The sequence below is a fragment of the Amycolatopsis sp. CA-126428 genome (assembly GCF_002904335.1).
Lineage (GTDB): Bacteria > Actinomycetota > Actinomycetes > Mycobacteriales > Pseudonocardiaceae > Amycolatopsis.
Genome location: NZ_PPHF01000087.1, coordinates 1 through 54687, shown reverse-complemented (window position 1 = coordinate 54687; position 54687 = coordinate 1). Strand labels below are relative to the sequence as shown.

The following is a 54687-nucleotide window of genomic DNA, read 5'->3' as shown; positions in this document are numbered from 1 at the left end:
CGGCATCGACGCCGAGGCCGGGCCCACCGAGATCGCCATCCTCGCCGACGAGACGGCCGACCCGGTGCACGTCGCCGCCGACCTGATCAGCCAGGCCGAGCACGACCCCCTCGCCGCGAGTGTCCTGGTGACGACGTCGGCCGAGCTGGCCGACGCCGTCGACAAGGAACTGGTGAACCGCGTCGCCGCGACGAAGCACAGTTCGCGGGTCGCCGAAGCGCTGGCGGGCAAGCAGTCCGGCATCATCCTGGTGTCCACAGTGGACGACGGCCTGCGCGTCGTCGACGCCTACGCCGCCGAGCACCTGGAGATCCAGACGGCGGACGCGCGCGCGGTCGCCGCCCGGGTCCGCAACGCCGGCGCGATCTTCGTCGGCGCGTACGCCCCGGTGTCGCTGGGCGACTACTGCGCCGGGTCCAACCACGTCCTGCCCACCGGCGGGTTCGCCCGCCACTCCTCGGGCCTGTCCGTGCAGAGCTTCCTCAAGGGCATCCACGTCGTGGACTACACCGAGGACGCGCTGCGCGAGGTCGCCGGCCGCGTCGTCGCGCTGGCCGACGCCGAGGACCTGCCCGCGCACGGCGAGGCCGTCACCGCGCGCTTCGGAGGTTCGGTCCGATGACGATCGGCGAAGAGGTCACCCTGGACCAGCTGCCGCTGCGGGACGACCTGCGCGGCAAGTCGCCGTACGGCGCACCGCAGCTGGATGTCCCGATCCGGCTCAACACGAACGAGAACCCGTACCCGCCGCCGCCCGAGCTGGTCGCGGACGTGGCCGAGGCGGTCCGTCTCGAGGCGGCCGAGCTGCACCGCTACCCGGATCGCGACGCGGTGGCGCTGCGCCAGGACCTGGCCGACTACCTGAGCGTGTCGACGCGGGTGGTGCTGTCGGAGGCGAACGTCTGGGCCGCCAACGGGTCCAACGAGGTGCTGCAGCAGATCCTGCAGGCGTTCGGCGGTCCCGGGCGCAGCGCGCTCGGCTTCGAGCCGTCGTACTCGATGCACCCGATCATCGCGTCGGGCACCCGCACCGAGTGGGTGCCGGCGCCGCGCCGCGACGACTTCAGCCTCGACACGGCCGCGGCGGCCGCGGTCATCGCGGAACGGCGTCCGGACGTCGTGTTCGTCACCAGCCCGAACAACCCGACGGGCGGCTCGATCCCGCTTTCCGAGCTGCGGTCCCTGCTCGACGTGGCCACCGGCATCGTCGTGGTCGACGAGGCGTACGCGGAGTTCTCGTCGCAGCCGAGCGCGGTCGAGCTGCTGGCGGACTACCCGTCGCGGCTGATCGTCTCGCGCACGATGAGCAAGGCGTTCGCCTTCGCGGGCGGGCGGCTCGGCTACCTGGCGGCGGCCCCGGCGGTCGTCGACGCGCTGCAGCTGGTGCGCCTGCCCTACCACCTGTCCCGGCTGACGCAGGCGGCGGCGCGGGCGGCCCTGCGGCACGCGGACGCCACTTTGGACAGTGTGCACAAGCTGGCCGCGGAACGCGACCGCGTCGTGGAAGCGCTGGCGGGACTGGGTTACGACCCGGTGCCGAGCGACTCGAACTTCGTCCTCTTCGGACGGTTCGCTTCGCCTTCGGCGGCTTGGCAGTCCTATTTGGATCGGGGGGTGCTGATCCGCGACCCGGGCATCCCCGGTCACCTGCGCGTGAGCATCGGCACCCCGGAAGAGAACGACGCCTTCCTCGAGGCGAGTAAGGAAGTCTCGCGATGACCCGCATCGGCAAGGTCGAACGGACCACCAAGGAGTCCTCGATCTTCGTCCAGCTGGACCTCGACGGAACGGGCGAAGTCGACATCTCGACCGGCGTCCCGTTCTACGACCACATGCTGACGGCGTTCGGCGTCCACGGCTCGCTGGACCTGAAGGTCGAGGCCACCGGCGACATCCACATCGACGCCCACCACACGGTGGAGGACACGGCGATCGTGCTGGGCCAGGCGATCCGCCAGGCCCTGGGCGACAAGAGCGGCATCCGCCGCTTCGGCGACGCGTGGATCCCGATGGACGAAACCCTCGCCCACGCGGCGGTCGACGTCTCGGGCCGGCCGTACTGCGTGCACGTGGGCGAGCCGGAGCAGTTCACCACGTTCACCATCGGCGGCAACTACCCGTTCGTCCTGACCCGGCACGTGTTCGACTCGCTGGCGTTCCACGCCCAGATCGCGTTGCACGTGCGGGTGATCCACGGCCGCGACCCGCACCACATCGCGGAGGCGGAGTACAAGGCGGTGGCCCGCGCGTTGCGCGCGGCGACCGAGCCGGACCCGCGCGCGGGCGGCATCCCCTCGACGAAGGGCGTGCTCTAGTACCGGACGCCGGCCGCCGCGACCTCGATGCTTCCCGTGTGGACGGTCGCGGCGCGCTCGGCGGCCTGCTCCGGCGTCAGGAACGGGCCGAGGTGGGTCAGCAGGAGCCGCCCGGCCCCGTGCGCGGCGCGGGCCGCGTCCTCCGGCGTGAGGTGCACCGGGGACGGGTCCGGACCGTCGGCCTCGCAGAGGAAGAGGTCGGCGCCGTTGGCCAGTTCGGTGAGGGCGGCGCACGGGCCGGTGTCACCGGAGTAGGCGAGCACGCGGTCACCGTCGGTGACGCGGACGCCGAAGGCGGGGAAGCCGTGTTCGACCGCGGTCGTGGCCAGGGTCAGGCCGTGCACTTCGGCGAAGTGGCCGTCGTGCAGCTCGTGCACGTGAAAGGCCTGCTCGATCGGCGCCGGGCCGGTGTTGCTGAGGAAGTCACCGAGCCGGTCGCGGATCCCGGGCGGCCCGTAGAGCGGCAGCGGCTTCGCGGGCCGGAGATCGGCGAAGAGCAGCGCGTACACCGCCGGCAGCAAGTCGGCGACGTGGTCGGCGTGCAGGTGCGAGATCCAGATGGCGTCGACGTCGGTGAACGCGGTGTGGTCCTGCAGCGCGGCGAGGGTGCCGGGGCCGGCGTCCAGCCAGACGGTCGTGCCGTTCCCGCGGACGAGGTACCCCGAGCACGGCTCGCCGGGGCGGGGGTACGGGGTCGCGCTGCCCAGCACGATCAACTCCAAGGACATGTGGCACCCTAACCGACATGAACAGCGGAGTCGTCGGCGTCCTTCTGCTCGCCCTGGGCGGTTTCCTGGTGGGCGGCGTCTACTCGACGTGGAAGACGGCGAAGTTCATGGCCGTGGTCCTGGGTGTCGCGGCGCTGCTCGCCATCGGCGGCGCGATCTTCTGGTTCTCGAGCTAGCCGTCGGCCAGCCGCTGGATGGTGGCACCCAGCCAAGCCTCCAGTGCGGCGGGATCGCCCAATTCGGACCGCAGGACCCGGCGGCGCGTCGAGACGCCGAGCACGAACGCGTCGATCGCGGCGGCCCGGCTGCGGGCGTCCGCGTCGTCGAGGCCGCTGTCGCGCAGGTAGCGCTGTAGCGGCTCCAGTGAGTGCGTGTCGAGGAACGCGGCCAGCGCCTCCGCCGCCTCCGGGCGTTCGCCGGACGCGCGGTGCAGCACCAGCAGCGGATCTTCCCCGGGGGCGCCGAACCAGCGCCGGACGATGTTCGCCGCGAGCCGGGCGCCCAGCGTGGACCGGTCGCCGTCGAAGGAGTCCGCGACCGCGATCTCCACGCGCGTCGCGGCCAGGAAAAGGCCGTCCTTGCCGCCGAAGTAGCGGGTGATGAGGTTGGGCGACACGCCGGCGGCGTCGGCCACGCCCTTGACCGTGACGGCTGTGTAGCTGTGCCGGGCGAAGTGGCGTCGAGCGTGCTCCAGGATCCGCTGCCGGGTGGCGGCCGCGTCGCGCGAACTCATGTGTACGAGCATACACAATGATGTGTACGCTGATACACATGGACGACGAGATGCGCGACCGGCTCCGGCGGACCCGGCGGGTCACGACCCCGTGGAGTGAGGATCGCACGCGCGGCATCGGCGGCACCTGCCTCGACGCGCTCCTCGACCGCTGGGCGAACGGGTACGACTGGGCCGTGCACGAGCGCCGCATCGGCGACTTGCCTTGGGTGACGGTGCGGGCGGCCGGTGCTGAGCTGCGGGTCGTCCACCAGCGGTCCGCGGATCCGGGCGCGCCGGTCGTCGTGCTGCTGCACGGCTGGCCGGACTCGGTGCTGCGGTTCGAGCGCATCCTGCCGCTGCTCGCGGACACGCACGTGGTGGTGCCGGCGCTGCCGGGCTTCCCGTTCGCGGCGCCGCTCACCACGCCCGGGATGTCGGCCGGTCGGATGGCGGGGAGCATCGCGGCCGCCCTCGCCGAGCTCGGTTACCCGAGGTACACCCTGTCCGGCGGCGATGTGGGCGGCACCGTGGCGGAGATCCTCGCGGGCGAGCACCCGGACCGGGTGGCCGCCCTGCACCTGACGAACGTCGCCCCGCAGCGCGCCCTCACGGTGGACCCGGCCAAGCTCCCACCCGACGCGGCGGCTTACCTGGCCCGGGCGGGGCAGTGGTTCCGGGCCGAGGGCGGCTACATCGCCGAGCAGTCGACGCGCCCGAACACCCTTGCCGTCGCCCTCGGCGACTCACCCGCCGGCCTGGCGGCGTGGATCGTCGAGAAGCTCGAGTCGTGGTCTGACGAGGGTTCGTTCACGGTGGACGAGCTGCTCACTTGGGTCATGGCTTACTGGGTCACCGGCACGATCGGAACGTCGTTCGCCACGTACACCGAACCGGCGGCGCTGCCCGCCCGGGTCGAGACGCCGACCGTGCTTTCGGTGTTCCCGCGGGACAGCAAACCGGAGCCGCGGAGTTACGCGGAGGTGTTCTTGAACGTGCGCGAGTACGTGGAACATGGTGCCGGGGGCCACTTCGCGGCTTGGGAACAGCCGGAGGCGTACGCCGACGACCTGCGCCGAGCGATCAAGCTGGGCGGCTGAGCATGCCCCCACCCTCCCGGGGGGCGTCCCAAGTCCAGTCTACCGGTGGTGCCCGACAAAACCCGTGGCCGAAGCCTGGTTGTCCACAACCCCGCGGGGTTGTGGACAACCAAGGTCAGCGGCTCGCGCCGACCAGTTCCCGCTCCTCCGGCTCGTCGAGGTGCTTCGTGAGCTTCTCGCCCTCGACGTCGACATCCGGCAGGATCCGGTCCAGCCACTTCGGCAGCCACCACGCACCGCGGCCGAGGAGGGACATCACCGCCGGGACCAGCGTCATGCGGACCACGAACGCGTCCACCAGCACGCCGAACGCCAGGGCGAAGCCGATCGACTGGATCAGCGACGACTCGGCGAGCACGAACCCGGCGAACACGCTGATCATGATCAGCGCCGCCGCGACCACCACGCGCGCGCCGTGCCGGAAGCCGGTGACCATCGCTTCTTGGGGCTCCGCGCCGTGGACGTGTTCCTCGCGCATCCGCGTCACCAGGAACACCTGGTAGTCCATCGCGAGTCCGAAAAGGACACCGATGAGCAGGATCGGCAGCATGCTCATGATCGGGCCGGTCGAAGCGACGCCGAGCAGGTCGGTGAGCCAGCCCCACTGGAACACCGCGACCACCGCACCGAACGTCGCCGCGACCGAGCCGAGGAAGCCGATCGTCGCCTTCAGCGGCACCACCACCGAGCGGAACACCAGCATCAGCAGCACGAACGCCAGCCCGACGATCAGCGCCAGGTAGGGCAGCATCGCGTCCGACAGCTTCTCGGAGACGTCGATGTTCGCCGCGGTCTGGCCGGTGACGGACAGCTTCGCGCCCGTCCCGGTCTCCAGCGCGCCGGATTCGGTGCGGATCGCGGCCACCAGGTCTTCGGTCTGCGAGCTGCTCGGGCCGCTCTTCGGGATCACCGTGAGCAGCGCGGTGTCACCGGCCTGGTTGACCCGCGGCGGCGTGACGGCGGCGACGTCCGGAAGCTTCTGGATGTCGGCCGCGGCCCGGCCGAGCGCGGCCTGGCGGTTCGTGCTCGAAGAGACGTCGACGACGACCAGCAGCGGCCCGTTCGAGCCGGGGCCGAAGCTGCGGCTCGCGATCTCGTACGCCTTGTGCTGCGTCGACTCCGGTGCGGCCGTGCTGTCGTTGGGCAGGCCGAGCTGCATGCTCAGCGCGGGCAGCGCGACGACGGCCATCCCGGCCAGCGCGACCAGCAGCACCGGGATCCGGTGGCGGCCGACGAACCGCGCCCAGCGTTCCCCGTGCGTCGTTTCGACCGGCTTGCGGCGGAGCCGGATGCGGCTGCCGGCGACCCGGGCGCCGGCGAAGCCGAGGATCGCGGGCAGCAGCGTCAGGGCGATGAGCACGGCGACCGCGACGGTGACGGCCGCGGCGACGCCCATCTGGCCGAGGAACGGGATGCCGATCACGGTGAGCCCGGCCAGCGCGATGATGACGGTGAGCCCGGCGAACACGACGGCGGACCCGGCGGTGCCGGCGGCGCGGCCGGCCGCTTCTTCGGGGTCGCGGCCGATGCCCAGTTCGTGGCGGTAGCGCGACACGATGAACAGCGCGTAGTCGATGCCGACGGCCAGGCCGATCATCAGCGCCAGGATCGGGGTGTTCGAGTTCAGCTCCAGGAAGCCGGAGGCGAGGAAGATGCCCGCCATGCCGGTGCCGACGCCGATCAGCGCGGTGAGCAGCGGGATCCCGGCCGCGAGCAGCGAGCCGAACGTGATGACCAGCACGACGGCGGCGACCGCGACGCCCAGGCCTTCGGTGGCCCCGGTCGCGGGCACGCCCTGCACGGCGTCACCGCCGAACTCGACGGTGAACCCGGCGGCGCGTCCGGCGTTGGCGGTGTCCAGCAGCGCCTGACGGTCCTCGTCGGTCAGTTCGTACGCCTTCGCTCCGTAACTGACCTGAGCGAGCGCGACGCGCTGATCGGGTGAGATCGACTTCACCTGGAACGGGTCGACCACGGCGGCGACCTTCGGCGCCGTCTTCAGCTGCCCGACCAGGGCTTCGACGGCGGCCTTTCCCTTCGCGTCGGTCACCGTGGTCCCGGCCGGGGCCTCGATGACGACGCGCGCGGTGGCGCCACCGGCGTTGGCCTGCGGGAACTTCTCGGTGAGCTGGTCGATCGCCCGCTGCGACTCGGTGCCGGGGATCGTCACCGAGTTCGACAGCTGACCCGACAGCGTCAGCGCGCCCAGGCCCAGTGCCACCAGGACCGCCGCCCAGACGGCCGCGACCAGCGCTCTGCGCCGGAACGAAAACCGGCCGAGCCGGTACAGGAAGGTCGCCACGAGTCAGCTCCGTTTCGCCCGAACGGGCTCGGTTCACTCCATCAGGTCCCTTCCCAAGCTAGCCGATCGGCAAGGGAAGGTCCAAGCCGATCGGCAAGGATGTGACTTGCCGAACAGCAAGGTTTGTCCCTAGCCGTTCGGCTAGTAAGGCGGTTTGCCGATCGACAGGGCGTGACGTAGGCTCCGACGGCTCGATGAGGAGGAAGAATGACCGCCGGCCCGGCCGAGGACACCCGGACCCGACTGCTGCAGACCGCGCTGCGCCTGTTCACCGAACACGGGGTCGAGGGCACGTCGCTGCAGATGATCGCCGACGCGCTGGGCATCACCAAGGCGGCTGTGTACTACCACTTCAAGACGAAGGCGGAGATCACCGAGGCGGTCGCCGAGCCGGGCGTCCGCGACCTGGACGAGCTGGTCCGCCGGGCCGCGGCGCAGAAGCGCCGGGGCGCGCAGGTGGACCTGCTGCTCGAGGGGTTCGTCGACCTGGTGATCCGCCACCGGGCGCTGGTGGCGCTGTTTTCGAGCGACCCGGGCATCGCCCGCGCGATCGAGAAGTCGGCCCACGGCGGCATGGAGGGCTTCGGCCAGGCGTTGCTGGCCATCCTCTCGGGCCCGGATCCGGACACGACGGCCCGGGTGAACGCCCTGGTGACGTTGACGGGCATCGCGATGGCGGGCGGCTCCCCCGACCTGGCCGCCCTCGGCGGCGAAGAGCTGCGCGTGGAGCTGCTCGACGTGGGCCGCCGCCTCCTCGGCCGCCCCCGCCGCCGAGCCACCACCCCAGTCCCCGCGCTCTGACCCCCCACCCGACCCTCCAGGTACGCGAGTCGACCCTCCAATCACGCGAGTCGACCCTCCAATCACGCGAGTCGACCCTTGAATCACGTGTGTCGACCCGGCAATCACGCGAGTTCGCGTACTTGGACGGTCGGTCCGCGTACCAGGAGGGTCGGTTCGCGTACCGGGAGGGTCGGATTGCGTGGACGGCGGCGGAACTGGCGTGATCAGCGGGGCGACACGCGTGATTGGCGGGTCGACACGGCTCAGGTGAGGCGGGCGAGGTGGTGCGGGGGGACCGAGGGGGTCAGCCAGACTCCGTTCGCGCTCACCTGGAACGCGTGCCCTTCCGCGGCCAGCGCGGCGGCGTCGACCCGGAGGATCACCGGCTTGCCGCGGCGGGCGCCGACGATTCCGGCCGTTTCCGCGGTGGCCGACAGGTGGACCGCGTGGCGGTTCATCGGGCGCAGGCCTTCGCGGAAGATCGCGTCGAGGTACTTCGCCACCGTGCCGTGGTAGAGCACGTCCGGCGGGGTGGCGTCCGGGAGGCCGAGGTCGACCGTGACGCTGTGGCCCTGGCTCGCGCGGATGCGCGTTTCGGTTTCGTCGAAGGCGAAGCGGCGCTTGTTGTTCTTCTCGACCACTTCGTCGAGCTCCGCGCGGGTGATCCCGAGGGCGCGCACGAGCGCGTCGACCGGGACCCAGCCGTCGGGGGTGAGCGTGAGGCCGAGGGCGGCGGGGTCGTGGCGGAGGTGCCGCGACAGCCGCTTCGAGATGCGGATCAGTTCTCTTTCGTTCATGGCCTTTCCAGCATGCTCCCCGGGCGCAAGCGGTTTAGATGCCGCCCTCGACCGCGGGCCGCAGCTTGCTCGCGCCCGGACCGAAGCGGGCCAGCTCGTCGTCGTTGTTGTACAACGCACAGCTGCGCAGGGAAAGGCAGCCGCAGCCGACGCAGCCGGTGAGCCGGTCGCGCAGCCGCTGCAGGGCGTCGATGCGCGCGTCGAGCTCGTGCTGCCAGTCGCGGGACAGGCGGCCCCAGTCCGCCTTCGTCGGGGCGTGCTCCGCCGGCAGCGTGGCCAGCGCCGAACTGATGTCCTCGAGCGAGAGCCCGACCCGTTGCGCGGCGCGGATGAACGCGATCCGGCGCAGCACCGAACGCGGGTACCGGCGCTGGTTGCCCGCCGACCGCTCCGAGCTGATCAGCCCCTTCTCCTCGTAGAACCGCAGTGCCGTGTGCGGAACCCCGCTGCGTTCCGCCACCTGTCCGATGCTGAGATGTTCAGCGAGCCTGGTCACCAGCTCAGGCTATCCTTGACTTCGAGTTTAGTCGAGGTTGCATCGTCGGGTGATGACCACTGTGACCGCGCCGGGCTACGCCGACCTGCCCCGGCTGATATCGCTGATGACCGGCGACGAAAAGCACAGCGCCGCCGCGGAGTCCACTTTGGACGTACTGTGGGTGCTCTACGACCGCGTGCTCGACGTCACGCCCGAGAACTTCCGTGAGCCCGGCCGCGACCGGTTCCTGTTGTCCAAGGGGCACGGGCCGATGGCGTACTACGCCGTGCTCACCGCGAAAGGCTTCATCGCCGAGGCCGAGCTGGCGACGTGGTCCGGCCCGGCGTCGCGGCTCGGCTACCACCCCGACCGGCGCCGCATCCCCGGCGTCGAAATCTCCAGCGGCTCCCTCGGCCACGGCCTGCCGATCGCGTTCGGCACCGCGCTGGGCCTGCGCGCCCGCGGCCTGACGAGCGCGAAGGTCGTGACGCTCGTCGGCGACGCCGAGCTGGACGAGGGTTCGAACCACGAGGCGATCGTCGTCGCGGCGCGGGATCGCCTCGAAAACCTGACCACGGTGGTGATCGACAACCGGTCGTCGACGCGCGGCTGGCCCGGTGGCATCGCGCGCCGCTTCGCCGTCGAAGGCTGGGAGACGCGCACAGTCTCCGGCCGCGACCACGACGCGCTGTACGAGGCCTTCACCACCACCCACCCCGGCCGGCCGCTGGCCGTGGTCGCCGTCGTCGAGCCGAAGGGCTGAACCCGATGCCGATGCGGGAAACCTTCCTCGCCACCACCGAACGGATCATCGACGCCGACCCGGACGTCGCGGTCGTGCTGGCCGACATCTCGGCCGCGCAGCTCGCCGGCGTCGCGCGGCGGCACCCGGACCGGGTGATCAACGTCGGGATCCGCGAACAGCTGCTGGTCAGCACGGGCGCCGGGCTGGCGCTCGCGGGCCTGCGGCCGATCGTGCACACGTTCCCGTCGTTCCTGGTGGAGCGCGCTTTCGAGCAGATCAAGCTGGACTTCTCGCACCAGGAGGTGGGCGGCGTCCTGGTGTCGTGGGGTGCGTCGTACGACATGTCGACGGCGGGCCGCACCCACCAGTCCCCGGCCGACGTCGCACTCATCGATTCCCTGCCGGCCTGGACGGTCCACGTGCCGGGCCACCCGGAGGAGGCCCGCCGGCTGCTCCTGGAGTCGATCCCCGGCGACGGCCGCGTGTACCTGCGGCTTTCGGCGCAGGAAAACGCTTCCCCGCACCTGGGGGTGGGGTTCACCCGCTTGCGTGCCGGCGCTGACGGCGTGGTGGTGGCGGTGGGTCCCGTGCTGGACCGCGTCCTGCGCGCGACGGCGGGCCTGGATGTGACGGTGCTGTACGCCTCGACGATCCGGCCCTTTGACGCGGCTGGTTTGCGGTCGGCGGTGCTTTCGGCTTCGGCTTCTGTCGTGCTGGTGGAGCCGTACCTGGCGGGGACGTCTTCTTCGTGGGTGGCGGAGGCGCTTTCGGACGTGCCGCACCGGTTGAAGGCGCTCGGGGTTCGGCGGGATGTGGAGGTGCGGACGTACGGGGAGATCGGGGACCACGATCTGGCTCATGGGCTGGATGCCGGGTCGCTGGGGTTGGCGATCAGGGAGTTTTGGGGGAGTAGGCGGGGTGTCGCCGGCACTGGGGGTGCCGGCGGCAGGGTGCTTGTACCGCAGATGTTCGGATTCGCCGCCGAGGAATCGCATCAGTTTCTCGTTGCTCCGGCGTTCTTCCTCCGCGGTCGGCGGCAGCGGCAGGTGCAGGCTTTCGTACATCTTGAACCGGTTCAGGTCCAGCACGGTGCTCACGATGCCCATGTACTGCTCCGCCGCCGCCACGGATGCACGATAAGCGATGTACGCCAGGAAATACGGGCCCAACGCGATCAGGAGCCACCAGCCGCCGGTCACCAGGAACGCCGCCGTTTCGATGGTCACCACGAACGCGACCACGCACAGCCGCGCCGACGTGTCGAGCTGCTGCCTGGCGTCGTCGATGTAGTCGAGGTGGCTGTGCGGGGCGACGAGCCCGATGTGCGGTGCGGTCTTGACGACGTCGAGCCGGTATTGCCGCCCGGCCTTGTCTTCGCCGGAGCGCAGGGCGTTGCCGAGTCTGGTCGGCATCGTTCGTGACACATGCGGATAGCGTGCGAGGGCACGCGGGATCGTGGACCGCGCGGCGTGGATTCCGCTGAGGGGCTGCCCTGCCGGGCTTTCCAACATCGCTTCGCGGGCGTCCTTGAGCTGCCGCTTCGGCAAGTGGGCGGGGTCGGGGTCGTCTTCGCCGGCCGCCACGGCTTCCCGGTGGGCGGCCGCCATGAGCCGGTCGAGCTCCCGGTCGCGGATGTCCTCGAGGCGATCCCGGCGATCTTCCAGCCGCTCCCGGCGCTTCCGGTACCGGGTGATGCGCAGCCGGAGCAGGAGAACCGCCAGGCGCGAGCTTCCCCAGTAGCCCTCCAGCAGCCGGGTCATCCCCACTTGCAGCGGGTGCAGGAACAGCGCCACGAGAATCGTGACCAGGATCAGCCACGCGGCGCCGCTGAGGTTCAGGCCGCCGAGCCTCCGCACCATCAACCCCACGTCGGGCCGGCCCCGCCAGGCCTCGCTGGTCACCAGCGCCGCGGTCCACACGACGAGGAACAGGGCGGGCAGCACGCTGACCACGCTGAAATAGCGGCCGATGCGTGACCCCAGCCCGACCGCGGCGTCGGGCAGCGCGGGACCGGCCACCTCAGTCGTTCCCCGGGGACTTGTAGATCACCCTCGCGCACTTGCGGCAGTAGGACTTGCCCTCGCGGCGGCGGAGGCTGCCCCCGCACCGCGGGCACTTGCTGTTCCCCGTCGTGTCTTCGCTCTCTCCGGGCGGCGGGAGCGGGCCTTTGCCGTAGCCGAAGAGACCGGGCATCGCCAAGGCGACGAGGAGCCGAAGCCTGCGCATGCGCCTCACCCCGCCCTCCAGGATCCGACCATGTTAGGCCAGCATTCAGGCCCAGTCGACAAGCTGGGACGAGGTGGTCATGGGGGTTTCGCCCTGGGCGGTGCCGGCCGTGGGGATCGTTGCCGTTGCCTTGGCCGGGGTTTTCGGGGGTGGGTGGGCGTGGCTGGCCGTCGGGGTGCTCGGTGTCGCCGGGGCCGGGTGGGTGGCCGGGCTCGTGCTTCGGGAGGCGCGGACCGCTAGCGTGATGCCCATGGGGCTCACCATCCGGCCGCTCGCGCTCGGGATCATCTGGCGCGGCGACGCACTGCTCGTCTTCGAAGGGCGTGACGACTTCAAAGGCGAGACCTACTACCGGCCGCTCGGGGGCGGGGTCGAGTTCGGTGAGGGCAGCAAAGATGCCCTCGTGCGCGAGTTCCGCGAAGAGCTCGGTGCCGAGATCAAGGTCGGTGATCGGCTCGGGGTGCTCGAGAACGTCTTCACCTGGCGTGACCGGCCCGGGCACGAGATCGCCTTCGTCTTCACCGCCGAGTTCGTCGATGACAGCTTCTACCGGCGCGACGAGATGAAGATCCTCGACGACCCCGCCACCGCGCGGTGGGTCGACGTCCGCGAGTTCCGGGACGGCAGCAAGATCCTCTACCCCACTGGGCTCATCGGACTCCTTTCAGCGGATCAGTGACCGCGCAGTCGGGACGAGCTCGAACGAGGAATCCGTGGCCACCCGGCTGAACCACACCGAGAACGGGCCGTCCGTGCGGACCGGTAGCTGCGGGAACGTGTTCGGAGCCGGCTCCGTCTCGAACGCCGCGAACGCCGACTCCGGTGGGGGCGCGGGCGACGACACCGTCACGTGCAGGCCCGCTCCCTGCGGCGGGGATGCCAGGCCGCGGCGGACCGGGCGCAGCAACAGCACGTTGTCGGAGTCGATCATCGTCTCGTTCGCCGCTGATCGGTGCTCCTTCCAGACCGGGCCGAAGTAGAACTGCTCCAGCGCCGCCTTGCGTTCGGACATCGAACGGAAGCCGCGCAGCCACACGAACTCGTCCGGGGATGCCCGCGAGCGGAACAGCCCGAACAAGTGCGCGCCCGCGGCCTCCTGCGGCTCGACGAACTCGCGCTCGAACAGCTCGATCAGCTCGTCGCGCCGGCCGGGGTGCAAGGTGTAGCGCCGCAGCTCCACCACGGTTTCGAAGTCGGTGAAAGTCTCGGAAGTGGTCATGGTGCAGAAGCTAGCGGGCACCACCGACAAAAACCGGTCAGCGGAACGCCGCCAGCCCCGTGACCGCCTGGCCGAGGGACAGCGCGTGCATCTCCTCGGTGCCTTCGTACGTCAGCACCGTCTCGAGGTTCGCCATGTGCCGCATCACCGGGTACTCCAGCGAAATCCCGTTGGCGCCGAGCATCGAACGCGCGGTGCGGGCCACGTCCAGCGCCGACCGGACGTTCGCCATCTTCCCGAAGCTGACGTGGTTGTGGTGCAGGGCGCCGGCGTCCTTGAGCCGCCCGATCTGCAGCGCCACCAGGCCGGCGCGGTTGACCTCGACGAGCAGGTCGGCGAGCTTGCGCTGGGTCAGCTGGAACCCGGCGAGCGGCTTCCCGAACTGCGACCGCGAGAGCGTGTACTCCAACGCGGCTTCGTAGCACGCGCGCGCCGCGCCGACGACCCCGAACAGGATCCCGTAGCGGGCTTCGTTGAGGCAGGACAGCGGCCCGCGCAGCCCGCGGACCTCGGGAAACGCCGCCGATGCCGGCAGCCGGACGCCGTCGAGGACGAGTTCCGCCGTCAGGGACGCCCGCAGCGACAGCTTGTGCTTGACCTCGTTCGCGGTGAAGCCCGGCGTCGACGTCGGGACGACGAAGCCGCGGATGCCGTCGTCGGTCTGCGCCCAGACGACCGCGACGTCGGCGACGGTTCCGTTGGTGATCCACATCTTCGTGCCGGAGAGCACCCAGTCGGAGCCGTCGCGCACCGCGCGGGTCCGCATCGAACCGGGGTCGCTGCCCGCGTCCGGTTCGGTCAGGCCGAAGCAGCCCAGCGCCTCGCCGGTGGCCATCCGCGGCAGCCACTCCTGCCGCTGCTCTTCGCTGCCCCACTTGTGGATCCCGTACATCGCCAGCGATCCCTGCACCGAGACGAAGCTGCGCAGGCCCGAGTCGACGGCCTCCAGCTCACGGCACGCGATCCCGTACGCGATGGCGCTGGTGCCGGCGCAGCCGTAGCCCTCCAGGTGCATGCCGAGCAGGCCGAGCGAGCCGAAGCCCTTCGCCAGCTCCGCCGCGGGCAGCGCGCCCGTTTCGTACCAGTCGGCGACGTGGTCCAGCAGGTGGTCCTTCGCGTACGCGCGGACGGCGTCGCGGATGGCGCGTTCCTCTTCGGCGAGCCCGGCGTCGAGGTCGAGAAAGTCGTGCGGGTCAGGGGTGCGGCTCATGATGGGCTCCCGGGGACGCGTCGATGCGGCTCCCGCAGGAAACCACAGTCAGGCGTCTGTTCTCCGCGTGGCGTTCGTCACGCGGGCAGCAGACGCGCTCGGCGTGCACCGCGGGCGGGTCTGCTGGCGGGGGATCAGCAGCTCGCTGAACTGCGGAAACGGCACGCTTTCGATGTCGTCACGCCAGGCGTGCAGCATCTGGGACAGCAGATCGTCCTCGGCCATCTTCGCCTCCCTGGCGTCCGGTCGTGCCGGGCTGAGCGCACACGATCGGGTGAAGTGATACCCGGGGAGCGGGACGGTCAAACGGATTTCTTCAAGATCTTTCCGGCCGGCGCGCGCTCTGTGGCAGGATGACGTCGCCGCCGCCAAGGCCTCGACCTCCAGGAGCGCACATGCGCGCACTGCGGACGGCAAGTCTGCTCGCCCTCACCACCGCCACCCTGCTCGCCGCCACCGGCGTCGCCACCGCGCACGGCACCCGCTGGCAGCGGATCGGCCACACCACCGCCGAGAACCGGATCAGCGGCGAGGGCCTCGCGACACTCCGGCTGCCCGGCCACGCCCCCGAGATCGTCTACCGCAACGGCGCCACCATCCCGCAGCCGCTCAAGGACGAGGGCTGGGGCCACGTCGGCGACCCCGACTCGCTGCGCGGCTACGTCTTCGACGTCTACCAGGACACCCGGACCCCGACGCCGGCCACGAAGATGTACCTGGTCACCAAGCCGGACGGGACGACGACGGAGTTCGTCCACCCGCTGCAGCCCGACGAGCCGGCCGTCAACGCGAACGCGCAGGTCGCGGCCACGCCCGACGGGCAGTGGCTCGTCTCCGGCCCGCTCGGGGAGGTCGACCGCCTCTTCGTCTCCCCGACGCCCTTCCTCAACCCGCGCGGCCCGAAGGTGGCCGGCGACCTCCCGGTCGCCGCCCGCATCCACCTCGACCACCACATCCGCAGCGCCCAGGGCTGCGACTTCGTCGGCGCGACGCGCCTGATCTGCGCGACCAGCGACCCGTACAACGACCTGTACCCGACGAACCTGCAGCTCCTGCAGATCGACCTCGCGCGCCCCCTGAACGGCCGCGACGTGCCCGCCCGGGTCCACGAGATCGGCCAGGTTCCGCTGGTCAGCACCTGCACGGGCACCTTCACGCCGGAAGGCGTCGACTACGACGACGGCGTGCTGCGCGTCGAGGTCGTGCCGCCGTCACCCTGCAACACGGTGACCGACGTCTATTCCTTCGAGCGCCGCTGAGGGGGACGGCTACGCTGGGTGGCGTGTCTCGTGTGGTGATCCTCGACTACGGTTCCGGCAACCTCCGCTCCGCCGAACGCGCTGTGGCGCGCGCCGGGGCCGACGTCGAGGTCACCGCCGACCCGCATGCCGCCGTCGAAGCCGACGGCCTGGTCGTGCCCGGCGTCGGTGCCTACTCCGCCTGCATGGCGGGGCTGCTGGACGTGCAGGGGCACCGGATCATCGGGAAGCGGCTGGCCGGTGGGCGGCCGGTGCTCGGCATCTGCGTCGGCATGCAGATCCTGTTCTCCCGCGGTGTGGAGCACGGCGAGGAGACCGAAGGCACCGGGGAGTGGCCCGGGGTCGTCGACCGCCTGCACGCCGACGTCCTGCCGCACATGGGGTGGAACACCGTGCGCGCGCCCGCGGACTCGCAGCTCTTCGCCGGTCTCGACCCCGAGGAGCGGTTCTACTTCGTGCACTCCTACGCCGCGCGCACGTGGGAGCTCGACGGCCTGGCCGGGCAGGAACCGAAGGTCACCTGGGCCCACCACGGCGAGGACTTCGTCGCCGCGGTCGAAAACGGGCCGCTGTGGGCCACCCAGTTCCACCCGGAAAAGTCCGGTGACGCGGGGGCGCAGCTGCTGCGCAACTGGCTGGCGACCCTCTGACCGGGTGATCCGGGTCTCCGCCCTAGAGTGAGCCGCGTGACTTTCACGCTCCTTCCCGCCGTTGATGTGGCCGATGGCCAGGCCGTGCGACTCGTCCAGGGCGAGGCCGGCACCGAGACCTCCTATGGCAGCCCGCTGGAGGCCGCGCTGGCCTGGCAGCGCGACGGCGCCGAGTGGATCCACCTGGTCGACCTCGACGCCGCGTTCGGCAAGGGCAGCAACCGCGAGCTGCTCGCCGAGGTCGTCGGCCGGCTCGACGTGCAGGTCGAGCTCTCCGGCGGCATCCGCGACGACGCGTCCCTGAAGGCCGCCCTGGACACCGGGGCCCGGCGGGTCAACCTCGGGACCGCCGCGCTCGAGGACCCGGAGTGGACCAGCCGGGTCATCGGCGAGTACGGCGACCGCGTCGCGATCGGCCTCGACGTGCGGATCACCGACGCCGGCCACCGGCTTTCGGCCCGCGGCTGGACCTCCGACGGCGGCGACCTGTGGGACGTCCTGGAGCGCCTCGACCGCGACGGCGCGTCCCGTTACGTCGTCACCGACGTCAGCAAGGACGGCACGCTGCGCGGCCCGAACCTCGAGCTGCTGCGTGACGTCGTCGCCCGCACGGACGCGCCGGTGATCGCCTCCGGTGGGGTGTCGAGCGTGGCTGACCTCGTCGCCCTGGCGGGCTTGGCGTCCGATGGGGTCGAGGGGTCCATCGTGGGCAAGGCGCTTTACGCCGGCGCGTTCACGCTGCCGGAGGCCCTCGCCGCGGTCGCGAAGCTCTAGTCGCCCGGACACGACCGTGCGGCGCTGGGTGAGCTAGTACCGGAGTGAGGTGCACGTCATGGTGCGACGCAACCCCCAGCGGCGCGCGGCGCTGCTCGACGCCGCGATCGAAGTCCTGGCCAACGACGGCGCGCGCGGGCTCACCTTCCGCGCGGTCGACCAGCAGGCCGGCGTCCCGGTCGGCACGGCCTCCAACTACTTCTCCAGCCGCGGCGAAATCCTCAAGCACGCGGGGGAGCGGGTCTACGAGCGGCTGGTGGACGACGCGGTGCTCGCGGGCGGCCTCGAGGGCTCGCGCGACCGGGCCCGCGTCACCGAGCTGATGCACGACCTCGTCGACCGCGTGGCCGCGTTCCCGACGGGGTTCCTGGCCCTGCTGGAACTGCGGCTCGAAGCCGCGCGCCGGCCGGAGCTGCGGGACGTGCTGACCCGGCGCATCCGCGCGGACGTCGACTTCAACGTCGAATACCACGAGAAGTCCGGCCTGCCCGGCGACGGCACGACGGTGGTCCTGCTGTGGCTGGCCTTGAACTGGCTGATCATGGAACGGCTGACGCTGCCGGACCTGTTCACCGACGAGCAGCGCCACGACCTCGTCACGGCGCTGGTGGACCGCCTGCTGGCCGGGCAGCCCTTACCTCCGGGGTGATCGACGCCACGCCGGCGAGCGGCCAGGATTCCTGCCAAGACAGAGCTTTCCGGTACCTGGAGCGCAGCCAGGCGACGCTCGACCCGTACGGCCGAAAAGCGGCTGACAGCCGGGGCCGGGAGTCGTAGGGTTGCCGCGGGTGGAGGAGATCGTCACCCAGCTCGAAATGACCGCCGCCGATCAGCTCAACCCCGCTCCGCTCGTCGAGGGCGTGGCGCTGCGGACCACCCGGCCGGGGCCGCTGATCCGCGACCTGCACGTCCGGATCGGGACGCCCCACCGGTGGCCGAGCGCGTCCCGCGGCGACGAAGAATGGGATCGCTGGCTCGCCGCGCCGCGCCGGGAATACCGGCTCATCGAGTACTGCGGCGAGGTCGCCGGCGCCGCGGATTTCGAGCCGCAGCCCGGGAACGACGTCGAGATCACCACGTTCGGCCTGGTGCCGGAGTTCGTCGGCAAAGGACTCGGCGGCTTCGCGCTCACCCTGGTCGTCGCCGACGCGTGGGCGCTGCCCGGGACGCGGCGCGTCTGGCTGCACACCTCGACCCTCGATCACCCCAACGCGCTGCCGAACTACCTGCGGCGCGGGTTCCGCAGCTTCAGCCGTCCACTTTGACCGCGATGCCGACGGTCCGGTCCTGCGGGCCGCGCAGCTTGGAGAAGAACATCGTGACGCGCCCGACGATGCCGTACTTGCGGGCGATGGCCCGCCGGACCTGTTCGGTCCCGGCGGCGTCGAGCAGCCGGGCCTGACCGGACACCTTCGCGCCGTGCGTCTTCCGCCCGCGGACGTCGCAGGCCTGGACCTCCACCCGGCCGTCGTTGCGGATGCGCTTGACCTTGCCGGCCGCGCGCTCCGACCACAGCACCAGTTCGCCGTCGCGGCCCGCCACCCAGATCGGGGTCGGCACGGCCCGCCCGTCGCGCCGGAAGGTGGTCAGGACGACGTAGCGCTCGGCGGCGAGGCGGTCGGTTTCGGAGGTCATGGGCCCACCGTAGCCGGGTGGCGGACGGCGATGCCGGGATAGCGGGTGATCAGGCCCGTGTCGTCGTATTCGAGGACGCAGGCGAAGCCGAACGCGGGCGCCGCGTAGCCGTACCGGCCCGGCGCCAGGTGCTCGTAGGTCTGCTCGAGCCGGTCGACGCCGAGATCGGCCGCGCGGACGTAGGCGGCCGGCGCCTCGGCCCGGCCGCCCACCGGCAGGGCGAGCCGGTGCACCGGGAAGGTGTTCGTCATCGCGGACGCCTCGAGGTCGAGGTCGAGGCAGCCGTCCAGGTGCGGCGCGGGCCGCCCGTCGAGCCGCCAGTGCCCGCGGCCGTCGGCTTCGATCTCCAGATCCCGCGCACCGAGGCCGGTGATCCGCGCCGAGCGCAGCGTCCACTGTGGACCCACGGCGAGGGAGTAGCGCACCGCCCACGCGACGCCGTCCTCCACGGCGGTCGTGGCGCCTTCGACGAGCCAGCCGCCTTCGTGACGCCGGAACCGGGCCACTTCGAAGCCGGTGCGGGCGTCTTCGTGCCGCCAGGCGGCGCTGCCGGGGAAGGTCATGGCCCACCGTAACCGGCGTGAAAAATGCCTAGGCCTTTCGGCCCCGAAACCCCGCACGCTTGGAGGACGCGCTTCAACACCTCCACCTGCAACGCTTTCGGGGCCGCATTCCCGCACTCTGGAGGGCATCGATGGCGGTCGGACAGCAAATACCGGTTCATCCCCAGGCAGGGTTCTTCGGCGCCGGGCCGTATCCCGCGCGCCGGGCCGTCATCGCGCTCACCGCCGTCGTGGCGGGGTTCGTGCTGACCGCCATCTGGTCGGCGCCGTTCGTCGACTCCGTGATCGGCGACAGTGTCGCGAACGGACTCCTCGGCTACGACGCGAAGGCCACCCCGATCAGCAGCGTCCTCGCCGGGACGCTCTTCGCGTTCGTTTCCGGCCTCGCGGGGTCGTTCACCGCCTGCAACATCGCCGCCTTCGGCGCGGTCGCGCCGCTGGTCGGTGACCAGGCGGGGGAGAAGCGCAGCGCGCTCAAGCCGCTCGGCTGGATCGCCGCCGGCATGCTCACCGTTTCGGTCGCCTACGGTGTGATCGTCGCGCTCGTCGGCACGCGGATGCCGCAGTTCGACACCGCGAAGACCACCGGGCTCTCCCCGCGCAGCGTGCAGTCCATGATCGCCTTCGGCGTCGTCGGCCTGGTCTTCCTGCTGATGGGCCTGATCGCCCTCGGCATCCTCCGCAACCCCTTCGAGGGCTTCACCCGCCGCCACCCCGCGGCGCCGCTGGTGCTGATGGGCGCGCTCATCGGCGGATTCCTCATCGGACGGCCGTACCCGCTCTTCCGGGTCATGTTCCGCAGCGCCGCGGAGCAGCACAACGTGCTCTACGGCGCCGCCGCGTTCGCCCTCCAGTCGCTCGGCAACATCGTCGTCATGGCGGTGCTGTTCCTGATCCTCACGCGGGCCACGGGCGGGCGCGTGCAGCGCTGGCTGGCCGCGAAACCGGCGCGGATCGCGACCGTGACCGGGGTGGCGTTGCTCGTCGGCGGCACGTTCACGCTGCTCTACTGGGACGTCCGCGTGCTGGGCAGGCTCGGGATCATCTGGTTCCCGATGATCAACTGGTAGTCCCGAGCCAGCGGTAGTCGGGTGCCGGATCGAGCTGGACGCCGTTCGCGACGGTGATCAGCTCGGCCTCCGGCCGCGCGCCCGACACCCGCAGCCAGCGTCCCGACGGCAGCCGGACGAAGACCATCGCGTCCCGCCCGGTCGCCGGCGCCACGAAGAAGCCCTCGCCGCCGCGGACGGTCGCCGACACCGCCTTGTCCGGAGTGGGCGGGTTCGGCCCGGCGATGACCCGCAGCAGGGGAACCGCCGGGCGGGCCGGGTCGGCCGCGGTCAGCTCGGTCCCGGCGTTGCCGGGACCGGAGCCCTTCACCACGGTCGACCGTTCGGCCAGCCCCGGCGGCAGGGCACCGAACCGCAGCTCGCCGCGGACGCCGACCGGTTCGGCGGCGACCGAGTCGGCCACCCGCTGGGCGATCGCGCGGGCGTCCGGGATCCCGAGGACCTCCAGGACCAGCACGTGCCGGTCGCCGGCCAGCCAGGTGAGCTCCGCGGTGCCGCTGGAGCCGGTGAGCATGGCGACCCGGCCGTGCACCAGGACCTGGTCCTTGATCGACGCGATCTTCAGCGCGGTCTGCGACCACTCGGGGTCGGCGGTGGAGTACGCCAGCAGCGTGATCGCCGCCGGGCCGTCGAACCACCGCCGGACCTGCGGGGTGATCCCGGGCCCGCCTTCGCGGTACTGCTCGGTGAAGCCGTCCGGCAGCCACTCCGGGGTGTAGCCGAGCACCGGGCGGCTCGCGGCGGGCGCCAGGTCGGGCCGGGTCAGCAGCTGCATGCCGGAGACGGCGCCGACGACCAGCACGACCACGGCGGCGGCCACCAGGGCCAGCCGGGACGCCGGCTGCCGCTTCCGCCCGGCGCGCGCGAGCGCCTCGTGCACCGCCGCCGCGTCCGGGGCGCGGGCGGCGAGGCGGTCCAGGCTGTCCCGGATCAGCGTCTCGGTTTCGTGCTCGCTGCGGGTCATTCGGGGACTCCGGTGGTGACGACGGTGTGGTTCAACCAGGCTTGGCGCAGGGTGGCGAGGGCCCGCGAGATCTGGCTGCGCACGGTGGAGGTGCCGCACCGCAGGAACGCGGCGATCTCGGTGTCGGAGTAGTTCTCGTAGTAGCGCAGCACGACGGCCGCGCGCTGCTTGCGGGGCAGCGTGGCGAGCAGGCCGAGCATGGCGTCCCGCTCGTCGTAGGCGGCCGACGGGTCCGGTTCGGGCGGGCCGAGCGCGTCGAGGACGTCGTGGCTGCTCGACACCATCCGCCGCACCGCCCGCCGCCGCCACGACAGGTATTCGTTGGTGATCATCCGCCGCACGTAGGTCGGCGGCGCGGTGATGTGGTCCCACCGTTGCTGGGCGCGCAGGAGCACGTCCTGGACGACGTCCTGCGCCAGGTGCGGGTCGTTCGTCAGGACGGTGGCGTAGCGGAGCAGCCCGTCGAGCCGCTCCGCCACGAACTCTTCGAAGGTCACACGCGTCCTTTCGGTCACCACTGTGGACGCGTGAGGGGGCCCGGCCGCTGCGTGGCGGGCGGAAGTTTTTTCATCGCGGGATGACGTCCTCGAGCCGGGCGGCGCTCGCCGTCGTGGACCACCAGGAGGCCAGGTCCCCGACGACGTCGACGTTGTTGAACCGCCCGCCCGGGACCAGCTGCAGTGTTCGGCCGGCGCACGCGCGGAAACCAGACGAATCGGATGGCCGGAGCGTGAACGGCGGAGGCCGGATCGCCGCGCCGGCCGTGCCATTGACTGAGGTCCGGAGCCCCTTGACTACGCTGGTGGCCATGTCTGTCGCGGTGCGGGTGATCCCCTGTCTCGACGTCGACGCGGGCCGGGTGGTGAAGGGGGTCAACTTCGCCGGCCTCCGTGACGCCGGTGACCCTGTCGAGCTGGCCCGGCGCTACGACGCCGAAGGCGCCGACGAGCTCACTTTCCTCGACGTCACGGCCTCCTCCGGCGACCGCGAAACCACCTACGACGTCGTCCGCCGGACCGCCGAGCAGGTCTTCATCCCGCTCACCGTCGGGGGCGGGGTGCGCAGCAACGACGACGTCAACCGGCTGCTGCGGACCGGTGCCGACAAGGTCAGCATCAACACCGCCGCGATCGCCCGGCCCGAGTTCCTCAGCGAGGCGTCGAGGCGGTTCGGCGCCCAGTGCATCGTGCTGTCCGTCGACGCCCGGCGCGTGCCCGAGGGCGCCGAGCCGACGGCCTCCGGCTTCGAGGTGACCACCCACGGCGGCCGCCGCGGGACCGGGATCGACGCCGTCGAGTGGGCCGCCCGCGGCGAGGAACTCGGCGTCGGGGAGATCCTGCTGAACTCCATGGACGCCGACGGCACCAAGAACGGCTTCGACCTGGAGCTGATCGAACTCGTGCGCAAGGCCGTGCGCGTCCCGGTGATCGCCAGCGGCGGCGCCGGGGCCGTCGAGCACTTCCTGCCCGCCGTGCGGACCGGGGCCGACGCCGTGCTCGCCGCCAGCGTGTTCCACTTCGGACAGCTGAAGATCGGGGACGTCAAGGACGCCCTGCGCGAAGGCGGGGTCGAGGTCCGGTGAAGGCCTGGCAGGCACCCGCCGAGGTGAAGGTCACCGCCGCCCTGCTGATCGGGCTGCCGGTCGCGTGGGCGCTGCTCGACCTGATCCCGGTCATCAGTGCCGGGTCGAGCCTGGCCATCTACCGGATGCCCGCGCTCGCCCTGATCCTCGGCGGCGTCGTCACCACCGGGCTCGTCCTCAAACACGGCAGCGCACGCATCGGCGGCCTGGTCGTGGCGGTGGTGTTCGCGCTGCTGCACGCCTTCCTGCTGCTCGGTGCCGAGCTGTGGTTCAACAAGCTGTTCTCCGGCCTTTCGTTCGCGGGCTACGGCTACGCGTTCGTCCTGCTCAACTCGATGCCGCTCAAGCGGCACATCCTGGGAGCCAACGCATGACCCTCGACGCGGCCGTCTCGGCGCGCCTCAAGCGCAACGCCGACGGGCTGATCGCCGCGGTCGTCGTCGAGCACGCCACTTCGGACGTGCTGATGATGGCCTGGATGAACGACGACGCCCTCGCCGCCACCCTCGCCACCCGCCGCGGCACGTACTGGTCGCGCAGCCGGCGGAAGCTGTGGGTCAAGGGCGAGACGTCCGGCCACTACCAGCACGTTCGCGAAGTGCGGATCGACTGCGACGGCGATACGGTCCTGCTGCGCGTCGACCAGACCGGCCCGGCCTGTCACACCGGCACGCACACCTGCTTCGACACCGAGGAACGCCTCCTCCTGGCCGATGAGAAAGAGCTCGCGTGACCATCGTCGCCGACATCCTGGTCGGGCTCGTCGCCCTGATCCACCTCTACATCGTCGTCCTGGAGATGTTCCTCTGGACGTCGCCGCGCGCCCGCGCCGGCTTCGGCACGACGAAGGAGTTCGCGGAGGAGAGCAAGACGCTCGCCGCGAACCAGGGCCTGTACAACGGCTTCCTGGCGCTCGCGCTGGTGTGGGGCCTCATCGCGAGCGACCCGACCGGGTTCCAGCTCAAGCTGTACGGCATCGTCTGCGTGATCATCGCGGGCCTCTACGGGGCGGCGACGGCCAGCAAGCGGATCCTGTTCGTGCAGGTGGTCCCGGGCGCGCTGGCGCTCATCGCCCTGCTGCTCGCGCGGTAGGCACCCCCTGGCCGGGGACTGGCTGCCGCCGCCGGAGCGCACCGAGCCGGACTGGGCGGCCTGGGGTTCGGCGACGCTGCAGGCGAGGTTCGCGCGCTGGGTGTTCGCCACGGTCGCGGGCGTGCTGATCGCCGCGGCCTGCTTGTTCGCCGGTCTCGTGGTGCCCGCGGTGGGCGCCGCGGTCCTCACCGGGGTCCCCGGATGCTGGAGTTTCGCGGGTCACCGGCGGACGGTCGCCGCCCGCCGGACGGGCTGGCGCACCGCGACGATCACCCTCACCGGAATGGGGGCCACGATGAGCATGCGGGGCACCATGGCGGTGCGGATTTCGGACGGAAGCCGCATCGACCTCCGGCCGGGGGAGACCAACGCCGCGGTGCGGGCCCTTTCCGAGCTGCGGGACGTGCCCGCGCTCGTGGCCGGGGACGGGCCCGCCGGGCTGACGGTGCTCATCCCGCCCAAGCCGCCCCTGCGCGAGAAGCCGGTGCTGTTCGGGGCCCGCGCCGAGACCTACCGGTGGCTGCCGGAATCCTGAGCCAGCCGGTCGAGCACGGAACGCCACGCCCGGGCGGAGACGGTCAGCTGACCGGCCCGGCGGGCCTTCGTGTCCCGCACGCCCACGACCGGCCCGAGCGCCACCTCGACGCAGCTGTAGTTTTCCCCGCTGTACGAGGACTTCCGCCAAACGGCCATGTGGTCGCCTCCGCTAGTGTGCTGCCTCCTCGAGCAGCTCCCGGGAGGCGGCTTCGCTCAACGCTTGCTCGCCAAGCATCTTAACCACCCGCTGGTGGGCGACGGTTTGCGTTTTTTCGTGCAGGAACGCGCTCGAATGGGCGTGCTCGACGAAAGTGATCGGGGGCGTGCCGGGGAACTCGTAGATCTCAAACGGTCCCAGCAGGCCGGTGTGGTAGCCGATTCCGGCGGGCACCACCCGCACGGAAACGTTCGCCCGCCGTGATATTTCGAGCAGATGATCGATTTGGTCGGACATGACCTCCGCGGTGCCGACGGTCTCCCGGATCGCCCATTCGCCGATCAGGGCGCGGAGCGCGACCGGGTCCCGCCGCGTGAGCACCGCCTGCCGCTTGAGCCGGATGCGCAGGCGCTTGTCGGCTTCCTCGACCGGAACCGAAGAAGCCTCCATGATCGACCGGATGTAGTCCGGGGTCTGCAGCAGTCCAGGCATGAGCAAGGGCGACCAGGCGGTGATCTTGGTTGCGGTGCTCTCGAAGGCCAGGAGCGCCGTGAGGGCATGGGAGATGTCCGCGTTGCTCGACGCCAGCCAATTGGGCTTGCGGGCGTGCCGGGCGAGCGTCCGGATCCGGTCGCGTTGCTCCCCGTGGATGCCCAGCAGGGCGAGGATCGCCGACACGTCCTCCACACTCGGCAGGCGATGCCCCTTCTCCCACGCCGACAACAGCTGAGGGAGGATTCCCAGCTCGTCGGCGAGAACGCGTAGACCGACTTTGCGTGCTTCGCGTTCTTCGCGCAGTGAAGCGGCGAGAGTTCTCGCGGCGGGCCCCGAAGACGTTGGCTTCATGAGCCGATAATACGAATCCCGTCGATTCCCCGAATGTGCGAATGGTGTCCACGAAATGCGAGGAATCGGCACTCCTTCCGGCATTCGGGTGACGACCGGTGGCCGTGGGGCCTGCTCCCTTGCACGCTCGGCGCGGCCGTCCGGTTGCCTCGCCGCCCTGTGCCGTTTCTCGCAGCATCGGCGCTGCTCAAGGCTTCTAAGCTCGGCTGATGGACCCCTTCGGCGGTTTCGTCAAGCGGCGGTGGGTGTGGTTCGCCCTCCCGGTGGCCGTGGTGACCGTCTTCGCCTTTTCCCCGGACGGCGTGGCGGAATTCGGAGTGGTTGCCGAGGTCGCCGTCCTGCTCGCGGTGGGGGCCGGCTGCGCGGTCTGGCGCCTGCGGGTGTCGGCCCGGAACCGCGCCGCCGCGCGGGAAACCGGGTTCGGGGGCTGGCTGCCGCCGCCGACCGGCCACGACCACGACCGCCGGATCGACTTCGCCGCCGAAACCGGGCGGCTGCGCCGGGTGGCGCTTCGGGCGGCGGCGTTCGTCCTCGCGTGGGTGGCACTGGCCGGCGCCGGGGCCGCGGATCTGGTCCTGCTCGGCAAGGCCGCCGACGACCTCCTCGCGACCGGCGCCCGGACCACCGGCGAGGTGGTTTCCGTACGGACCTACAGCCGGGACGGCGGGATGACGTTCGAGGTGCGCTACGGCTCGCGGCTCGCGGAGATCGTCCGCGACTCGAAGGACTCCTACCTCGCCGGCGAGCGGGTCACCGTGGTGTTCGACCCGGCCGATCCGGACCGCGTGCGGACCACGAAAGAGGAGAACAAGAGCGGGTTCCTCGTCAACCTCGGCTACGTCCTGCTCGTCGCCGGCTCGCTCGGCACGCTGTTCGCCGTCTGGGCCGCGGTGGGCTGGTGGGGCCGGGCCCGCGCGGTCGCGGTCACCGGGTGGCGGAACGCGACGGTCGACATCGTGCGCGTCTTCGCCCGCAGCAGCCGCTCGCTGAAGCGGCCACCGCCGGAGATCCACGTCCGCTACCGCGAGGGCACCGGCCTCGTGCTGAAGGCGATGTCGTCGACGCACGGGGCCAACGCGCTGGCGGACTTCACCGACCGGCTCGCGTGGGTGGGCGGCTGGGGACGGCACATGGTCGTCCTCTTCCCGAACGGCCCGAGCCGCCCCGGTCCGTACGCCGTGCCCGCTTACGCGGTGAACCTGCGCACCGAGGGCGGGGGCCGCCGGTGACCGGCGAGCGGCGGCGGACCGGGTGGTGCGTCGTCACGGTGGCCGCGGTGCTCGTCTTCCTGTTCTTCGGCGCGGGCACGGCGTACTCGCTGCTGACCCCGGACTACGACTTCGCGGACGGCGAACTCCTCGGCGAGGCCGGCATCCTGACCGGCTCCCTGGCCCTGGCCGGGTTCGGCCTCCACCGCCTGCACGCCCCGGACCGCCGGCTGCTCGCCGCGGTGCCGGACTTCGGCGCCTGGCTGCCCGCGCGGGACGGCACCCACGGCGAGGGCCGGGTCGACCTCGGCGCGCAGGCCGCGCGCCTGCGCCGGACCGCCCGCCGGGCCACCGGGATCGCCGCCGCCTGGGCCGCGCTGTTCGCGGCCGGCCTCGCCGGGGTGATCGCCGCCGACCGCGCCGCCGCGGACCTCCTGGTCACCGGCGTCCGCGGGGAAGGCACGGTGCTCGACGTCTTCGACCCGGCCCGGGGCTCGCCGTCGATCCGGGTGCGCTACCCCGCGCCGGAGGTGTCCCGGATCGAGGACATCGCCGTCGGCTCCGGGCACGAGTACCACGTCGGCGAGCCGGTGACCGTCGTCTACGACCCCGCCGACCCGGCGCACGTCCGCACCACCGCCGAGGCGAACGGAAACCCGGTCCTGGTGGATTTCGGCGTCGTGTTCCTCGTGACCGGCTTCGTCGCGCTGCCGGTGGCGGCGACGGCGGCGCTGGGCTGGTGGCGCCGGGCCCGCGCGGTCGCGGCCACCGGCTGGCGGATCGCGACGGTGACCGCCGTGCCGCCCGGCGGGCGCCGGGCGGACATCGAGGCCCGCTACCGCGACGGCAGCGGCATCGTGCTGCGCTGCGCGCCGTCGCTGCACGACCCCGGCACCCCGGTCCGCCGCCGGGCGTGGATCGGCGGCTGGGGACGGCAGCTGGTCGTCCTCTTCCCGCCCGGCCGGGACCGGCCCGGCCCGCGCCCCTTCCCGGTGATCGCGGCCGGGCCGCGGGTTCAGCCGATTTCGCCGGTCAGGTAGCGCTGCAGGTTCGGCGCGATCGCCCGCACCAGGACCTCGACGTCCTCGGTGGCGAGCGGCTCGAACTTCGCCACGTACCGGACCATGCCCAGGCCCACCATCTGGGTCGCGCACAGGTTCATGCGCAGCGGGGTGTCGTCCGAGCCCATCGAGGTGATCAGCGCGCTGAAGAACCGCTGGAAGAAGTCGCGCAGCACGTGCCCGGCCTGCTCGTGGCCGGTGACGCTGCGGATGAGCGCCACGAACTGGCCGCCGCCCGCGCTGTCCCAGCGGGTGATGAAGGTGCGGACGATCCGCTCGCCCAGCTCGTCGTCGGGGCCGTGGCGCAGGATCTTCTGCAGCTCCATGGGGTCGAACGGCAGCTCGAGGACCGCCTGGGCGAACAGGCCCTCCTTGCTGCCGAACCAGTGGTTGACCATCGCCGCGTCGACACCGGCGCGGGTGGCGATCGCGCGCACGGTCGCCCCGTCGTACCCGTTTTCGGCGAACACCGACCGCGCGGCTTCGATCAGCGCCGTCCGGGTGTCCTGGCCGGCGGGCCGCCGGCCGCGGCGGCGGGCCGTAGTCTCGCTGTTGTCCGTGGCGCTCACGACTCCATCATGACCCATGCGCCCACTGAATTCAACAATCATTGAATTTCGGGCCCGGCGCGGGCGGGATCCGCCGGGGCGGCACAATGAGGTCCATGGTCAGCGCATCCGCCGGTTCGGCCGGTCCCGGCACGGTCAGCCCGTCCCGCGAGGACTTCCGCGTCCTCGCCGAGAGCCGCCGCGTGATCCCGGTCGTGCGCCGGGTCCTCGCCGACGGCGAGACCCCGATCGGGGTGTACCGCAAGCTCGCCGCCGACCGGCCCGGCACCTTCCTCTTCGAGTCCGCCGAGAACGGCGCGTCCTGGACCCGCTGGTCGTTCATCGGGGTCCGCAGCCCGGCCGCGCTCACCGTCCGCGACGGCGAAGCGGTCTGGACCGGCACCCCGCCGGTCGGCCTGCCCTCCGATGGCAACCCCCTGGAAGTCCTGCGCAAGACCATCGAAGCCCTGCACACCGAGCCGCTGCCCGGCCTGCCCCCGCTGACCGGCGGCATGGTCGGCTACATCGGCTACGACGCCGTGCGCTGGCTGGAAAAGCTGCCGGAGCTGGCCGAACGCGACCTCGACATCCCCGAGCTGACCATGCTCCTGGCCACCGACCTGGCCGCGTTCGACCACCACGAAGGCACGGTCACGCTCATCGCGAACGCCGTCAACTGGGACGACTCGCCCGAGCGCGTGGACGCGGCCTACGACGACGCCGTCGCCCGGCTGAGCGCGATGACCGAGCAGCTGCAGGTGGCCGCGCCCGCCACCATCGCCGCGTTCGACCGGCCCGTGCCGGAATTCACCCGGAAGCGTTCGAAGGCGGACTTCCACGCGGCGGTGGAGAAGGCCGTCGAGGCGATCAAGGCCGGCGAAGCGTTCCAGATCGTGCCGTCGCAACGGTTCGAGATCCCCACCGCCGCCGACGCGATCGACATCTACCGCGTGCTCCGGACGTCCAACCCGAGCCCGTACATGTACCTGCTGCGGCTGGAGGGCTTCGACATCGTCGGCTCCAGCCCCGAATCCCTGGTCACCGTGCGGGACGGCCGCGCGACCACGCACCCGATCGCCGGCACCCGCTGGCGCGGCGCCGACCCCGAAGAAGACGCCCAGCTGGCCAAGGACCTCCTGGCCGACGAGAAGGAGCGCGCCGAACACCTGATGCTCGTCGACCTCGGCCGCAACGACCTGGGCAAGGTCTGCAAGCCGGGCACCGTGCGCGTCGTCGACTTCTTCCAGATCGAGCGCTACAGCCACGTGATGCACATCGTGTCCACCGTCACCGGTGAGCTGGCCGACGGCAAGACGGCGTTCGACGCGGTCACCGCGTGTTTCCCGGCCGGGACGCTGTCCGGGGCGCCCAAGGTCCGCGCGATGGAGCTGATCGAAGAGCTGGAGCCGGTCCGCCGCGCGCTGTACGGCGGGGTCGTCGGCTACCTCGACTTCGCCGGCGACGCCGACACGGCCATCGCGATCCGCACGGCCCTGGTGAAGGACGGCATCGCGCACGTTCAGGCCGGCGGCGGGGTGGTCGCCGACTCGGTGCCGGACTACGAGGACACCGAATCGCTGAACAAGGCCCGGACCGTGCTCTCGGCGGTGGCCGCCGCGCAGACGATGGTGGCGGCGGGTGCGCTCGACCCGGCCGCGGACGCCGCTCATGTCTGACGCGCCGGACGCGCCGGGCGCCGCCTCCCCGGCTGCCGACGCGGCCGCTCCGGCGGCGACGGCGTCGAGGTGTCCACTGTGGATGATCGTGGTCGCGCTCCTGCTGGGCGCGCTCGCGCTGTGGGGTGCGTCACGGCTGACCTGGTTCGCCGAGTTCCGCGACGGCGGGGTCCGCGGCACGGTGCTCCACCGCGAAACCGGCGAGCAGCAGGCGACCGCACTGGTCCCGCTGGCCCTGCTCGCGCTGGCCGGCGTGGCCGGGGTCGTGGCCACCGGCGGCTGGGCGCGGCGCGTCCTCGGCGTCGTGCTGGCGCTCGCCGGGGCCGCGGCGATCTGGAGCGGCGTCGCCGGGGTCCGGTTCGGCGGTTTCGCGGACGGCCTGCCGGTGACCGAGATGCTGCTCGGTCGCGGCCTGGCCGTGCTCGGGGGAATTCTCGTCGCCGCCGGCGGGTTGGTCGCCGTCAAGGGCGCCGGCCGGGCCGCGCGCCTCGGCACGAAGTACGCGGCCCCGGCCACCCGGAAAAAGGTCCGTGACCCCGACGCCGAGCTGTGGGAAGCCCTGTCCGAAGGGGAAGATCCGACGGACGTCCGGGGCAGGCATTCGGAGTAACGCACGCACCCGGAACCGAGCGCTCCAGATGCGGGGGTTAGCATCGTTTCGGCGGGAAGGGGAAGGTTTTTGTGAGCGACCTTGCGAGTGAATCCGTGAGCACGTGCCCTGGTGGGGGCGCCCGGTGAGCGTGCTCGAAGACATCGTCGCCGGCGTGCGGGAAGATCTCGCCGTGCGGGAATCCGCGCTGCCGTTCGACGAGCTGAAGATCCGCGCGGCCGCCGCCCCGGCGCCGCGCGACGTGATGGCCGCCCTGCGCGAGTCCGGCATCGGCGTGATCGCCGAAGTCAAGCGGCGCAGCCCCTCGAAGGGCGACCTGGCCGACATCCCCGACCCGGCCGCGCTGGCGAAGGACTACGAAGCCGGCGGGGCGCGCGTGATCAGCGTGCTCACCGAGCAGCGCCGCTTCGGCGGTTCGCTGGCCGACCTGGACGCGGTCCGCGCGGCGGTGGACATCCCCATCCTGCGCAAGGACTTCGTCGTCAGCCCGTACCAGGTGCACGAGGCCCGCCTGCACGGCGCCGACATGGTGCTGCTGATCGTCGCCGCGCTGGAGCAGAACGCGCTCGTCTCGCTGCTCGACCGCGTCGAATCGCTCGGCATGACCGCGCTGGTGGAGATCCACAACGCCGAGGAGGCCGACCGGGCCCTCGAGGCGGGCGCCAAGGTCATCGGCGTCAACGCGCGCAACCTGCACACCCTCGAGGTGGACCGGGACGTCTTCTCGCGGCTGGCCCCCGGCCTGCCGATGGACGTCTACAAGGTCGCCGAATCCGGGGTCCGCGGGCCGGGCGACCTGATGTCCTACGCGGGCCACGGCGCCGACGCGGTGCTGGTCGGCGAGGGGCTCGTCGCCTCCGGCGACCCGAAGGGTTCCCTGGTCAAGCTGGTCACCGCCGGTTCCCACCCCGCCTGCCCGAGGCCGTCGCGGTGACCCAGGAGCACGGTGTTGTCGAAGAGCCTCAGGCGGCGTTCGGCACGCACGACCCGGACGAGCGCGGTTATTACGGCCCGTACGGCGGCCGGTTCATGCCGGAGGCGCTGATCGGCGTCGTCGACGAGGTCGCCACCGAGTACGACAAGGCCCGGCACGACCCGGAGTTCCTGAACGAGTTCAACCGCCTGCTGCGCGATTACGCCGGCCGCCCGTCGCTGCTCACCGAGGCCAAGCGCTTCGGTGAGCACGCCGGCGGCGCGCGCGTGTTCCTCAAGCGCGAGGACCTGAACCACACCGGCTCCCACAAGATCAACAACGTGCTGGGCCAGGCGCTGCTCACCAAGCGGATGGGCAAGAAGCGCGTCATCGCCGAAACCGGCGCGGGCCAGCACGGCGTCGCGACGGCCACCGCCTGCGCGCTGCTCGACCTCGACTGCGTCGTCTACATGGGCGAGGTCGACACCGAGCGCCAGGCGCTGAACGTGGCCCGGATGCGGCTGCTCGGCGCCGAGGTGATCCCGGTCAAGACCGGGTCGCGGACGCTGAAGGACGCGATCAACGAGGCGCTGCGCGACTGGGTCACCAACGCCGACACCACGCACTACCTCTTCGGCACGGCCGCCGGGCCGGCGCCGTTCCCGACGATGGTGCGCAACTTCCACCACGTCATCGGCACCGAGGCCCGCGAGCAGATCCTCGAGCAGGCCGGCCGCCTGCCCGACGTCGTCGCGGCCTGCGTCGGCGGCGGCTCGAACGCGATCGGCATCTTCTCCGGCTTCTACGACGACCCGTCCGTGCGGCTGGTCGGCCTGGAGCCGGGCGGCGAGGGCATCGAGGGCAACCGCCACGGCGCCACCCTGACCAAGGGCACCCCGGGCAACCTGCACGGCGCGATGACGTACCTGCTGCAGGACGAGGACGGCCAGACGGTCGAGTCGCACTCGATCTCGGCCGGGCTGGACTACCCGGGCGTCGGCCCGGAGCACGCGTGGCTCAAGGACACCGGCCGCGCCGAGTACCGGCCGGTCACCGACGCCGAGGCGATGGACGCGTTCAAGCTGCTGTCCCGCACCGAGGGCATCATCCCCGCGATCGAGTCGGCGCACGCGCTGGCCGGCGCGCTGGTGCTGGGCCGCGAGCTGGGCCCGGACGGGCTGATCGTGGTGAACCTGTCGGGCCGCGGCGACAAGGACATGGACACGGCGGCCAAGTGGTTCGGACTGGTGAACGGATGAGCGGGCTCGACGACCTCTTCGCCGCGACACGCGCCGAGGGGCGCGCCGCGCTGATCGGCTACCTCCCGGCGGGCTTCCCGACGGTGGCCGGCTCGAAGGACCTGATCGCGGCCTGCGTCGACGGCGGCGCGGACCTGATCGAGGTCGGCGTCCCGTATTCGGACCCGGTGATGGACGGCCCGACCATCCAGGCCGCCTCGGTGACCGCGCTGGACAACGGCTTCCGTCTCAAGCACCTGTTCGAGGTGGTCGAATCGGTGTCTTCGCGGGGCGGCCGCGCGGTGGTGATGACGTACTGGAACCCGGTGAACCGCTACGGCGTGGACCGCTTCGCGCGTGACCTCGCTTCGGCGGGCGGCCTCGGCCTGATCACGCCGGACCTGATCCCGGACGAGGCCGGCGCGTGGCTTTCGGCTTCGGAGACGCACGGCTTGGACCGGACGTTCCTGGTGGCGCCTTCGTCCTCGGAGGAGCGGCTCGCCTTGACGGCAGCGGCGTCGTCGGGCTTCATCTACGCGACCGCGGTGATGGGCGTGACCGGCGCCCGCGACCAGGTCGGCGCGGGAGCGGAGGAGCTGGTGCGCCGCACACGGGTGCACACTTCGCTTCCGATCGGCGTGGGCTTGGGCGTGCGATCGGGCGAGCAGGCGGCCCAGGTGGCCTCGTTCGCGGACGCGGTGATCGTGGGCTCGGCCCTGGTCACGGCGGCGGCCGAGGGTGCTTCGGGTGTGCGTGCCCTGTCCGCCGAGCTGGCCGAAGGCGTACGCCGGGCGGTCGCCACCGCTTGACCTGGAGTGCGCTCCAGGTGCGAGGCTGGGCGGGTGACGTCCTACACCCCGGCCCAGGTGACCGAAAAGACCGGTTTCACGATCGACACGCTCAGGTACTACGAGCGCATCGGCTTGCTCCACGAGGTAGGCCGCACCGCCGGCGGCCGGCGGTTCTTCACCGAGCAGGACGTGGAGTTCCTCCAGCTGCTGCGCTGCTTGCGCTACACGGGCATGCCGGTGGCGGAGATGCTGCGGTTCGTCTCGCTGTTGAGGTCGGGCGAGGCCACGCGCGAGGAGCGGGTCGACGTGCTGCGGGAGCACGAGGCTCGCGTGGCTGCGCAGATCGCGCGATTGCAGGAGCACCAGGAGCACATCCGGTTCAAGATCCGGCTGTACAGCGGCGCACCGGAGATGGTGTCGGCGGGCTGAGACGCTGTCACGCCCGCGGGACACCCATCGCCCGATCAGAACTGTCGGTGGCGGTCTGCATACTCCTCGTGTGATGATCCACAACGAGGGGACCGGCCGCACATGTCACACTGGAACAGACCCACGGCGACGCGCGGGAGCGGAGGTGAAGCGCGATGGCAGCACCGGCTGAGCCCGAGACGAACACCGAGTTCCACATCCCGCCCCGACCGGACGGCTGGACGGTCGACGAGGTTCTCGCCTTGTCCGAGGACCAGGCGTCACGGCAGCGGATCGAACTCGTGGACGGAGCTCTCTTCGTGAGCCCCGCGCCGACCTCGGTGCACCAGCGGCTCCTGCAGAGATTGCAGCTTGCGCTCGTGCCCGCACTGCCGGACGGCACCGAGTTACTGCCCGGCGTGAATGTGCGCTTCGGAACGCAGCGGCTGCTGGTCCCCGATCTGGTGATCCTCAACTGCCCTGGAGTCGACACCGTGGCGTACCTCGCGAGCGATGTCCTGCTCGCCGCGGAGATCGTCTCGCCGTCGACGAAGGTGCAGGACCGGATGCTCAAGAGGGCCATCTACGCCGAGGCGCTGATCCCGTACTACCTCCTGGTCGAGCCCGGCGAGCCCATCACGGCAACCTTCTTTGAACTCCAAGGTGGCGAGTACGAACCCATCGCCAAGAGCGACAAGACGGGTCTCGAGCTCACCCGGCCCTTCACCGCCACGATCCGCCTCGCCTGACCCGCGTTTGTACGAAAGCTGTACACCCCAGCGGCAAAGTCCGCCCCATGGACATCGCACACCTCCCGCGGCGCAGCTTCCTCCGCGGTGCCGCCGGGCTCGCCGTCGCCGGGGCCGCCGGCCTGGTCCTCCCCAACGCCGCCCGGGCCGCCACCGCCACCGCCCCGCGGATCTACAGCTGTGCCGAGTGGGGTGCCCGGCCGCCCGCCGACGCGCTCACCACGCTCGACCACCCCGCGAACCGGATCCTCATCCACCACATCGCCAGCGCCAACAGCACCGACTTCTCCCTCGCGCACGCCTTCCAGGTCGCGCGCGACGACCAGCACGACCACATCGACAACAACGGCTGGTCCGACACCGGGCAGCACTTCACCGTCAGCCGCGGCGGGTACCGGCTCGAAGGGCGGCACGGCAGCCTCGACGCGCTGCGCGGGCGCACCACGATGATCCAGGGCGCGCACTGCCCGGGGCAGAACACCAACGCCATCGGCATCGAAAACGAAGGCCTCTACACCAGCGTCGAGCCGCCCGAGACGCAGTTCGCCTCGCTCGTCGTCTTCTGCGCCTACATCTGCCGGCAGTACGGCATCCCGGTCGAAGAGATCAAGGGCCACCGCGACTTCTACAACACCGAATGCCCGGGCGACCGCCTCTACGCCAAGCTCCCGCAGCTGCGCAGCGAGGTCGCCAAGGCGCTCACGTCAATGTAGGTACCGCATCACGGCGCACAGCTCGTCCGGCGGCAGGGTGCCGAGCCGGTCGAGCTCGCCGCGGCGGATGTCCATCAGCGTCGTCGCCAGCTCGGGGCCGAACGCCGTCGTCAACGCCGAGTCCGCTTCGAACGCCGTCACCGCGTCGGCCAGCGAAGTCGGCAGCCGCTCGGAGGACGGGAGCGTTCCGGGGTCGACGTCGACCGGCTCCGGCAACGACTCCTCCGCCGAAAGCCCGGCCAGGCCCGCGAAGATCAGCGCCGCCACCACCAGGTACGGGTTCGCCGTCAGGTCGAAGCACTTGACCTCGAAGTTCGCCGCCCGGTCGCGCTGCCCGGCCGGGCCCTGCACCAGCCGCAGCGGCGCCTCGCGGTTTTCCAGGCCCCACACGCGGAACACCCCGGCCCAGTGGTGCGGCTCGAGGCGCAGGTAGCTGACCACCGAAGGCGCGCCGATCGCCAGCAGCGCCGGCAGCCGGGACAGGATCCCGGCGCCGAACGCCTCCGCCGTCTCCGTGAGCCCGAACCGCCGGTCGCCGCCGGCGCACAGGTTGCGGTCGCCGTCCCACAGGCTCAGGTGGACGTGGCCGCCGTTGCCGACGCCGTCCGGGGCGAACTTCGGCGTGAACGACGCCCGCAGCCCGTACTGCTCGCTGACGGTCCGGATGGTCTCGCGCGTCAGCACCGCGACGTCCGCGGCGCGCACCGGGTCGCCGGCCGCCACCGACACCTCGAACTGCCCGGCCGCGTACTCCGGGTGGATCTGTTCCACCGCGACGCCCTGGGCGGCCAACGTGGACACCAGCTTGCGCAGGTAGCCCGCCTGCGAAGACAGCCGCGCGTAGCCGTAGGCCGGGCCCGCGGTGGCCGAGCGCGGGTCGTCCGGCGCGTCGGCCGCCGTGACGACCCACTCGATCTCGAACGCCGTCCGCGCGTTGTAGCCCAGCTCCGCGAGCCGGGCCGTCGCGGCCGCGGCCAGCGCCCGCGCGTCCTGCGGGTGCGGCGCGCCTTCCTGGTCGTACCGCCACGCCGGCGCCCACGCCCAGCCGGGCTGCGCGGCCAGCGGCACGAGCGCGTCGAGGTCCGGGTGCAGCCGCAGGTCGCCGACCGGGCCGCGGGAATGCGTGCCGTCCACGATGTCGTCGGTGGCCAGGAAGAAGTCGAACGAGTTCGACGCGCCGACGCCCCACGCCGCCGCCGACCACAGCCGGTCCACCGGCACGGCTTTCACCCGCGCGATGCCGCTGTTGTCCACGAAGGTCAGCGCGACGAGCTCCACGCCGGCAGCGCGCAGGCCATCGGCCCGGAGCGCGCCTTGCTGGGCGAGTTCCGCCCGATCGAGCTGGCTCATCCTGCCCCCGTCGCTGTTCACTGGGTCTGCTCACCTGAGAGAAGAGGTGAAGATCGTGTCAGACACCGTCGAAACCCGTCCAGGGCTGCGCCGATCCCTCTCCGTCTGGCAGGCCGTCGGCCTGTCCGTGGCGTTGATGGCCCCGAGCATGGCCGCCAACATCAACCCCCAGCAGACCGCGGCCGCCGCCGGCCGCGCCGTGCCGCTCGCCTTCCTGCTCTCCGCGGTCGGCGTGCTGCTGGTCGCGTACGGCTTCGTGAAGCTCTGCCAGTACTACCAGCACGCCGGCTCGGTGTACGCCTTCGTCGGCGCCACCCTCGGCCCGCGCGCGGGCGTCGTCTCGGGCATCGGTCTCCTCGGGACGTACACGTTCTACGCCGTCGTGACGAGCTCGGCCGCGGGCACGCTGGGCACGGCTTTCCTGACGCAGGTGGGCATCTGGCCGGATCCGCCGTCCTGGGGGCCGTTCGTGCTGACGGCCGTCGCGCTGATCGGTGCCTGGCTGCTCGCCGTGCTGCCCGCCCGCCGCGGCACGAGCACCCTGCTCGCCGTCGAAGGCGCGACGATCGCGGTGATCCTGCTGGTCACCGTGGTGATCCTGGTCCGGCTGCTCGCGGGAAGCGCGCCCGGCGGCGCCCGGTTCACGATGGCCGTCTTCGTCCCGGAAACCGGGCTGTCCGGGGTGTTCCTCGGCGCGGTCTTCGGGTTCCTGTCCTTCGCCGGGTTCGAAGCCGCCGCGACGCTGGGGGAGGAAACCCACGACCCGAAGCGCAACATCCCGCGCGCGATCCTCGGCACGGCGATCTTCGGCGGCCTCTACTTCGTGGTGGTGACGGCCGTCGAGATGATGGCGTTCGGCGGCGATGCGGCCGCCTTCCACGACTCGCCGTCCCTGCTCGGCGACCTCGGCAGCCGGTACGCGGGCGCGTGGGCCGGCGACGTCATCAGCGTGGGCGCCGCGATCAGCGCGTTCGGCTGCTGCCTCGCCTGCGTCGTCGGCGGCTCGCGGCTGCTCTACGCCCTCGGCCGCGACGCCGGTGGCGGCCTCGGCCGGACGTCCTCGCGGGGTACGCCGGTCGCCGCGGTGACGGCCGTGACCGCCGCGGCGGCGCTGATCATCGTGGTGTGCGCGGTCTTCTTCGGCGCGACCGCGGCGGACACCTTCGCGTGGAGCGGTTCGATCGGGACGCTCATCCTGCTGGTGATCTACCTGCTCACGACGGCGGGCGCGATCCTGCTGCTGTTCGTGAAGCGGCGGATGCGCGTGCCGGGGTGGCACCTCGTGTTCCCGATCGGCGCGCTCGCCGTGCTCGGGTACACCGTGTACGTCAACGTGGTGCCCTACCCCACCGAAGGCGCGGCGCGCTGGTTTCCCGTGGTCGCGGCGGCGGTACTGGCCCTGGCGGTGATCTTGGTGCTGGCCGCCCCGCGGTTCGCTCGTAGGGTGGGGGAAAGGCTCAGCACAGTGGACGGAGGCCCATGACCGGTTTGCTCCCGTTCGTCGCGGACCTGCCGCTGGTGGACCACCACTGCCACGGCGTCGTCACCCGGGACGTCACCCGCGCGGACTTCGAGGCCATGCTGACGGAGGCCGATGCGCCGTCGCCGCTGGGCACCAGCCTGTTCGACTCGCTCATCGGGCTGGCCGTGCGCGCCCGCTGCGCGCCGGTGCTCGACCTGCCGGAGCACGCCCCGGCCGAGGCTTACCTCGAGCGCCGCGCCGAACTCGGCGCGGCCGAGGTGGCCCGGCGGTTCCTGCGGGCCACCGGCACGACCGACTTCCTGGTGGACGGCGGGTTCCTGCCGGACGCGCTGACCACGACCGCGGAGTTCGCCGGGCTCGCGGGCACGCGCGCGCACGACGTCGTCCGGCTGGAACAGGTGGCGGAGGCGGTGATCGGCGGGACCACCGCGGCCGGGTTCGCCGCGGCCTTCGCCGATGAGCTGGGGAAACGCGCCGCGACGGCGGTCGGGCTCAAGTCGATCGCGGCCTACCGCGCCGGCCTGGAGCTGGCGGGGGAGCGGCCGTCACCGACCGAAGTCGAGGCCGCCGCCGGGCGGTGGCTCGCCGCGGGCGGCGGCCGGCTGGCCGACGAGGTCCTGCACCGGCACCTCGTGTTCACCGGCCTCGACCTCGGCCTGCCGGTGCAGTTCCACGTCGGCTACGGCGACGCCGACGTCGACCTGCGCCGCGGCGACCCGCTGCTGCTCACCGGGCTGCTGCGGGCCACCCGTGACCTCGGTGTGCCCATCCTGCTGCTGCACAACTACCCGTTCCACCGCCACGCCGCGTATCTGGCGCAGGTTTTCGAGCACGTGTTCGTCGACGCCGGGCTCATCACGCACAACGCGGGGTTCCGGGCGCCGGCCGTGCTGGCCGAGCTCCTGGAGATCGCGCCGTTCGGGAAGGTGCTCTTCTCCACCGACGCCTTCGGCCTGGCCGAGCTGTACCACCTGGGCACGGCCCTGTTCCGGCAGGGTTTGTCGGACTTCGTGCGCACCGCATTCGACGCGGAGGCGATGTCCGAAAAGGACGCCGTCCGGCTGTGTGCTTTGGTGGGACACGAGAACGCGAACAGGATCTACCGCTTGGAGCACGTGTGAGTGATCTGTGGACCCGGTGGACGCAGGCGATCGCGGACGAACTGCCCGCCGCCGTCGAGCTCCGCCACGCCGTGCACGCCGACCCCCGCGGGTCCGGCGACGAGGAGGACACCGCCCGCCTGGTGGCCGGGGCGCTCGGCGCCGGCGACGGCACCCGCGTCGCCAAGACCGGGCGCGCCATCTTGCTGCCCGGCGGGGACGGCCCCGCCGTGGCCCTGCGGGCCGAGCTCGACGCCCTGCCGGTGCTGGAGGGCACCGGCGTGCCGTGGGCGTCCGGGAACGAGTTCATGCACGCGTGCGGCCACGACGTCCACCTCGCCGCGCTGGTCGCCGTCTGCCGGGCCGCGCGGCGCGCCGGCGTGCCGCGGCCGATCCTGGCGCTGCTGCAGCCGCGGGAGGAGACGTCCCCGCCCGGCGCGCTCGACGTCGTCGAGTCCGGCGTGCTGGCCGAGCACGGGGTGGACACGGTGATCGGCGCGCACGTCCAGCCGCGCATCGCGCACGGCGTCGTCTCGGCGGCGCCGGGGCCGGTGAACGCCTCCACCGACGAGTTCGAGGTGACCATGCACGGCCAGGGCGGCCACGCCGGCTACCCGCACCTGCTGCGCGACCCCATCCTGGCCCTGTCCCAGCTGGTCGTGAGCCTGCAGCAGCTCGCGTCCCGCCGGATCGACCCGGTGTTCGGCGCGGTCTGCTCGATCGGCCGCATCCAGGGCGGCGCCGCGGCCAACGTCGTCCCGAACAGCGCGAGTGCGTTCGGCTCCCTGCGCCTGATGCGCGCGAAGGACCGTGAGCGCGCCTTGGAAACGCTGGCGGACATCGTGCACGGCACCGCGCGGGCGCACGGCTGCACCGCCGAGCTGGAGATCAGCCCGTGCGAGCCGGTCCTGGACAACGACGCGGCGCTGGCCGCGGGAGCACAGCAGTGGCTCCGGCATGCCGGCTTCACCGTCGACGACAAGTTCCGCTCGTTCGGCGCGGACGATTTCGCCCACTACTGCGGCGGCGCGACCCGCGGCCTGATGCTGTTCGTCGGCCTCGGCGACACCGCGGGCGTGCCGAGCCTGCACGACGAACGCTTCCTGCCGCGCGACCAAGCCGTCACCCAGGTCGCCCACGCGCTGGTGGCGGGGTACCTGGCCGCCTTGGATGCTCAGGTGTCTTAGCGCTACGGTGGCCGCGTGATGAGCGCCTTTCTCGCGACGATCCCCAGCCCCGACCGTGGTGTCTGGCACCTGGGACCGATCCCGCTCCGCGCGTACGCCCTGTGCATCATCGCCGGCATCATCGTGGCGATCTGGTGGGGCGAGCGCCGCTGGGCGGCCCGCGGCGGCACCAAGGGCACGGTGATCGACATCGCGGTGTTCGCGGTGCCGTTCGGCCTGGTCGGCGGCCGGTTGTACCACGTGATCACCGACCCCGAGCTGTACTTCACCGAGGGCCGCAACCCGTGGAACGCGTTCGCCATCTGGGACGGCGGCCTCGGCATCTGGGGCGCGATCGCCCTCGGCGCGGTGGGCGCGCTCATCGCCTGCCGCCGCAAGGGCATCCCGCTGCCGGCGATGGCGGACGCGCTCGCCCCCGGCATCGTCGTCGCGCAGGCGATCGGCCGCATCGGCAACTACTTCAACCAGGAGCTGTACGGCGCGCACACGGACCTGCCGTGGGGCCTCGAGGTCTACCAGCGCTTCAACCCGGAGGACCCGGACAACCTGCTGAACGGCGTCGCGACGGGCCACATCCCGCTGCCGGAGAGCCCGGTCCACCCGACGTTCCTGTACGAGCTGCTCTGGAACCTACTGGTCGCGCTGCTGGTGGTGTGGGCGGACCGCAAGTTCAAGCTCGGCCACGGGCGGGCGTTCGCGCTGTACGTGGCCGGGTACACGGTCGGCCGCGGCTGGATCGAGATGATGCGGACGGACACGGCCAACCACATCCTCGGCCTGCGGGTGAACGTGTGGACGTCGATCCTGCTGTTCCTCGCGGCGGTGGTGTACTTCGTGCTCGCCGGACGGCGGGGGCCGCGGGAGGCGCCGGAGACGCTGGTGAGCAAGGACGCCGTGGGGCCGGACGAGGTTCCGGTGGCTTCTTCGGAAGCGGCTTCGTCGTCGGAGGCGGCTTCCTCGGTGGAGGGCGGCGAGCCGGAGCACGCGAAGGTCGCGGCCTCGTCTTCGGAAGCGGCCTCCTCCTCGTCGGAGGGCGGCGAGCCCGGGTCCGCGACCGCCGAGCCCGCGAAGGTGGTGGCCGATGCCCCGGCTGCCGCGGAGAAGCCGGCTTCCTCGGAGGCGCCGGCGCAGGAGCCTAAGAAGACCGACGAGAGCTGATCGCTCGCGTTGCGAAGGCCGCCCCAGGATGCCTGGTGGCGGCCTTCGTCGTGTGCGGGCTTGGGGCGCCGCCCCCCGGTTTCCACGCTACGGGGTGGCACCGACAGTTTCGGACGGCCGAAACAGGCCGGAGCGCTCGCCGGTCAGCCGGGTCAGAGGTCGGGCAGGCCCAGCTCCAGGTTCGGCGCCTGCAACCCGCCATCGACCTCGAGGATCTTGCCCGTGATGTACCCGCCGGCCCGCGACGCCAGGAACACCACCGTCGCCGCGATGTCCTCCGCCTCGCCGATGCGGCCCAGCGGGGTCGCCGACTCCATCTTCTCCTTCAGCTCCGGGTTGCCGACCACGATCTCCAGGGCGGACGTCGACACCGACCCCACCGAGATCGCGTTGACGCGGACGCGCGGGGCCAGGTCCGCCGCCGCCAAGCGGGTGTAATGCGCCAGGGCCGCCTTCGCCGTTCCGTACGCCGCGAAACCGCGGCCCGAGACCCGGCCCATCACCGACGAGATGTTGACCACCGAGCCGCCTGTCTTCACCAGCGATGGCGCCGCCGCCACCGTCAGCGCGTGGGCCGTCGCCACGTTGAAGCGGAACGCTTCCTCCATGAACTCGACGGAGCTCTCCAGCAACGGGCGCGGGTACGTGCCGCCGACGTTGTTGACCACCAGGTCGAGCCGGCCGAACTCGGACACCGCCGTCTCCGCCAGCGCGGCCGCCGCGTCGGGGGACGAGAGGTCGACGGGCACCGGGAAAGCCCGGCGACCCACGGCCGAGACGCGGGACGCCACCTCGTCGAGTTGCGCGGAAGTGCGGGAGGCGATCACCACGTCGGCGCCCGCTTCGGCGAGGGCCACCGCGGTGGCCGCGCCGATTCCGCGCCCGGCGCCGGTGACCACCGCGACCTGGTCGGTGAGCTTGAACCGATCGAGGATCATGCGGCGAAATGTAACACGTTCTAGTGACCCGGGACACACTGCTTCGATCACGTCACGTTAGACTTGACGGGAGTTTCCGAGCCGTATACTTAGCGGAACGAACTACCGGAAGCTCATCAGGAACTACGTCGTTCCGCGCAGCCAGATCGTTACCGTCCGACGCCGTCCGGGACGCTCTTGAGTGCTGCTGCCATGTTTCCCAGGTGTTAAAGTCGCGCTAACGAAGCGGGCCATCGTCGTCCCGTGCGCTCCCCGGCCGGTAACCCGGCCCCGCACGACAAGACGACGAAGGAGGTCCCGTTGATCTTCTCCGCCATGCCCGGCAAGCAGGGTCTGTACGACCCGGAGACCGAGCAGGACTCCTGCGGTGTGGCCATGGTGGCCGACATCCGCGGGCGCCGCTCCCACGGCATCGTCACCGACGGCCTGGCCGCGCTGACGAACCTCGACCACCGCGGCGCGGCGGGCGCCGAGCCCACCAGCGGTGACGGCGCCGGCATCCTCCTGCAGCTGCCCGACGCGCTGCTGCGGGCCGAAGCCTGTTTCGAGCTGCCCGCACCGGACGAACAGGGGCAGCAGACCTACGCCGCCGGCATCGCGTTCCTGCCGCAGGACGCCGAGCAGCGCCGCAAGGCCGTCGGGCTCGCCGAACGCATCGCCGTCGAGGAGGGCCTGGAGGTCCTCGGCTGGCGGGCGGTTCCCGTCGACGCCGATCGCGCCGACATCGGCCCGACCGCCCGCTCGGTCATGCCGCACTTCGCCATGCTCTTCGTGGCCGGTGACCGGAAATCGGGCGTGGAGCTGGACAGGCTCGCCTTCTGCCTGCGCAAGCGCGTCGAGAACGAGAGCGCGAACGCCGGCTGCGGCACCTACTTCCCTTCGCTGTCCTCGCGGACGATCGTCTACAAGGGCATGGTGACGCCGGAGCAGCTGCCCGCGTTCTTCGCCGACCTGCGTGACGAGCGGCTGGAAAGCGCCATCGCGCTGGTGCACTCCCGCTTCTCCACCAACACCTTCCCGTCGTGGCCCCTGGCGCACCCGTTCCGGTTCGTGGCCCACAACGGCGAGATCAACACCATCCGCGGCAACCGCAACCGCATGCGGGCCCGCGAGGCGCTGCTGGAATCCGACGTCATCGCCGGCGACCTGAGCAGGCTGTTCCCGATCTGCTCGCCGGACGCGTCGGACTCGGCGTCCTTCGACGAGGTCCTCGAGCTGCTGCACCTGGGCGGCCGGTCGCTGCCGCACGCGGTGCTGATGATGATCCCGGAGGCGTGGGAGAACCACGCCACCATGAAGCCCGAGCGCCGCGCCTTCTACCAGTTCCACGCCAGCCTGATGGAACCGTGGGACGGCCCGGCCTGCGTCACCTTCACCGACGGCAGCCTGGTCGGGGCGGTCCTGGACCGCAACGGCCTGCGCCCGGCCCGCTGGTGGCGCACGGCCGACGACCGCGTGGTCCTCGCGAGCGAGGCCGGCGTGCTCGACGTCGCCCCGAAGGACGTCGTCGCCAAGGGCCGGCTCAAGCCCGGCAAGATGTTCCTGGTCGACACCGAAGCCGGCCGGATCGTGGACGACGAAGAGGTCAAGTCCGCGCTGGCCGCCGAGCTGCCCTACGACTCGTGGCTGCACGCGGGCCTGCTCAAGATCGCCGAGCTGCCCGACCGCGACCACGTCGTGCAGAGCCACGACTCCGTGCTGCGGCGCCAGCTTTCCTTCGGCTACACCGAAGAAGAGCTCAAGATCCTGCTCGCGCCGATGGCCGAGAAGGGCGCCGAGCCGATCGGCTCGATGGGCACGGACACCCCGCCCGCGGTGCTGTCGAAGCGGTCCCGGCTGCTCTACGACTACTTCAAGCAGAACTTCGCGCAGGTGACCAACCCGCCGCTGGACGCGATCCGCGAGGAGCTCGTCACCTGCATGGCGCGGATCATGGGCCCGGAACGCAACCTGCTGGCCCCCGGCCCGGCGTCCTGCCGCCACCTGAAGCTGCCGTACCCGGTCATCGACAACGACGAGCTCGCCAAGCTCATCCACATCAACGACGACGGCGACCTCCCCGGCTTCGCCTGCAGCGTCCTTTCCGGACTGTACGAAGTGGACGGTGGAGCGGAAGCGCTCGCCGGCGCGATCGAACGCGTCCGGCGGGAGGCCTCCGAAGCCATCGCGGCCGGCGCGCGCACGCTCGTGCTGTCCGACCGCGACTCCGACCACCGGATGGCGCCGATCCCGTCGCTGCTGCTGGTTTCCGCGGTGCACCACCACCTGGTCCGCACCAAGGAGCGCCTGCGCGTCGCGCTGGTCGTCGAATCCGGGGACGCGCGCGAGGTGCACCACATCGCGCTGCTGCTCGGCTACGGCGCCGCCGCGGTCAACCCGTACCTGGCCTTCGAGACCATCGAAGACATGATCGGGCAGGGCGCGGTCACCGGCATCGAGGCCGCCAAGGCGATCCGCAACTACGTGCAGGCGCTGGTCAAGGGCGTCCTGAAGATCATGTCCAAGATGGGCATCTCCACGGTCGGCGCGTACACCGCCGCCCAGGTCTTCGAATCCCTCGGCCTGAGCCAGGACCTGCTCGACGAGTACTTCACCGGGACGTCGTCGAAGCTCGGCGGCGTCGGCCTCGAGGTGCTCGCCGAAGAGGTCGCGACGCGCCACCGCCGCGCGTACCCGGAAAACCCGACCGATCGCGTCCACCGTGGACTCGACACGGGCGGCGAGTACGCCTACCGCCGCGAGGGCGAGCTGCACCTGTTCACGCCGGAGACGGTGTTCCTGCTGCAGCACGCGTCCAAGACCGGCCGCGACGAGGTCTACCGCAAGTACACCGAAGAGGTGCACCGCCTCTACCGCGAGGGCGGCACGCTGCGCGGGCTGTTCGCGTTCAAGGACGGCGTCCGCGAGCCGGTGCCGCTCGACGAGGTCGAGCCCGCCGAGGCCATCTTCAAGCGCTTCAACACCGGCGCGATGTCGTACGGCTCGATCTCGGCCGAGGCGCACGAAACCCTGGCCATCGCGATGAACCGGATCGGCGGCCGCTCCAACACCGGTGAGGGCGGCGAAGACCCCGAGCGGCTCTACGACCCCGAGCGCCGCAGCGCGATCAAGCAGGTCGCTTCGGGGCGCTTCGGCGTCACGAGCGAGTACCTGGTCAACGCCGACGACATCCAGATCAAGATGGCGCAGGGCGCGAAGCCCGGCGAGGGCGGCCAGCTGCCGCCGAACAAGGTGTACCCGTGGATCGCGCGCACCCGGCACTCCACGCCGGGCGTCGGCCTCATTTCGCCGCCGCCGCACCACGACATCTACTCCATCGAGGACCTGGCCCAGCTGATCCACGACCTCAAGAACGCCAACGAGCACGCCCGCATCCACGTGAAGCTGGTGTCCGCGCTGGGGGTCGGCACGGTCGCGGCCGGCGTGTCCAAGGCCCACGCCGACGTCGTGCTCATCTCGGGCCACGACGGCGGCACCGGCGCGTCGCCGATGAACTCGCTCAAGCACGCGGGCACGCCGTGGGAGATCGGCCTCGCCGAGACCCAGCAGACGTTGCTGCTCAACGGCTTGCGCGACCGCATCACCGTGCAGGTGGACGGCGCCATGAAGACCGGGCGCGACGTCGTCGTCGCGGCGCTGCTCGGCGCCGAGGAGTACGGCTTCGCGACGGCCCCCCTCGTCGTCGCGGGCTGCATCATGATGCGCGTCTGCCACCTCGACACCTGCCCGGTCGGCGTCGCCACGCAGAGCCCGGAGCTGCGCAAGCGCTACACCGGCCAGGTCGAGCACGTGGTGAACTTCTTCAAGTTCGTCGCCGAAGAAGTCCGGGAAACCCTGGCGGCGCTGGGCTTCCGCACCCTCGACGAGGCCATCGGCCACGCCGAGCTGCTGGACACCGACGAGGCCGTCGACCACTGGAAGGCGTCCGGTCTGGACCTGGCGCCGATCTTCGAGATGCCGGCCGAGACCCCGTACGGCGGCGCGAAGCGGCGCACCCGCGGCCAGGACCACGGCCTCGAGCACGCCCTGGACCGCACGCTGATCCAGCTCGCCGAGGCGGCCTTGGAAGACGCGCACCAGGTGAACATCGAGCTGCCGGTGCGCAACGTCAACCGGACCGTCGGCACGCTGCTCGGCTCGGAGATCACCCGCCGCTACGGCGGGGACGGCCTGCCCGAGGGCACGATCCACGTCACCCTCACCGGGTCGGCGGGCCAGTCGCTCGGCGCGTTCCTGCCGCGCGGCATCACCCTCGACATGGTCGGCGACGCGAACGACTACGTCGGCAAGGGCCTCTCCGGCGGCCGGATCATCGTCCGCCCCGACCCGCAGGCGTCCTTCGCCGCGGAAGCGCAGACGATCGCGGGCAACACGATCGCCTACGGGTCCACCGGCGGCGAGATCTTCCTGCGCGGCCAGGTCGGCGAACGCTTCTGCGTCCGCAACTCCGGCGCCACGGTCGTCGCCGAGGGCGTCGGCGACCACGCCTTCGAGTACATGACCGGCGGCCGCGCGGTGGTGCTCGGCCCGACCGGGCGCAACCTGGCGGCCGGCATGTCCGGCGGCATCGCCTTCGTCCTCGACGTCGACGCGAAGAAGGTCAACCAGGACATGGTGGACCTGCTGCGGCCGACCGCCGACGACCTGGCGTGGCTGAAGAAAACCGTGCAACAGCACTACGATCTCACCCGCTCCGCGGTGGCGGCCTCGCTGCTCGGCGACTGGCCGCGCCGGTCGGTGGCGTTCACGAAGGTGATGCCGCGCGACTACCAGCGGGTCCTGGACGCGGCGAAGGCGGCGCGTGCCGCCGGCCGCGACGTCGACGAAGCGATCATGGAGGCAGCTCGTGGCTGACAATTGGCGGAGCCCCGGCCACGAGGGCCGACTGGGTGCGGGTATCCCGCAGGACACAGGGGCCGCTCGTGGCTGACCCGACCGGTTTCCTGAAGTACGACCGCGAAGAGCCGCCGAAGAAGTCCTACGACGAACGGCTTTCTTCGTGGGGCGAGGTCTACGCGGACGTTCCTTCCGCTGAGCGCAACGAGAAGGTGCGCAAGCAGGCGTCGCGGTGCATGGACTGCGGCATCCCGTTCTGCCACTCCGGCGGCTCCGGCTGCCCGCTGGGCAACCTCATCCCGGAGTGGAACGACCTGGTCCGCCGCGGCGACTGGGCCGCGGCGAGCGACCGGCTGCACGCGACCAACAACTTCCCCGAGTTCACCGGGAAGCTGTGCCCGGCGCCGTGCGAGGCGGGCTGCGTGCTGTCGATCTCGCCGCTCTCGGGCGGGCCGGTGGCGATCAAGCGCGTCGAGCAGACGATCGCCGACCAGTCCTGGGAAGCGGGCTACGTCCAGCCGCAGGTGTCCGAAGTGTCCAGTGGCCGCCGGGTCGCGGTCGTCGGCTCCGGGCCGGCCGGGCTCGCCGCCGCCCAGCAGCTGACCCGCGCCGGGCACGAGGTCACGGTGTTCGAGCGCGACGACCGCCTCGGCGGCCTGCTGCGCTACGGCATCCCCGAGTTCAAGATGGAGAAGAAGGTCCTCGACCGCCGCCTGGCGCAGCTGCGCAAGGAAGGCACCCGGTTCGTGACGGGCTGCGAGGTCGGCGTCGACCTGTCGGTGGAGGACCTGCGCGCGCAGTACGACGCGGTCGTGCTCGCGGTCGGCGCCCTGCGCGGCCGCGACGACACGACGACGCCGGGCCGCGAGCTGGCGGGCATCCACCTGGCGATGGAGCACCTGGTGCCGGCCAACAAGTACGTCGAGGGCGACGGCCCCCCGGCGATCGACGCGAAGGGCAAGCACGTCCTGATCATCGGCGGCGGCGACACCGGCGCGGACTCGTACGGAACGGCGACCCGCCAGGGCGCGCTGTCGGTGACGCAGCTCGACCAGTACCCGATGCCGCCCGCCACCCGCGACGATTCTCGGTCGCCGTGGCCGACTTGGCCGTACATCCTGCGCACGTACGCGGCGCACGAGGAGGCGGGCGAGCGGAAGTTCGCGGTGGCGGTCAAGCGGTTCGCCGGTTCTCCCGAGGGTCGCGTGACGGGCGTGGAGCTGCAGCAGGTCCGCGTGCAGAAGGACCCGGCGACGGGCCGCCGCGAGGTCATCCCGGTCAACGACGAGATCGAGACACTCCCGGCCGACCTGGTGTTGCTGGCGATCGGCTTCGAAGGCGTCGAGGAGATGCCCCTGCTGGGCGGCCTGGGCCTGTCACTGACCCGCCGCGGAACCCTGTCGTGCGGCGCGGACTGGCAGACGGAGACCCCGGGCGTGTTCGTCTGCGGTGACGCGCACCGCGGGGCGTCGCTGGTGGTGTGGGCGATCGCGGAGGGCCGGTCGGTGGCCAACGCGGTGGACACGTACCTGACAGGCGCGTCGGACCTGCCGGCGCCGGTGCACCCGACGGCGTTGCCGCTCGCGGTCGTCTGATCCGTTCGGAAGAGGGCATCCGGCTGCGCGCCGGGTGCCCTCTTCTTGGTTCAGCCGTCGAGTAGGGATGCCCGGAGCGATTCGTCCCGGGGTAATAGCCGGCCCCAACGGCCTTCGGTCACCCCGTCCGGACGGTCGGGTGAGGGCTCGACCACCCAGTTCCGAGGCCATACGTGGCGCTTCGACTCTCCGAGATCGATACGCGCCCAGCACCAGACAGTCTTCTCTTTGAGCGGTCCATCGGGTTCGGTTGTGTTGAAGGGAAAATTCTTGAAAGAGCCGTCGAGGATAAATGTCGGACCATGGAACTTCGCCCTGAAGAACCAAGAGATATTCGCAAACTCCGCCGACAGGAAGCCGGCGCCTTGCTGAAAATTGGTTCCGCCGAAGTCTGCTTCGTGCATGAACTCTGAACCGGTGAACGTGGCGGCCTTGACGAAATTGGACCCGGTGAAAGCCACTTGCTCCTGGAAGATGCATCCACTGAAGTATGTGTCACCAGACATGGTCGCGCGTATGAAGCCGAGAATTTTCGCGAAGCGGGCATTTCTGAAGTTGGTAAAGCCTTCGAAGGTGGCTGTGGTGAAGTGTGCCGTGTCGCCGAATTCCGCTTTTTCGAAGTCGACACTGCCGCAAAACAATGCCTCGCGGAAGGAAACAGGTCCGGTGAATTCTGCGTGACCGAATTTCGAAGTTCCGATAAATCGCGTGCCGGTGAAGTCGGCGGGGCCGAATCGGCAGTGTGAAAGGTCGAAGTTCGTCAGCGTCGCGTGGTTGAGGTCGATTTCGATTCCGGTCCAGAAGGTGGCGTCGTTGCCTGGCCGGAGGTGCTTTGTCAACACGCGCTCGGCCGCCAGGCGCACCTGCTCCTCCTGAGTTCCCTCTGCTGCCTCATAGGGCATCCGGAGGTAGGCGCAGAGCACATCCACGATGGTTTGCCGTTGTTCCGGATTGTCCTGGGCGAGCCGGCGCAGCGCGTAAAGACCGCCGAGGCGCACGGGGGCCTTGTCGGAGCCGAGCTGGTCCACCGCGCGGCCGTAGAGCTCGGTGATCCTGCGCGACTCCGCGTCCGCCTCTCCACTTCTGGCGACCTCCTCCTGCAGCTTGTGCGCGCGATCGATGGCCAGCTGGTCGAGGTGCTTCTGGATCAGGGCGATTTCGCTCGTCCGCTGGCGCCTCGCGGTGAGCCACAGTGCCGCCGCGCCGCCGGTGCCGAGCACGATCGTGCCGGCCGTCTTGATCGCCTCGAGCTGGGCGTCGTGCCGGCCGTCGCCGAAGGTGATCAGGAGGATTGTCGCCAGCCCGCCGCCGAAGAGGATCAACGCCACCGCCGCCCAGGTGATCGTCCTGTTCGACAGGACGGGGTAGGGCTGATCGGCGGCCTCGTGATCTGGGCGTTTCACGCTGGGAGTGTCGTCGCTGCCGGCGGAAGTGCTACAGCGAGCCGGTTAGGCCGGACGGCGGCTGTGCAGTCTGTACAACGGCAATTACTTTCGAGTAGTTGTGTCGCCTTTGCGACGATTCACTTCTGCGGAAGGTGGGGCGTCTTGAAGCACACGAAACTCCGGGCCGCGGTGGTCACCGCCGTCCTCTCCCTCGCGTTCGCCCTGGTCGGCGCGCCCGCCCAGGCCGCGCCGAAGCCCTTCTGGACGCCCGATGCCATGCGGGCGGCCGTCCCGATGGACTCCCTCGTCAAAGCTCCGGCCGCAACGCCGAAGGACGTGGCCAAGGGACAGAGCCAAATCATCCGGAGCATCCCGAACGGCGGTGGGCTCTGGACCGGCGGCGGCAAGGTCACCCAGACCGCCGGGCGCGTGTTCTTCCTCTTCAACGGCCAGAAGGCCTCCTGCTCCGGGGACGCCGTCACCAGCACCAACGGCAGCGTCGTCGTCACCGCCGGGCACTGCGTGAAGTACCAGGGCACCTGGCACACCCAATGGACCTTCGTGCCCGGCTACAACAACGGCAACGCCCCCTACGGCCAGTGGACGGCGAAGACCACCCTCACCACGCCGCAATGGGAAGCCAGTGAGGACATCAACTACGACGTCGGCATGGCCGTCGTGAACCCGCTCAACGGCCAGCGGCTCACCGATGTCGTCGGCGCGCAGGGCATCGCCTTCAACCAGCCGAAGAACCAGAACATGTACACCTTCGGCTACCCGGCCGCGGCGCCCTACGACGGCACCAAGCTGATCTACTGCAGCGGCAGCACCTTCACCGACTTCCTGCTGACCCAGGACCACGGCATGCAGTGCAACATGACCGGCGGTTCCAGCGGCGGCCCGTGGTTCCTCTCGTTCAACGAGGGCACCGGCGCCGGCGTGCAGGCCTCGGTGAACAGCTTCGGCTACAACTTCCTGCCGGGCTACATGTTCGGGCCGTACTTCGGCACCGACGCGCAGAACCTGTACAACCGCGCGCAAGCCGCGTGATCCCCGTCAGCCCAGGGGCGGAGCGGGAGTTCCGGTCCCTGGGCTGACGTCGGGCGCGGGCGTGCCCCGGCACGCTCGGGGCATGCGAAAAACCCTGATCGCGCTGGCTTTCCTCCCCTCGCTCGCGGCACCTCCGGCGGAGGCGGCCCCGAACCTCCAGTGGACGGCCCCCTGCCCGGACTACGGCATGTCGCCGTCCCCGGCCGCCGGCCTCGAATGCGCCACCCTGCGCGTGCCGCTCGACTACGCGCACCCGGGCCGCACCATCGAGCTCACCCTGTCCCGCCACCTCGGCACCCCCGGCCGGCGCCGCGGCGTGCTGCTGATGAACCCCGGCGGGCCGGGCAGCCCCGGGCTCGCCATGCCCGCCCAGCTGCAGCAGCGCCTGGGCGGCTCCGGCCTGCCGGACGCCTACGACGTCATCGGCTTCGACCCCCGCGGCACCACCTACAGCACGCCGGTGACCTGCGGCATGACGACGCCGGAAGAGCGCGGTGCCGTGCTCGGCCCGTACGCCGGCGGGCCGCGGGACGTCGTCGCCACGGCGGCGAAAGCGCGGGCCGTAGCCGAAAAGTGCGGTTCCGCGTCCACAAAGGACCTGCTGCCGCACATGACGACCGCGAACACCGCCCGCGACCTCGACCGGATCCGGGAAGCGCTGGGGGAGAAGAAGATCTCCTACTACGGCGTCTCCTACGGCAGCTACCTCGGCGCCGCCTACGCGTCGATGTTCCCGGCCCGCACGGACCGGATCGTGCTCGACAGCGTCCTCGGCCCGCGTGGCCTCGACGTCCGCGGCAACCAGCGGTTCGCCGAAGGCTTCGAAGACCGCTTCCCGGACTTCGCCGCGTGGGCCGCCCAGCGCGACGACGTCTACCACCTGGGGCGGACGCCGGCGGCGGTGACGGCGAAGTTCTTCGAGCTCGCCGCCGTCCGCGGGCCCGGGTTCCGGTCGGACACGTGGAACGGCCTCTACGACGACGCGTCCTTCCCGGCCGTGGCCCGGAACTGGGCGGGCACCGCGCGCACGACGGCCGGGCCGCCCGCCGCCGACAACCACGCCGCGCTGCAGCTGCAGGTGCTCTGCAACGACGCCGACTGGCCCGAGCAGGTCGGCTACTACCAGCGCGCGGTCGAACGCGAACGGGCGCGGCACCCGATGTTCGGCCCGGCCGCGGCGAACGTGAACCCGTGCGCGTTCTGGCCCGTCGAACGCGCCGAGCCGCCGGTGCGCGTGGGCGGCCCCGGCCCGGCGAACGTCCTGCTGGTGCAGAACCTGCGCGACCCGGCGACCCCGCTGTCCGGCGCGCGCGAGACGCGGGCGGCGTTCGGGGCCCGCGCGCGGATGGTGACCGTCGACGCCGGCGGGCACGGCGTCTTCACGCGGGAAAACGCTTGCGGAAACGCGGCGGTGCTGGGCTATCTGCGTGACGGGGTCTTCCCCGCGACCGACGGAACCTGTCAGTCTGGAGGGTGAGGGGGACATTTCCCCCTCGGGGGAAATGAGGGGAAAAACCGATGAAAAGAATGTTGTTCTTCGTCGTGTCCGTGCTGGCCGCGGGCCTGCTGGCGGCTCCTCCGGCGGGAGCGGAACCCGCCGCGCGGGGCCCGATCTGCATTCCGGAAGCCCTTTGGCTCCACGGGGCGGACGGAACCGCGATCTGCACGGCAGCGCCGAAACCGTCGATCATCCCGCCGTTCGCCGCGGTTTCCGAAAGCAATGGCAGTCAGGACGACTGGTGCCTGTATTCCCGGCCGAACTACGTCGGTTTCCCGACGCGGATCCCGGCGTTCTCGAGCGCCAATGTGTGGCTGACGGTCGCCTCGGCGCGGCCCTGCTGAGCGGGACGCACCCGCCGGGGTGGGGTGGTCGCGCAGCGTGACCGCGCCACCCCGGTCGCCGGCCGCGGTGGCGAACCGGGCGAAGCGCTTCGAGGCGCGAACCTTATCCTGGTCTGCGTGAACTGGACTGTGGACGTCCCCGTCGACACACTGCCCGAGCTGCCGCCCCTGCCGCCCGAACTGCGGACGCGGCTCGACAAGGCGCTGGCGCTGCCGGCCGCCCAGCAGCCGGAGTGGCCCGACCCCGAGGCGACCCGGCGGGTCCGCGGCGTGCTGGAGAGCGTGCCGCCGATCACCGTCCCGGCCGAGATCGACCGGCTGAAGAGCCGGCTGGCGATGGTCGCCAACGGCGAGGCCTTCCTCCTGCAGGGCGGCGACTGCGCGGAGACGTTCGAATCCAACACCGAGCCGCACATCCGGGCCAACCTGCGCACGCTGCTGCAGATGGCCGTCGTGCTCACCTACGGCGCGAGCCTGCCGGTGGTCAAGGTCGGCCGCATCGCCGGCCAGTACGCGAAGCCGCGCTCGGCCGCGACGGACGCGCTGGGCCTGCCGGTGTACCGCGGCGACATCATCAACTCCCTGGTCGCCAAGCCCGAGCTGCGCGTGCCGGACCCCGGCCGGATGATCCGCGCCTACGCGAACGCGGGCGCGGCGATGAACCTGGTCCGGGCGCTCACCGCCGCCGGCATGGCCGACCTGCACCAGGTGCACGACTGGAACAAGGACTTCGTGTCGGCTTCGCCGGCCGCCCAGCGCTTCGAGTCGCTGGCCAACGAGATCGACCGCGGCCTGCGGTTCATGTCGGCGTGCGGCGTCACCGACACGTCCCTGCAGTCGACGGAGATCTTCGCCAGCCACGAGGCGCTGCTGCTCGACTACGAGCGTTCGATGCTGCGCCTCGACAACGCCGACGCCGCCAACCCGAAGCTCTACAACCTCTCGTCGCACTTCCTCTGGATCGGCGAGCGGACCCGCCAGCTGGACGGCGCGCACATCGCGTTCGCCGAGCTGCTGGCCAACCCGATCGGGTTGAAGATCGGCCCGACGACCACGCCGGAGCAGGCGCGGGAGTACGTCGAGCGGCTCGACCCGCGCTCCGAG

59 protein-coding genes and 1 pseudogene (1 of these 60 only partly in view) are annotated in these 54687 nt (G+C 71.3%); 40 read left to right on the top strand and 20 right to left on the bottom strand.

The genetic code is table 11. The features are described 5' to 3' along the window. The 3 genes in view from hisD to hisB are tightly spaced (each overlapping or abutting the next) and all read left to right on the top strand, a layout consistent with a single transcriptional unit that may run on beyond the window. A protein-coding gene (gene hisD / locus C2L58_RS23710; protein WP_103339858.1) for a histidinol dehydrogenase crosses the window boundary here: on the top strand, positions 1–622 show its 3' portion. 704 nt of this gene lie to the left of the window's left edge; the window shows 622 of its 1326 coding nt (coding positions 705–1326); the start codon falls outside the window, past its left edge; its stop codon occupies positions 620–622. Beyond that, positions 619–1719 (top strand): histidinol-phosphate transaminase, encoded by a 1101-nt coding sequence (locus C2L58_RS23705; protein WP_103339809.1) that lies wholly within the window; start codon positions 619–621, stop codon positions 1717–1719. The genes hisD and C2L58_RS23705 overlap by 4 nt, the downstream gene beginning before the upstream one ends. Further along, positions 1716–2315 carry an imidazoleglycerol-phosphate dehydratase HisB gene (gene hisB / locus C2L58_RS23700; protein ID WP_103339808.1) on the top strand — a complete coding sequence of 200 codons (600 nt, stop codon included), beginning with the start codon at positions 1716–1718 and terminating at the stop codon, positions 2313–2315. Before C2L58_RS23705 ends, hisB begins: the two co-directional genes overlap by 4 nt. Here the strand turns inward: hisB and C2L58_RS23695 are convergent. Then, a complete protein-coding gene (locus C2L58_RS23695) occupies positions 2312–3043 on the bottom strand; it encodes an MBL fold metallo-hydrolase (protein ID WP_103339807.1) in 732 nt (243 codons plus the stop codon). The genes hisB and C2L58_RS23695 overlap by 4 nt on opposite strands. Before the next feature lie 17 nt (positions 3044–3060). On the opposite strand from C2L58_RS23695, the gene C2L58_RS49865 reads away from it, so the two are divergent. After that, positions 3061–3219 carry a hypothetical protein gene (locus C2L58_RS49865; RefSeq protein ID WP_199191405.1) on the top strand — a complete coding sequence of 53 codons (159 nt, stop codon included), beginning with the start codon at positions 3061–3063 and terminating at the stop codon, positions 3217–3219. Here the strand turns inward: C2L58_RS49865 and C2L58_RS23690 are convergent. After that, positions 3216–3776: a TetR/AcrR family transcriptional regulator gene (locus C2L58_RS23690; RefSeq protein WP_103339806.1), complete on the bottom strand. Its 561-nt coding sequence runs from the start codon at positions 3774–3776 to the stop codon at positions 3216–3218. The two genes, C2L58_RS49865 and C2L58_RS23690, sit on opposite strands and share 4 nt — an antisense overlap. 38 nt (positions 3777–3814) lie before the next feature. Between C2L58_RS23690 and C2L58_RS23685 the strand changes: the two genes are divergently transcribed. Beyond that, entirely contained in the window at positions 3815–4855 is a 1041-nt protein-coding gene (locus tag C2L58_RS23685) for an epoxide hydrolase family protein (RefSeq protein ID WP_103339805.1), read from the top strand. 115 nt (positions 4856–4970) lie between these two features. Here the strand turns inward: C2L58_RS23685 and C2L58_RS23680 are convergent, their stop codons facing one another. Beyond that, complete coding sequence (locus tag C2L58_RS23680) at positions 4971–7157, bottom strand: MMPL family transporter (RefSeq protein WP_103339804.1); 2187 nt, start codon at positions 7155–7157, stop codon at positions 4971–4973. Positions 7158–7364: 207 nt separating this feature from the next. Between C2L58_RS23680 and C2L58_RS23675 the strand changes: the two genes are divergently transcribed. After that, complete coding sequence (locus tag C2L58_RS23675) at positions 7365–7958, top strand: TetR/AcrR family transcriptional regulator (protein ID WP_103339803.1); 594 nt, start codon at positions 7365–7367, stop codon at positions 7956–7958. 245 nt (positions 7959–8203) lie between these two features. On the opposite strand, the gene C2L58_RS23670 is transcribed toward C2L58_RS23675, so the two are convergent. Both C2L58_RS23670 and soxR read right to left on the bottom strand, forming a co-directional pair. Then, a complete protein-coding gene (locus tag C2L58_RS23670) occupies positions 8204–8737 on the bottom strand; it encodes an RNA 2'-phosphotransferase (protein WP_199191404.1) in 534 nt (177 codons plus the stop codon). A 34-nt stretch (positions 8738–8771) separates the two neighbouring features. After that, positions 8772–9233 (bottom strand): redox-sensitive transcriptional activator SoxR, encoded by a 462-nt coding sequence (soxR, locus tag C2L58_RS23665; protein ID WP_103339802.1) that lies wholly within the window; start codon positions 9231–9233, stop codon positions 8772–8774. Positions 9234–9285: 52 nt separating this feature from the next. On the opposite strand from soxR, the gene C2L58_RS23660 reads away from it, so the two are divergent. Next, positions 9286–9978: a thiamine pyrophosphate-dependent enzyme gene (locus C2L58_RS23660; protein WP_103339801.1), complete on the top strand. Its 693-nt coding sequence runs from the start codon at positions 9286–9288 to the stop codon at positions 9976–9978. A 5-nt stretch (positions 9979–9983) separates the two neighbouring features. Next, positions 9984–10868, top strand: a pseudogene (locus tag C2L58_RS23655) (transketolase family protein); the annotation flags it as partial. Between the two features lie 1111 nt (positions 10869–11979). Here the strand turns inward: C2L58_RS23655 and C2L58_RS23645 are convergent. Continuing rightward, positions 11980–12186 carry a hypothetical protein gene (locus C2L58_RS23645; protein WP_146073653.1) on the bottom strand — a complete coding sequence of 69 codons (207 nt, stop codon included), beginning with the start codon at positions 12184–12186 and terminating at the stop codon, positions 11980–11982. Between the two features lie 250 nt (positions 12187–12436). Here C2L58_RS23645 and C2L58_RS23640 point away from each other — a divergent pair, with 250 nt between their 5' ends. Continuing rightward, on the top strand, positions 12437–12865 hold the full coding sequence (locus C2L58_RS23640) for an NUDIX hydrolase (RefSeq protein WP_369904232.1): 429 nt from the start codon (positions 12437–12439) through the stop codon (positions 12863–12865). Here the strand turns inward: C2L58_RS23640 and C2L58_RS23635 are convergent. Genes C2L58_RS23635 through C2L58_RS49860 form a run of 3 tightly spaced genes read right to left on the bottom strand, consistent with a single transcriptional unit; the run spans position 12851 to position 14840 of the window. Further along, entirely contained in the window at positions 12851–13405 is a 555-nt protein-coding gene (locus tag C2L58_RS23635) for an NIPSNAP family protein (protein ID WP_199191403.1), read from the bottom strand. The two genes, C2L58_RS23640 and C2L58_RS23635, sit on opposite strands and share 15 nt — an antisense overlap. Before the next feature lie 37 nt (positions 13406–13442). Then, positions 13443–14615 (bottom strand): acyl-CoA dehydrogenase family protein, encoded by a 1173-nt coding sequence (locus C2L58_RS23630; RefSeq protein WP_103339798.1) that lies wholly within the window; start codon positions 14613–14615, stop codon positions 13443–13445. Positions 14616–14663: 48 nt separating this feature from the next. Next, entirely contained in the window at positions 14664–14840 is a 177-nt protein-coding gene (locus C2L58_RS49860; protein ID WP_199191402.1) for a hypothetical protein, read from the bottom strand. Between the two features lie 170 nt (positions 14841–15010). Between C2L58_RS49860 and C2L58_RS23625 the strand changes: the two genes are divergently transcribed. The 5 genes from C2L58_RS23625 to C2L58_RS23605 all read left to right on the top strand — a co-directional run bounded on the left by C2L58_RS23625 (position 15011) and on the right by C2L58_RS23605 (position 18563). After that, positions 15011–15874, top strand: coding sequence for a hypothetical protein (locus tag C2L58_RS23625; protein WP_103339797.1), 864 nt, complete (start codon positions 15011–15013; stop codon positions 15872–15874). A gap of 32 nt (positions 15875–15906) precedes the next feature. Continuing rightward, on the top strand, positions 15907–16524 hold the full coding sequence (gene hisH, locus C2L58_RS23620; RefSeq protein ID WP_103339796.1) for an imidazole glycerol phosphate synthase subunit HisH: 618 nt from the start codon (positions 15907–15909) through the stop codon (positions 16522–16524). A 36-nt stretch (positions 16525–16560) separates the two neighbouring features. Further along, on the top strand, positions 16561–17298 hold the full coding sequence (gene priA / locus C2L58_RS23615; protein WP_103339795.1) for a bifunctional 1-(5-phosphoribosyl)-5-((5-phosphoribosylamino)methylideneamino)imidazole-4-carboxamide isomerase/phosphoribosylanthranilate isomerase PriA: 738 nt from the start codon (positions 16561–16563) through the stop codon (positions 17296–17298). Between the two features lie 58 nt (positions 17299–17356). Then, positions 17357–17947 (top strand): TetR/AcrR family transcriptional regulator, encoded by a 591-nt coding sequence (locus C2L58_RS23610; RefSeq protein ID WP_103339854.1) that lies wholly within the window; start codon positions 17357–17359, stop codon positions 17945–17947. A 139-nt stretch (positions 17948–18086) separates the two neighbouring features. Beyond that, positions 18087–18563, top strand: coding sequence for a GNAT family N-acetyltransferase (locus C2L58_RS23605; protein WP_103339794.1), 477 nt, complete (start codon positions 18087–18089; stop codon positions 18561–18563). Here the strand turns inward: C2L58_RS23605 and C2L58_RS23600 are convergent. Beyond that, the gene (locus C2L58_RS23600) at positions 18547–18933 is read right to left on the bottom strand and encodes a PPOX class F420-dependent oxidoreductase (RefSeq protein ID WP_103339793.1); all 387 of its coding nucleotides are present in this window, start codon (positions 18931–18933) and stop codon (positions 18547–18549) included. The two genes, C2L58_RS23605 and C2L58_RS23600, sit on opposite strands and share 17 nt — an antisense overlap. After that, entirely contained in the window at positions 18930–19496 is a 567-nt protein-coding gene (locus tag C2L58_RS23595) for a putative glycolipid-binding domain-containing protein (protein WP_103339792.1), read from the bottom strand. The genes C2L58_RS23600 and C2L58_RS23595 overlap by 4 nt, the downstream gene beginning before the upstream one ends. A 131-nt stretch (positions 19497–19627) precedes the next feature. On the opposite strand from C2L58_RS23595, the gene C2L58_RS23590 reads away from it, so the two are divergent. Then, positions 19628–20566: a hypothetical protein gene (locus C2L58_RS23590; RefSeq protein ID WP_103339791.1), complete on the top strand. Its 939-nt coding sequence runs from the start codon at positions 19628–19630 to the stop codon at positions 20564–20566. Here the strand turns inward: C2L58_RS23590 and C2L58_RS23585 are convergent. From C2L58_RS23585 to C2L58_RS23575, 3 genes are all read right to left on the bottom strand, one after another. Next, a complete protein-coding gene (locus C2L58_RS23585) occupies positions 20556–21530 on the bottom strand; it encodes a hypothetical protein (protein WP_103339790.1) in 975 nt (324 codons plus the stop codon). The two genes, C2L58_RS23590 and C2L58_RS23585, sit on opposite strands and share 11 nt — an antisense overlap. Further along, complete coding sequence (locus C2L58_RS23580; protein ID WP_103339789.1) at positions 21527–22027, bottom strand: SigE family RNA polymerase sigma factor; 501 nt, start codon at positions 22025–22027, stop codon at positions 21527–21529. Before C2L58_RS23580 ends, C2L58_RS23585 begins: the two co-directional genes overlap by 4 nt. 70 nt (positions 22028–22097) lie before the next feature. Continuing rightward, complete coding sequence (locus tag C2L58_RS23575; protein ID WP_103339788.1) at positions 22098–22340, bottom strand: hypothetical protein; 243 nt, start codon at positions 22338–22340, stop codon at positions 22098–22100. Between C2L58_RS23575 and hisF the strand changes: the two genes are divergently transcribed. From hisF to C2L58_RS23550, 5 genes are all read left to right on the top strand, one after another. Then, positions 22339–23112 (top strand): imidazole glycerol phosphate synthase subunit HisF, encoded by a 774-nt coding sequence (gene hisF / locus C2L58_RS23570; protein ID WP_014466799.1) that lies wholly within the window; start codon positions 22339–22341, stop codon positions 23110–23112. The genes C2L58_RS23575 and hisF overlap by 2 nt on opposite strands. Then, positions 23109–23486, top strand: a complete 378-nt coding sequence (locus C2L58_RS23565; RefSeq protein WP_103339787.1) for a hypothetical protein — start codon at positions 23109–23111, stop codon at positions 23484–23486. The genes hisF and C2L58_RS23565 overlap by 4 nt, the downstream gene beginning before the upstream one ends. Further along, complete coding sequence (gene hisI, locus C2L58_RS23560; RefSeq protein WP_013224158.1) at positions 23483–23845, top strand: phosphoribosyl-AMP cyclohydrolase; 363 nt, start codon at positions 23483–23485, stop codon at positions 23843–23845. The genes C2L58_RS23565 and hisI overlap by 4 nt, the downstream gene beginning before the upstream one ends. Then, positions 23842–24204: a DUF1304 domain-containing protein gene (locus tag C2L58_RS23555; protein WP_103339786.1), complete on the top strand. Its 363-nt coding sequence runs from the start codon at positions 23842–23844 to the stop codon at positions 24202–24204. The genes hisI and C2L58_RS23555 overlap by 4 nt, the downstream gene beginning before the upstream one ends. A 100-nt stretch (positions 24205–24304) precedes the next feature. Next, a complete protein-coding gene (locus C2L58_RS23550) occupies positions 24305–24739 on the top strand; it encodes a hypothetical protein (protein ID WP_103339785.1) in 435 nt (144 codons plus the stop codon). Here C2L58_RS23550 and C2L58_RS23545 read toward each other — a convergent pair. Both C2L58_RS23545 and C2L58_RS23540 read right to left on the bottom strand, forming a co-directional pair. Beyond that, the gene (locus tag C2L58_RS23545; protein WP_103339784.1) at positions 24715–24897 is read right to left on the bottom strand and encodes a DUF397 domain-containing protein; all 183 of its coding nucleotides are present in this window, start codon (positions 24895–24897) and stop codon (positions 24715–24717) included. The genes C2L58_RS23550 and C2L58_RS23545 overlap by 25 nt on opposite strands. 13 nt (positions 24898–24910) lie before the next feature. After that, entirely contained in the window at positions 24911–25744 is an 834-nt protein-coding gene (locus C2L58_RS23540; RefSeq protein ID WP_103339783.1) for a helix-turn-helix domain-containing protein, read from the bottom strand. Positions 25745–25953: 209 nt separating this feature from the next. On the opposite strand from C2L58_RS23540, the gene C2L58_RS23535 reads away from it, so the two are divergent. Then, positions 25954–26973 (top strand): DUF3592 domain-containing protein, encoded by a 1020-nt coding sequence (locus C2L58_RS23535; protein WP_103339782.1) that lies wholly within the window; start codon positions 25954–25956, stop codon positions 26971–26973. Then, positions 26970–27992, top strand: coding sequence for a DUF3592 domain-containing protein (locus C2L58_RS51385; protein ID WP_103339781.1), 1023 nt, complete (start codon positions 26970–26972; stop codon positions 27990–27992). The genes C2L58_RS23535 and C2L58_RS51385 overlap by 4 nt, the downstream gene beginning before the upstream one ends. On the opposite strand, the gene C2L58_RS23525 is transcribed toward C2L58_RS51385, so the two are convergent. Continuing rightward, complete coding sequence (locus tag C2L58_RS23525) at positions 27968–28600, bottom strand: TetR/AcrR family transcriptional regulator (RefSeq protein WP_103339780.1); 633 nt, start codon at positions 28598–28600, stop codon at positions 27968–27970. The two genes, C2L58_RS51385 and C2L58_RS23525, sit on opposite strands and share 25 nt — an antisense overlap. 77 nt (positions 28601–28677) lie before the next feature. Here C2L58_RS23525 and C2L58_RS23520 point away from each other — a divergent pair, with 77 nt between their 5' ends. From C2L58_RS23520 to C2L58_RS23485, 8 genes are all read left to right on the top strand, one after another. Then, a complete protein-coding gene (locus C2L58_RS23520; RefSeq protein ID WP_103339779.1) occupies positions 28678–30237 on the top strand; it encodes an anthranilate synthase component I in 1560 nt (519 codons plus the stop codon). 82 nt (positions 30238–30319) lie between these two features. Then, positions 30320–30847 carry a Trp biosynthesis-associated membrane protein gene (locus tag C2L58_RS23515; RefSeq protein ID WP_103339778.1) on the top strand — a complete coding sequence of 176 codons (528 nt, stop codon included), beginning with the start codon at positions 30320–30322 and terminating at the stop codon, positions 30845–30847. A 124-nt stretch (positions 30848–30971) separates the two neighbouring features. Then, positions 30972–31781 (top strand): indole-3-glycerol phosphate synthase TrpC, encoded by an 810-nt coding sequence (gene trpC / locus C2L58_RS23510; RefSeq protein WP_103339777.1) that lies wholly within the window; start codon positions 30972–30974, stop codon positions 31779–31781. After that, the gene (gene trpB / locus C2L58_RS23505; RefSeq protein ID WP_103339776.1) at positions 31778–33019 is read left to right on the top strand and encodes a tryptophan synthase subunit beta; all 1242 of its coding nucleotides are present in this window, start codon (positions 31778–31780) and stop codon (positions 33017–33019) included. The genes trpC and trpB overlap by 4 nt, the downstream gene beginning before the upstream one ends. After that, complete coding sequence (trpA, locus tag C2L58_RS23500) at positions 33016–33807, top strand: tryptophan synthase subunit alpha (RefSeq protein WP_103339775.1); 792 nt, start codon at positions 33016–33018, stop codon at positions 33805–33807. Before trpB ends, trpA begins: the two co-directional genes overlap by 4 nt. A 33-nt stretch (positions 33808–33840) precedes the next feature. Beyond that, positions 33841–34218 carry a MerR family transcriptional regulator gene (locus C2L58_RS23495; RefSeq protein WP_103339774.1) on the top strand — a complete coding sequence of 126 codons (378 nt, stop codon included), beginning with the start codon at positions 33841–33843 and terminating at the stop codon, positions 34216–34218. Between the two features lie 155 nt (positions 34219–34373). After that, positions 34374–34946 carry a Uma2 family endonuclease gene (locus tag C2L58_RS23490; RefSeq protein ID WP_103339773.1) on the top strand — a complete coding sequence of 191 codons (573 nt, stop codon included), beginning with the start codon at positions 34374–34376 and terminating at the stop codon, positions 34944–34946. Between the two features lie 47 nt (positions 34947–34993). Beyond that, positions 34994–35659, top strand: coding sequence for a peptidoglycan recognition protein family protein (locus tag C2L58_RS23485; protein WP_103339772.1), 666 nt, complete (start codon positions 34994–34996; stop codon positions 35657–35659). Here the strand turns inward: C2L58_RS23485 and C2L58_RS23480 are convergent. Next, on the bottom strand, positions 35651–37009 hold the full coding sequence (locus C2L58_RS23480; RefSeq protein WP_199191401.1) for a glutamine synthetase family protein: 1359 nt from the start codon (positions 37007–37009) through the stop codon (positions 35651–35653). The two genes, C2L58_RS23485 and C2L58_RS23480, sit on opposite strands and share 9 nt — an antisense overlap. A 55-nt stretch (positions 37010–37064) precedes the next feature. Between C2L58_RS23480 and C2L58_RS23475 the strand changes: the two genes are divergently transcribed. From C2L58_RS23475 to lgt, 4 genes are read left to right on the top strand one after another with little or no spacing between them, the layout of a single operon-like run. Beyond that, on the top strand, positions 37065–38492 hold the full coding sequence (locus tag C2L58_RS23475; RefSeq protein WP_233225883.1) for an APC family permease: 1428 nt from the start codon (positions 37065–37067) through the stop codon (positions 38490–38492). Further along, complete coding sequence (locus C2L58_RS23470; RefSeq protein ID WP_103339769.1) at positions 38489–39613, top strand: amidohydrolase family protein; 1125 nt, start codon at positions 38489–38491, stop codon at positions 39611–39613. The genes C2L58_RS23475 and C2L58_RS23470 overlap by 4 nt, the downstream gene beginning before the upstream one ends. Further along, entirely contained in the window at positions 39610–40779 is a 1170-nt protein-coding gene (locus tag C2L58_RS23465; protein ID WP_103339768.1) for a M20 metallopeptidase family protein, read from the top strand. The genes C2L58_RS23470 and C2L58_RS23465 overlap by 4 nt, the downstream gene beginning before the upstream one ends. A gap of 18 nt (positions 40780–40797) precedes the next feature. After that, entirely contained in the window at positions 40798–41937 is a 1140-nt protein-coding gene (gene lgt, locus C2L58_RS23460) for a prolipoprotein diacylglyceryl transferase (protein WP_199191400.1), read from the top strand. A gap of 152 nt (positions 41938–42089) precedes the next feature. Here lgt and C2L58_RS23455 read toward each other — a convergent pair whose 3' ends face one another. Continuing rightward, a complete protein-coding gene (locus C2L58_RS23455) occupies positions 42090–42875 on the bottom strand; it encodes an SDR family oxidoreductase (RefSeq protein WP_103339766.1) in 786 nt (261 codons plus the stop codon). Between the two features lie 300 nt (positions 42876–43175). Here C2L58_RS23455 and gltB point away from each other — a divergent pair, with 300 nt between their 5' ends. Both gltB and C2L58_RS23445 read left to right on the top strand, forming a co-directional pair. Then, on the top strand, positions 43176–47729 hold the full coding sequence (gene gltB, locus C2L58_RS23450; RefSeq protein ID WP_103339853.1) for a glutamate synthase large subunit: 4554 nt from the start codon (positions 43176–43178) through the stop codon (positions 47727–47729). 68 nt (positions 47730–47797) lie between these two features. Next, positions 47798–49306, top strand: a complete 1509-nt coding sequence (locus C2L58_RS23445; protein ID WP_103339765.1) for a glutamate synthase subunit beta — start codon at positions 47798–47800, stop codon at positions 49304–49306. Between the two features lie 50 nt (positions 49307–49356). Here the strand turns inward: C2L58_RS23445 and C2L58_RS49300 are convergent, their stop codons facing one another. Next, complete coding sequence (locus C2L58_RS49300) at positions 49357–50709, bottom strand: pentapeptide repeat-containing protein (protein WP_103339764.1); 1353 nt, start codon at positions 50707–50709, stop codon at positions 49357–49359. A gap of 144 nt (positions 50710–50853) precedes the next feature. Here C2L58_RS49300 and C2L58_RS23435 point away from each other — a divergent pair, with 144 nt between their 5' ends. The 4 genes from C2L58_RS23435 to C2L58_RS23420 all read left to right on the top strand — a co-directional run. Continuing rightward, positions 50854–51741, top strand: a complete 888-nt coding sequence (locus C2L58_RS23435) for a trypsin-like serine peptidase (RefSeq protein ID WP_103339763.1) — start codon at positions 50854–50856, stop codon at positions 51739–51741. Positions 51742–51823: 82 nt separating this feature from the next. Further along, positions 51824–53218 carry an alpha/beta hydrolase gene (locus C2L58_RS23430; RefSeq protein ID WP_103339762.1) on the top strand — a complete coding sequence of 465 codons (1395 nt, stop codon included), beginning with the start codon at positions 51824–51826 and terminating at the stop codon, positions 53216–53218. A gap of 53 nt (positions 53219–53271) precedes the next feature. Continuing rightward, positions 53272–53583 carry a hypothetical protein gene (locus tag C2L58_RS23425; protein ID WP_158264152.1) on the top strand — a complete coding sequence of 104 codons (312 nt, stop codon included), beginning with the start codon at positions 53272–53274 and terminating at the stop codon, positions 53581–53583. A 117-nt stretch (positions 53584–53700) separates the two neighbouring features. Continuing rightward, positions 53701–54687: 3-deoxy-7-phosphoheptulonate synthase (locus C2L58_RS23420; protein ID WP_199191399.1), on the top strand; the 987-nt coding region annotated here is incomplete at its 3' end.

Bases quoted from the DNA above. Each gene is read 5' to 3' on its own strand.
- trpA (WP_103339775.1), top strand. From the start codon at position 33,016: ATGAGCGGGCTCGACGACCTCTTCGCCGCGACACGCGCCGAGGGGCGC.
- C2L58_RS23600 (WP_103339793.1), bottom strand. From the start codon at position 18,933: ATGACCTCCGAAACCGACCGCCTCGCCGCCGAGCGCTACGTCGTCCTG.
- C2L58_RS23520 (WP_103339779.1), top strand. From the start codon at position 28,678: ATGGTCAGCGCATCCGCCGGTTCGGCCGGTCCCGGCACGGTCAGCCCG.
- C2L58_RS23645 (WP_146073653.1), bottom strand. From the start codon at position 12,186: ATGCGCAGGCTTCGGCTCCTCGTCGCCTTGGCGATGCCCGGTCTCTTC.
- C2L58_RS23610 (WP_103339854.1), top strand. From the start codon at position 17,357: ATGGTGCGACGCAACCCCCAGCGGCGCGCGGCGCTGCTCGACGCCGCG.
- lgt (WP_199191400.1), top strand. From the start codon at position 40,798: ATGAGCGCCTTTCTCGCGACGATCCCCAGCCCCGACCGTGGTGTCTGG.
- C2L58_RS23695 (WP_103339807.1), bottom strand. From the start codon at position 3,043: ATGTCCTTGGAGTTGATCGTGCTGGGCAGCGCGACCCCGTACCCCCGC.
- C2L58_RS23535 (WP_103339782.1), top strand. From the start codon at position 25,954: ATGGACCCCTTCGGCGGTTTCGTCAAGCGGCGGTGGGTGTGGTTCGCC.
- C2L58_RS23515 (WP_103339778.1), top strand. From the start codon at position 30,320: ATGATCGTGGTCGCGCTCCTGCTGGGCGCGCTCGCGCTGTGGGGTGCG.
- C2L58_RS23590 (WP_103339791.1), top strand. From the start codon at position 19,628: ATGGCGGTCGGACAGCAAATACCGGTTCATCCCCAGGCAGGGTTCTTC.
- C2L58_RS23540 (WP_103339783.1), bottom strand. From the start codon at position 25,744: ATGAAGCCAACGTCTTCGGGGCCCGCCGCGAGAACTCTCGCCGCTTCA.
- C2L58_RS23575 (WP_103339788.1), bottom strand. From the start codon at position 22,340: ATGGCCACCAGCGTAGTCAAGGGGCTCCGGACCTCAGTCAATGGCACG.
- C2L58_RS23430 (WP_103339762.1), top strand. From the start codon at position 51,824: ATGCGAAAAACCCTGATCGCGCTGGCTTTCCTCCCCTCGCTCGCGGCA.
- hisI (WP_013224158.1), top strand. From the start codon at position 23,483: ATGACCCTCGACGCGGCCGTCTCGGCGCGCCTCAAGCGCAACGCCGAC.
- C2L58_RS23635 (WP_199191403.1), bottom strand. From the start codon at position 13,405: ATGACCACTTCCGAGACTTTCACCGACTTCGAAACCGTGGTGGAGCTG.
- C2L58_RS23490 (WP_103339773.1), top strand. From the start codon at position 34,374: ATGGCAGCACCGGCTGAGCCCGAGACGAACACCGAGTTCCACATCCCG.
- C2L58_RS49860 (WP_199191402.1), bottom strand. From the start codon at position 14,840: ATGGCCGAGGACGATCTGCTGTCCCAGATGCTGCACGCCTGGCGTGAC.
- C2L58_RS49865 (WP_199191405.1), top strand. From the start codon at position 3,061: ATGAACAGCGGAGTCGTCGGCGTCCTTCTGCTCGCCCTGGGCGGTTTC.
- C2L58_RS23470 (WP_103339769.1), top strand. From the start codon at position 38,489: ATGACCGGTTTGCTCCCGTTCGTCGCGGACCTGCCGCTGGTGGACCAC.
- C2L58_RS23685 (WP_103339805.1), top strand. From the start codon at position 3,815: ATGGACGACGAGATGCGCGACCGGCTCCGGCGGACCCGGCGGGTCACG.
- C2L58_RS23545 (WP_103339784.1), bottom strand. From the start codon at position 24,897: ATGGCCGTTTGGCGGAAGTCCTCGTACAGCGGGGAAAACTACAGCTGC.
- hisF (WP_014466799.1), top strand. From the start codon at position 22,339: ATGTCTGTCGCGGTGCGGGTGATCCCCTGTCTCGACGTCGACGCGGGC.
- C2L58_RS23585 (WP_103339790.1), bottom strand. From the start codon at position 21,530: ATGACCCGCAGCGAGCACGAAACCGAGACGCTGATCCGGGACAGCCTG.
- C2L58_RS23485 (WP_103339772.1), top strand. From the start codon at position 34,994: ATGGACATCGCACACCTCCCGCGGCGCAGCTTCCTCCGCGGTGCCGCC.
- C2L58_RS23480 (WP_199191401.1), bottom strand. From the start codon at position 37,009: ATGAGCCAGCTCGATCGGGCGGAACTCGCCCAGCAAGGCGCGCTCCGG.
- C2L58_RS23625 (WP_103339797.1), top strand. From the start codon at position 15,011: ATGCGCGCACTGCGGACGGCAAGTCTGCTCGCCCTCACCACCGCCACC.
- C2L58_RS23690 (WP_103339806.1), bottom strand. From the start codon at position 3,776: ATGAGTTCGCGCGACGCGGCCGCCACCCGGCAGCGGATCCTGGAGCAC.
- C2L58_RS23670 (WP_199191404.1), bottom strand. From the start codon at position 8,737: ATGAACGAAAGAGAACTGATCCGCATCTCGAAGCGGCTGTCGCGGCAC.
- C2L58_RS23595 (WP_103339792.1), bottom strand. From the start codon at position 19,496: ATGACCTTCCCCGGCAGCGCCGCCTGGCGGCACGAAGACGCCCGCACC.
- C2L58_RS23660 (WP_103339801.1), top strand. From the start codon at position 9,286: ATGACCACTGTGACCGCGCCGGGCTACGCCGACCTGCCCCGGCTGATA.
- hisB (WP_103339808.1), top strand. From the start codon at position 1,716: ATGACCCGCATCGGCAAGGTCGAACGGACCACCAAGGAGTCCTCGATC.
- C2L58_RS23705 (WP_103339809.1), top strand. From the start codon at position 619: ATGACGATCGGCGAAGAGGTCACCCTGGACCAGCTGCCGCTGCGGGAC.
- C2L58_RS23675 (WP_103339803.1), top strand. From the start codon at position 7,365: ATGACCGCCGGCCCGGCCGAGGACACCCGGACCCGACTGCTGCAGACC.
- C2L58_RS23455 (WP_103339766.1), bottom strand. From the start codon at position 42,875: ATGATCCTCGATCGGTTCAAGCTCACCGACCAGGTCGCGGTGGTCACC.
- C2L58_RS23525 (WP_103339780.1), bottom strand. From the start codon at position 28,600: ATGGGTCATGATGGAGTCGTGAGCGCCACGGACAACAGCGAGACTACG.
- C2L58_RS23630 (WP_103339798.1), bottom strand. From the start codon at position 14,615: ATGAGCCGCACCCCTGACCCGCACGACTTTCTCGACCTCGACGCCGGG.
- C2L58_RS23640 (WP_369904232.1), top strand. From the start codon at position 12,437: ATGGGGCTCACCATCCGGCCGCTCGCGCTCGGGATCATCTGGCGCGGC.